The organism is Halosimplex yunnanense (assembly GCF_054504345.1).
In genome coordinates this window covers 115343-169887 of sequence record NZ_JBTJEL010000030.1, presented here as the reverse complement: position 1 = coordinate 169887, position 54545 = coordinate 115343, and the positions used below count along the sequence as shown (strand labels likewise).

Sequence of the window (54545 nt, the reverse complement as noted above, 5' to 3'; positions counted from 1 at the left end):
ACCGGGAGCCACGGGCTTCCGTCGTCGAACAGCGCCATCGCCGTCCCGCCGACGAGCGCGTAGAGCCCGAGCCCGACGTTCTTGACAGACTGGCGCACGTCGTACGTATCGGTGACGAGCTCGGTCAATCCGAAGACGGCCATCGAGAGGACCGTCGTCGCGAACTGGGCAGGGGACGGATCGAGGACGTACCAGAGGAAGGCCAACAGCCCGACCCACTGGAGGGCAGCCCGGAAACTGAGTCGCTCCCGGAGGGCTTCGGGGAGGGTTTCGGCCATCGGCGAGAGGTTCGACGGTCAAACTGATAGAAGCGTCGCCCGGCGTCGCGGCGACGGAGACCGGTTCAGCCGGCGTGGACAGGTCCGATCGCCGATCGGCTCAGTCGTCGGCGCTGGTCGGATCGCTGGTCGCCTCGCCGAGCCAGTCGGGATCGACCAGCGGCGTTCCGTCGGCCTTGGGGCCGAGTTCGGGACCGTGCGGGCCGTCGTCGGAGTCGATGCGACGGCGCTGTCGGTAGTCCGTCGATCGCTCGACGGGGACGCGGCCGATGGCGTCGATCATCTCGACGTACTCGTCGAACGAGCGGACCTCGCCGAACTCGCCGCCCGCGCGCTTGGTGATCTCCTCGCTGAGGATGGTGCCCATGAAGTCGTCGGCGCCGCAGGAGAGCATCTTCAGCCCCTGCTCGTCGCCGTATTTCACCCACGACGACTGCACGTGGTCGACGTTGTCGAGGAAGAGTCGGGAGAGAGCGATCAGCAGTTCGTCCTCGTGGGTGGTCGCACCCGCGTCGACCATCCCGTCCTCGTGCAGCGGCGTGTTCTGGTGGACGAACGAGAGCGGGACGAACTCGGTGATCGCTCCCGTCCGGGCCTGCAACTCGCGGATCCGTTCGAGGTGCATGATGCGATGCATCTCGTTGTCGACGTGGCCGTACATGATCGTCGCGGTCACGTCGAGGCCGACGTTTGCGGCGGCCTCCATCGCTTCGAGCCACTCGTCGGTCCCGATCTTGCCCGGACAGATCACGTCGCGCACTTCGTCGACGAGCGTCTCGGCGGCCGTCCCGGGCACCGAGTCGAGACCCGCCTCCTTCAGCCGCCCGTAGACCTCCTCGTAGGACCAGTCGGTGCCGCGCCGGCCGTGGTAGGCCTCCTCGGGCGTCATCGAGTGGACGTGGACGCCGTCGACGCTCATCGCCTCGATCTGCTCGCAGTAGGTGCCGGGGTCGACCTCGTACTCCTCGGGGGGTCGGTAGTTCAGGTCGCCGCGGTCGCTCGCCTCCAGGATCTCCCGGTGCTCCTCGTCCAGCGCGAACGCGGGGTGGAGTCCGGAGACGGAGGTCACCTCGTAGATGCCGCGCTCGACGGCCTTGCGGACGATCTCGCGGGACTCGTGGGGGCGCTTGGTGAACCCGCCGTGGCTCTCGTCGTTGGCCGAGCGGAACTTCTCGGAGCGGTCCTTGAAGTTGCAGAACAGACAGCCCGTGTTGCAGGCCGTCGTGACGTTGTTGTTGAGGTTGGCGACGAAGGTCACCTCGTCGCCGACCACTTCTTCCCGGCGGCGGTCGGCCGCTTCGAGGACGAGTTCCTTGCGCTCGAGGTCGATGCCCTCGCGGTCGGTCCCGGTCGTCAGCAGTTCGACGCCGTCGGCGACCGACAGCCGCTCGCCCGAGCGCGCTTTCGCGAGCGCGTTCTCGAACGACTGGTCGGTCTCGGGGACGTGGTCGAACCCGAACTGCCCCCGCGGCACGTTGGCCCGCGGGCGTGCGGCGTCTGTCATGGTGGCCCACACAGGAGCCAGCGTCATAAACGGCGTGGAAGCGGCCGAAGCGCCCGCTGTCCCGGACGGCTCCCGATCGCCGGAGAGACGGCCGCCCGGACCGACAGTGACGCTCAGCCACCGACGTCCGGGAGGATGGAGACGACCGCGGTGACCGTATCGAGGACGACCCACGCGACGAAGACCAGATACGCGGCGAGCAGCGCCGCGGATTCGGCCGTCGAGAGCGCCAGGTCGGTCCGGAGGGCGGTAAAGAGGAGGACCGTCGCGAGCGTGAGGACGGCGAACATCGGGACGGCGAGCGCGAAGTTGAAGGTCCACGAGCCGACGATGAGGACGCCGACCGGGATGGCGACGAGCAAGTCGAACGTGTTCGAGCCGAGCACGTTCGCCAGCGAGGCGACGCCCCGGTCGTCCTTGGCGGCGCGGACGCTCACCAGCGCGTCGGGCAGGCTCGTCGCCCCGGCGGCGATGGTCACGCCCATGATGAACTCGTCGACGCCGAACGCCGCACCGATGGTCCTGACCGCGCCGACGAGTTCGTGAATCGCCACGAGGATGACGACCAGCGCGACCAGTAGGTACCCCCACTGTCGGCGCGGGTCGACGCCCTCGCCCGCCTCGGGGTCGGCCACGTGGTCGGCCGTGTCCTGAGCCTGGATGAAGAGGTAGAGTCCGTACAGGGCGAGCGGGACGAGCGCCAGCGGCCGGGTCATCTCCCCGGAGATGTACTCGGCCCCGGCGACCGGTTCGTAGATGACCGCCATCGCGAAGGTGATCACCAGCGCGGAGACGGCGAGCATGTAGAACTGCGCTTCCTTGTAGACGAGCGTCCGGTTGGCCTCGATGTCTTCTTCGGTCGATATCCCGGCGATAGCGGGGATGACGAGGACGTTGAAGATCGCCGAGCCGACGATGGCACCGGTCCCGACCCCGAGTGCCCCTCCGAGCGCGGAGACGGCGACCGTCGCCAGCTCCGGGAAGCTCGACCCGACGGCGGCGACGACCGATCCCTGGACGACCTGCGGCAGCCCGTAGTACGCCGACAGCTCCTCGCTCGCGGACTCCAGCCAGGAACTACCGACCCAGACGGCGCCAGTCGTCACGACGATGATACCGACCGCCAGCCCGACGGATTCGACCATCGGGCTGACCTGCACGGGGCTGGCAAGTATGCTTTTGGGCGGGGACGCCGGCGGCGCTCACCCGCCCCGAGTGAGAAACGTCTTTGGCACGGGGGAGTGAGAGTCCGCCAATGACCTCTGTCAAGGAGTTCCGGGTGGAGCGGGCCGCCACAGCCGACGAACTCGGCCGCGGCGCGTTCGCCTTCACCGACGACTACTCGGTGTTCGACTGGGGGAAGATGCCCGACGAGATCCCCGACAAGGGCGCCTCCCTGTGCACGATGGGCGCGTTCAACTTCGAACTGCTCGAACGCGAGGGCGTTCCCACCCACTACGAGGGCGTCTCGACCCCCGACACCCACGGCCCGGTCCCCCTCGACGAGGCGCTCGATTCTGGCGCGGCGCCCCGCGAGATGATCATCGAACTCACGCAGGTCCCCGACCTGCCCTTCGAGGGCGACGACACCGACGACCCCAGCGGCTACGACTACGACGCCTACCACGAGCAGGCCGGCGAGAACTTCCTCGTCCCGCTGGAGATCGTCTTCCGCAACCGCGTCGGCGTCGGCTCCTCGCTCCGCAAGCGAACCGACCCCTCCGACCACGGTCTCGACTTCACCGACTGGCCCGACGAGGTCGTCGAACTCGACGACCCCATCGTCGAGTTCTCGACCAAGTACGAGGAGCAGGACCGCTACCTCGACCGCGCGGAGGCCGACCGCATCGCCGGCGCCGCGAGCGTCGACGACCTCGCGGCCGTCGCGACCGAGGTGAACCGGCTCGTCACCGAGCGGGCCGACGACGCCGGACTCACCCACGAGGACGGGAAGATCGAGTGTCTGTACTACGAGGGCGAGATCCGCGTCGCGGACGTCGTCGGCACGTTCGACGAGAACCGCTTCTCCTACGACGGCCAGCAGGTCTCCAAGGAGGTCATCCGCCAGTACCACAAGCGCACTCAGCCCGAGTGGGTCGAGGCCGTCTCCGCCGCCAAGGCCGAGGCCGACGAGCGCGGCGTCGCCGACTGGAAGTCGCTGTGCGAGTCCGAGCCCGAACCGCTCGACGACGACGTGATCGCCGCCGCTCGTGACCTCTACTGCGCCGGCACGAACGCCTACATCGGCCGCGAGGCCGTCGACGCCCCGTCGCTCGACGCGGCGGTCGACGCCGTCCGCGACCTCTGAGCATCCGATCCGTTCGAACCGATGACTGACCGACCGGACGCCGACCGACGGACGACCGCCACGCCAAAGACCGACGACCGGTTCTCCGTCCCGCTCCGCGGCGTCGCCGTCGACTCCGAGACGCGCTGTGGCCACTACGACGCGGCCGTCGACGTGGTCGCGCTCCGGTTCCCGTGCTGTGACTGTTACTACCCGTGCTTTCGCTGCCACGGCGCGCTCGCAGACCACGACTCCGAGTGCGTGCCACGCAATGCGTTCGACGAGCCAGCGGTACTGTGCGGTGCCTGCGGCGCGACGCTTTCCGTCCGCGCGTATCTCGACTGCGAGGACGCCTGCCCCGAGTGCAGCGCGGCGTTCAATCCGGGCTGTCGACGCCATCACGACCGGTACTTCGCCGTCGAAGAGTGACCGGCGGCTCGAACTCCCGTTTCACTGCCCGATCACTCGAAAACCCTCCGCGGCGTCCCCAATTTCAAGTACCAGTGAGCGGCCACCGCTGCGCGTGACCTGACCAGTCGCCCGGAGCGGTCCGCGGGAGCGCGACACGCCGCTCTGTGGGCAGTCCACGTCGCCTGTTCGCCAGAACGGGACTCCGTCCGAAAAGCGCCGACTTCGCGCCGATCAGTCGTCGGCTTCGGCTTCCGCCTCGGCTTCGCTCTCCTCGCCGTCGTCGTCGTCCTGCTCGGCGACGTACTCGCCGAGGCCGTCGATCGGTCGGTCGGGGTTGGCCTGGTCGAGATCCTCCGGCGCGCCCAGTTGCGCGCCCGTCTCCTCCGGGTCGCGCAGTTTCGTCCGGCCGCGGTGGACGGTCACCTCGTCGTTGAGATGCAGGTCGATGGCCTCCAGCAGCGCCTCGGCCTCCAGCGGCTGGCCGATCTCCTGGAGTTCCTCCTCGGTGGCGTCGTCGGGGACGTTGAACGCCCGCTGGGTGATGATCGGCCCCTGGTCGAGGTCGGTCGTCACGTAGTGGGCGGTGACGCCCGCGATGCGGACGCCCTCTTCGATGGCCTGCATGTACGCCGACGCGCCCGGGAACGCCGGCAGCAGCGACGGGTGGACGTTGATGATGCGGTCCTCGTACCGGAAGACCACGTCGGGGCTGAGGATGCGCATGTAGCGCGCCAGCACGACGAGGTCGGTGTCGTACTCGTCGAGGAGGTCGAGCAGTTCGTCCTCGTCGGGCGTGCCCTTCTCGTCGCCGATGTCGTGGAACGGCACGTCGTACTTCTCGGCGAGCGGTTGCAGGTCGGAGTGATTCCCGATGACGACTTCGACGTCGGCGCCGAGGTTTCCGCTCGCCCACGCCTCGAAGATCGCCTCCAGACAGTGGGACTCCTTGGTGACCAGGACGGCGATCTGCTGGGTCTCGCGGTCGTCGGGGAACCGCACCTGGACGTCGACGCCGAGTTCGTCGCCGAGTTCGTGGAGGTTCTCCCGGAGCGTCTCCTCCTTGACGATCATCTCGGAGGTGTCGACCCGCATCGTCATGCGGAAGACGCCCTCGCGGACCGCCTGGTCGAGGTCCTCGATGTTGATGTTGCGCTCGAAGAGCGTCGAGGTGATCTCCGCGATGAGTCCCGTGTCGTCGTCGCCGACGACGACGATTTCGGTCAGTTCGCGGCTCATTGCGACCACCTCGACCGGGTACGGACCGGCGGGCGCGTGCGTGAATGGACAGTCATCGGATAGCGCTGACGGGCGTCGGCATCTAAAGGTTTCGCGTCGCCCGTCGCGAGTTCACACGGTCAGTTGCCCTCCGGATATCGTGGGTGGGTCCCGACTATCACGGATGGATCACGCACGCGGAGAGTTATGGGGGTGCAGTCACTACGGACCGCAGAGACGTCTATGAGTGAACTGACTGTGTTGACCGTCGACGCCGACGAGCGCGAACGGGCGGCCACGCGGGACGCGCTCGCCGTCGACGGCGAAGTCGCCGTCGCGGAGGCGACTTCGGTCGCCGAAGCGAGCGACGCACTCGAGGCCGGCCGCGTCGACTGCGTCGTCACGGCCTACGACCTCCCCGACGGGACGGGCCTCGAGGTCGCGGCGCGGGTACGGGACGCGGCGCCGGATACGCCCATCATCCTGTTCACCGACGCGTCGCCCGACCGGATCGACACCGCCCGATACGGCGACGTCGTCGTCGAGTATCTCCCCCGGGACATGCCCGACGCCCGGGACGCACTCGCCCGCCTCGTCGGGAACGTCGTCGACGAGCGGACGCAGGTCGGCTACCCGCTGCCGACCGAAGAGGACGAACGCCTCGCGGCGCTCGAACAGTACGACCGACCGGGGATGGAGGCCACCGAGGCCTTCGACCGGTTGACTACCATCGCGCGGGAACACTTCGGCGTGAACGTGGCGTTCGTCGGCGTGATCGACGCCCACGAGGAGCGGTTCCTCGCCTGTTCCGGGGCCGCCTGGGAGACGCTCTCCCGAGAGAACTCGATGTGCACCCACACCATTCTCCAGGACGACCTGATGGTGGTGGAGGACACCCACGCCGACGACCGCTTCGCCGACAACGACCGCCTCGACGAACTGAACATCCGCGCCTACGCCGGCGTCCCGCTGGAGACGCCGCGAGGCGCGACGATTGGCGCCTTCTGTCTCACCCACGACGAGCCGCGCTCGTTCTCCGAGGACGAACTCGCGACGCTGCGGCTGTTCGCCGAGGAAGCGATGGATCAGCTCGAGCTGCGCCGCCGGTTGAACGAGGCGGACGGTGGAGACGTGACCGAAGGCGTCGCCACCAGCGCCGACGGGGGCGAAGACGAGCGCCGAGACGGCGGCGGTGAGGGCCGGTGAACGTCGAACAACCGGCATACGCGTTCGAGAACCTCCCCCTGGAGCCCGTCGAGAGCGGGACGAACATCCTGGTGACCGGCCCGGCGCTCGGCGGCATCCGTGAACTCACGCTGCGGCTGTTGCTGCGCCGCCACTCCCGCGAGGGGGCGCTGTTCATCGCCGCCGACGTCGACGGCCGAGAGACGCTGACCGACTACGAGGCGATGGGCGGCGACGTCGACTTCGCACGGGTCGGCGTGATCGACTGCACGGAGGAAGGCGTCGACAACGAGGAGTGCAACGTCCGCGCGGTCGGCGGCCCCGGGGACCTGACCGGCGCCGGCATCGAGTTCTCGGCGCTGTACGAGCGCATCCATTCCAACGGCGCCGCGCGCGTGCGGACCGGCGTCTACACGCTCTCGCCGTTCCTCGTCTGCGCGCCGGCGAAGTCGGTCTTCCGCTTCGTCCACACGCTCACCGGGCGCATCCGCACCGCCGACGGACTGGGCGTCTGCGCCATCGACCCCGGCGCCGTCGACGACCAGACGCTCACCTCGATCGCCCAGGCGTTCGACGGGCAAGTGGAACTCCGCGAGGCCGACGGCGAGCGGGTGATCCGCGCCCGCGGACTACCCGACCAGCCCGACGACTGGCAGGCGGTCGAATTCGAGACCGCCTGACCGCCACGAGTCACAAGCGTTTTTGTCGCCGGTGACCGCTCTCCACGCAATGACCGCGTACACCGCGACGGTCGAGGTCCGACTCAAACACGGCGTCCTCGACCCCGAGGCGGAGACGACCGAACGCGCGCTCGAACGGCTCGGGTTCGAACTGGAGGACCTGCGAGCGGCGGACCTGTTCGAGGTCGACCTCGACGCCGACAGCGCCGAGGACGCTCGCGAGCGCGCCGGCGACATGGCCGAGCGCCTGCTCGCGAACCCCACCATCCACGACTACGAGGTCGCCGTCGAGGAACGATGACCGTCGCTGTCATCCGATTCGGCGGCAGCAACTGCGATCGGGACACCGTGCAGGCGCTCGCTCACCTCGGCATCGACGCCGAACTCGTCTGGCACGAGGACGGCCTCCCCGCGGACGTCACCGGCATCGTCCTGCCCGGGGGCTTCTCCTACGGCGACTACCTGCGGGCCGGCGCGATGGCCGCCCGCTCGCCCATCATGGACGAGGTCCGCGAGGCCGCCGACTCCGGGACACCTGTCCTGGGAATCTGCAACGGCGCCCAGATCGGCTGCGAGTCGTCGCTGACTCCCGGTGCATTCACGACCAACGAGAGCGCCCGCTTCCAGTGCGAGCGGGTCCACCTCCGCGTCGAGAACGCCGACACCCCGTGGACCAGCCACTTCGAGGAGGGCGAAGTCGTCGAGTTCCCCATCGCTCACGGCGAGGGCCGCTACGAGGTCGACGACGAGCGCCTCGACGCACTCGAAGCCGACGACCGCGTCCTCTTCCGGTACTGCGACGCCGAGGGCAACGTCTCTCCCGAGGCAAATCCCAACGGTTCGAAACACAGCGTCGCTGGCGTCCTCGGCGATCAGGACACCGTCGCCGTCCTGATGCCCCACCCCGAGCGCGTCTCCCTGCCCGACATCGGCCACACTGACGGGCAGGGCGTCCTCCGCGCGTTCGCGGAATAGGGTACGTCTCCGTCTGTTCGGCGGTTTCTCCGTCGAGCGATGCCCACTGCCGTCTCTCGGCTGCCGCAATCACCGAAGACCGTGACTACCGATCCCGGGAGTCGCGGTCTTCTCGCAGTTCCTCGACCTGCTGTTCCAGTTCGTCGATCCGTTCGTCTTTCCGGCTGTTCCCAGCTCTGCGGACGAGGAAGACGATCCCGCCGACGATGCCGACGAAGAATCCGAAGGTCACCAGAACGACTATCAACTCGGTGACACCGGGTATCTGGAGGGGAACTGTCACAGGGGAGTGTCACTCGGTCGATTTGTAGGTCTGTCGCTCCTGCCTACCCCTGCACCGTCGATCGGTCCAAGTCGAGGGCCTTCGCGAACTCGTACACGTCCCGCGTGTGCTCGGGGTTGTACACGTCTTCGGGCAGCTCGTCCAGCCAGCGCGCTTCGGTGATCGACTCGTCGGGGTCGCCGAGGTCCCGCGTCGTGTCGACTTCCGGGTCGATCGCCCGGGCGAAGAAGTGGACGAAGCGCATCTCGATCCTTCGCTCGCCGTCCACGACGACGCCCTCGTCGACCCCGACCGGCCGCACGGGTTCGATACCGACGCCGGTCTCTTCGGCCACCTCGCGGACTACGGCGTCGGATAGCGACTCTCCTTCTTCGACCGCGCCGCCGGGAAGCGTCCACTCCGTCGGGTAGGCGTCGTTGCGGATCGCGAGCACCTGCTCCTCGTGGAGAACGACCCCGGCGACGCCCCAGCCGGACTGGAACACCTCCGCCTCGCGCAGTTCGTCGAATCGCTCGCCGTCGACCTCATGGCGCTCGGTCCGGACGACCAACTCGTCGAATTCGTCGCGGGGATCCGTCCGCTCCATGCGATGCTGCTTGCGCTCCGCGGTCGATAATCCCACCGGAAGGCGGTCGCGACGAGGCGCCCGACCGCTCGCCCGGAAAACCAGAACGATCAACGGACTGACGAATGCAGTCCGGACAACCGAGGCGACCGAAGCGCAACTCGACCCGATCGAACGCGTCCGCGCGTGCTACTTCGGTGTCTCCACAGATGTCGTCGAACAGGCCCGTAGCTACTGGATTTCGGAAGATAGGATAGGGAACGTAGGGGTCTGGAGCGTGTGACAGTCGGGGTCTCCAGGGCCCCTACGAGGGCGTTGATCCCAGATGCATAAAAACCCACGGCAACCGGAGTGAAAGTGTAATCGCGTGGCCGCAACCCCGCCGCGCTCCGGGTATCGTTGTCGGAGTCCAGCCCTGAAGACTATCCGAGGCGGAAAGATCGATCTGCAGCCCAGAAATTAGGAGGAGCGCGTTACCGGGCGAGCGGCAGGGAGTAACTGCGCTCGCGTTCGACGACGGCTTCCCATGTGCGCTCGCACTCACAGGAGACCTGCTCGAAGACGGAGGGATCCTGGCGCTGGTCGAAGTCCTTGATGGCGCGCTGGACGCGGTCGTCGCAGTCGCCGCAGTTGTGCGGACCGCGGTCGGAGCCGTGGCCGACGGGGTCCGAGACGACGATGCCGTCGACGTCGGCGGTCGACTCCAGCACCTCGGCGACCGACCAGAGCCACGGCGGGCGGTAGCCGCTCGCGTGATACAGGTCCTCGACCATCGTGTACCGCTGGACGTTACAGGGGTTCATCGAGACGGTGTGACACCCCTCGACGTCGAGACAGCGGCGGACGGACCGCTTCATGTCGGCGATAGCCTCGCCCTCCGAGAGGAACGGCGGTTTCATCAGCAGGTAGGCCTTGATCCCGCCGCCGTCGACGGCGTCGGCCTCGGCGCAGGCGTCCTCGAAGTCCGCGAAGTCGAAGTACTTGTTCACGCAGTCGTGCCGGACGCGGTCGGTCGCCGTCTCCAGTCCGATCGCGACGTCGCAATCCAGTCCCTGCTCGGTGAACTCGCGGACCTTCGCGCGGTCGACGAAATCGGGCAGAGACTCGACGACGATGCGGTTGCGGTCGCCGAAGGTATCGGCGATCGCCTGTCGCGTCTCCGCGGGCACCTCGCGCTCGTCGAGGAAGGACCCGGAGGTGTAGATCTTGATTAGGTCCGCTTGGTCCCCCCGCAGGTCGTCCGCGTGCTCCCGCTCGTGGTCCAGACAGTGGTCGATCTGGGCCATCAACTCCTCGTGGCTGACGCTGCCGCCGTCGACGGACTCGGCGACGTAGCCGCACATGGTGCAGCCGCCGGCGCGGGCCCACCGGCAGCCGCCGGTGTTGAGGATGATCGTGAGGGAATCGACGAAGCCGTCGGGCGTGTTGTCCTCGTCGAGCCAGACGCGCGTGGGTTCGCGCGGGTCGTAGCTGGCGTCGTTGCGCGAGCGCACCTCGCGCATCACCTTGTTGTGGGCGTCCATCCCCTTGCCCTGCTCGTAGACGTCGGGGCTCGGCTGGCTCATTGCACCGGAGTAACCGACACGACTGTAAAACGGCAGCGGTCGGTGTGCGGCGTCGCCGCGGGTCGGGACCGGACTCAGATCTCGTCGACGTGGCGGACCTCGGCGGCGATACCGCGCGAGGACGCGGCCATCTCCGGGCCGGTCATCTCCGCGCGGCCGACCGCGAAGGCGCTCGGCCCCTCGACGACGACCTCGTCGCCGACGCGGATCGACTCGTCGGCGTCGACGACACCCGGCGCGAGGACGCTCCCGTGAGGCACGAAGTCGTCGATCTCGACGCGCTTGGTCGGCGCGTCGCTCTCGACCCAGTGGCGGGCGCCCGCGAGCGTGAACGCGAGCGTCCCGTAGGGGCGGACGACGACGGCCAGTTGCTCGCCGTCGCTGTCGTGAGCCTGCAGTCCCGGGTGGCTCCCCCGGATGGTCAGGTCGTCGAACAGCGCGTCGCCGGCCCCGTCGCCGAACTGGTAGTCGGCGATGGCCCGGATCGTGTTGTGCTGGCGCGCTCGCTTGCCGTAGGTCGACTCGCCCGACAGCGCCGACGCGAGGTTGCCGAGCGACTCGGTCGTGGTCGGGTGGTCTTCGACGGTGTAGGTGAACTCGGTGCCGAGACTCGCCTCGACGCGCTCGCAGATGGGGCGGTAGTCCTCGGGGACGTGGGCGATGACGCGGGGGTAGTCGGTGCGTTCGAGGTACCGTTCGAGGACGTTCGCGACGAACTCGATCTCGTTGGCGCTCCACCGGCCGGTCACGACGGAGTCGTAGTGCTGGGCGGGGTAGGTGAGTTCGAGTTCCTGCGGGACGACGCCGATCGGCGAGGTCATCGAGACCTTGTGGGCGCGCCACTGGATCGCGTCGTGGTACTGCCGGTGGCTCTGGGAGTCGCTGTAGGGTTTCGCCGCCGAGCAGGGCACGAGGACGAGCGGGTTGTCGAAGCGGTTGCGGTACCGCGAGGTGACCCGATCGGCGAAGCGCTGGATCTCCACGCGGCGGATGGTGTCCTCGGTCGCCGCGGTGATCTCGGCCTGCCGGAGGACGGGCGTGCGCTCCTCCAGGTAGCCGTACTGCTGGTCCAGCCGGCGGAAGACGGCGGTGAGCCACTGCTCGTGGCGGGCCTGCCCCTCGATGTAGTCGCGCAGCCGTCCGTCGCGGATCCGCCGGCGGACGGTCTTGAGGGCGGCGGCCAGCGCGTTGACGTTGTGCCGGGCGCAGTCCGCGCGGTCGAACTCCTCGCGGGGCTGCTGGCAGGCGGGGCAGGCGCAGGGGAGTTCGTCGAGGTCTTCGAGGAAGTGGTGACCCTCGACCGTGAGGTAGCGGCCCTGCGTTCCGCGGATCACGGCCCGGTCGGCGTCGACGAGGTCGACCCCCGCGTAGACGAGCGTCGCGACGTTCGCGGGCGTGGCGACGCCCGGCAGGTACAGCGCGGCGTCCGGCGGGATCGTCTCGCGCACGCGGATCATCGCGTCGACGAACGCCTCGGCGTGGCCGACGATCCCCGGCGCGCCCGAGAGGACGTACGCGTCGGTGCCGTGGTCGGCGGCGGTCTCCGCGGAGATCACGGCGGCGCTCGGGAAGTCGACGTCGGCGACCTCCGACGCGAAGGCCTCCTGAACCTCCTCGGGCGTCCCCGCCGGGAATCCCCGTGCGGGGAGCACGGTGAGCTGCCCGTCGTCGCCCTCGGGCGCGTCGGGTTCGGTCGCCCAGCCGCTTCCGTGATCCGAGAGGACGGGATGTGCGAGCCCCGCTTCGGGCGCGGCGTCGGCGTGGTCCGCGAGCGTGCCGTCCTCGGCAGCCCCGGCGCCGTCGCTCGTGGCGGCCGCCCGGTCCGCGTCGGTGACGAGCGCGGGCGTCGTCACCGGCGAGTCGAGGCGTAACTCGGCGACGCGGGCCGCGCCGTCGCGCTCGTGGACCTCGAAGTAGTCGGTCATGTCTCCCTCGTCGGCGTGTGTCGGGATGAGGCTATCGTCTCGCCCCGACACTGAAGGGGCCAGCGGCCGCGCTGGCAGATATGGCGACGGACGGCGACGACCCCCCACAGGGAGACATCCGAGTACTGCTCGTGCTGGACCTGCTGCTGTCGCTGGCGTTCAGTCTCGGCGCCGTCTACGCGCTCGACCTCGCGGGGATCGGCGAGTTCACCTGGGAGAACGTCGCCGTCGCGACGCTGTTCCTCGCGGCGGTGACGTACGTCGCCGTCCTGCGGTAACCAGCCGTCACAGTCCGACACACCTGCGCGGTCGTCCGGTTCCGGCAAGGTCGTTGGGTGGAGGATCCCTTACCCGTCTCGCGGCCATACCACCGATGCCATGACAGCCGCACTGTTCGTCGTCAGCGAGGAAGGGTACTGGGCAGAGGAATGCGTGGAGCCGCTCACCACGCTCGAATCCGCGGGCGTGGACGTGACGGTCGCGACCCCGTCGGGCGACCCGCCGGTCGTCGACGAGCGGTCGCTCGATCCCGACGAGGTCGGCGAGGAGACCGCCGAGCACGCCCGCGAGGTCCACGAGAACCACGAGGAACTCAACGACCCCGAACCGGTCGCGCGGGTCGACGCCGCCGACTACGAGACCGTCGTCTTCCCCGGCGGCCACGGCACCGCGTGGGACGTCAATCAGGACAAGCACGCCCGGAAACTGCTCCGCGACGCCGTTGCGGGCGAGGACGGCAAGGCGCTGGTCGTCTGCCACGCCGCCGGCATCCTGGCGTTCACGCGCACCGACGAGGGCGAGTTCCTCGTCGACGGCCGCGACGTGACGGGCTTCCCCAACGAGTGGGAGGAGGGCATCGTCGACGACGACGACCGGATGCCCGACGGCCGGAAGCTCCCCTACTGGGTCGAAGAGGAAGTCGAGGCCGCCGGCGGGAACTGGGACGCCGAACTCGACGCCGACGCGAGCGTCACCGTCGACGGCGACCTGATCACCGCCCGCGGTCCCGAGTCCTCCTCGGCGGCCGCGCAGGCGCTGCTCGACGAACTCGGTATCGCCGCCGCAGCGGGCGACTGAATCCGCCGTCACTGACCGAATCCGCAGGGGCGACTGACGCCCCGAAGTCGCCCTGTAGCGCGCACACGGTGGATATTTGGCGGGCCCGCCCGGAGACGGGCGTATGACGATCGAAGACCGCGGCGACGCGAGTCTGGTCACGCACGCGCTCGCCAGAGACATGCTGACGCAGCTCCGCGACGTCGAGACCGAACAGGTCGCGTTCCGGAAGGGACTGGTCAAGCTCGGCCGCATCTGCGGCTACGAGATCATCGACGGGGCGATGGAGACCGAGTACGTCTCGGTCCAGACGCCGCTCACCGAGACGATGGGCGAGCGCGTGAAGGGACTCGACGACGTCGTCATTATCAACGTTCTCCGCGCAGCCACTCCGTTCGTCGAGGGGCTGCTCAAGGCGTTCCCGCGCGCCCGTCAGGGCGTCATCTCCGCCAGTCGCGACGAGGACGCGGGGATGGACGACGACGGCGAGTTCCCGATCAGCGTCGACTACGTGAAACTCCCCGACATCGAACCGGACGACACCGTCATCGTCGCCGACCCCATGCTCGCCACCGGGTCGACGATGTGTGCCGTGCTCGACCGCGTGCTGGAGGGCCAGCCCGACCCCGAGCACCTGTTCGTCCTCTCGGCCGTCAGCGCGCCCGAGGGCCTGCTCCGGGTCGGCGAGGAGTTCCCGCAGGCCGACCTGCTGACCGTTGCCATCGACGACGAACTCGACGACGACGGGTACATCGTCCCCGGCCTCGGCGACGCCGGCGACCGCGCCTTCCGCACGACCGAGTGACTCGGTCCCTGTCGGAGGGCGATATAACGGGCCACTACTGACGTGGCTCCCGCCGGTAGGGGCTGACGTGACGAGCCAACAGCTGGTGGGTGCCGCCTTCGCGGTCCTCGCGGCGGCGGCCTTCGCCGCCCAGAGTCTCGCCGTCCGCGTCGGCACGAGAACCCGGAGTATCGCCGCGGTGATCGCGGTCGTGTTCGGGGTCAACATGGTCGTCCTGGTGCCGGTGGCCGGTGCCACCGCGTACCCGGACTACGGGTTGACGGCGCGGGCGGTCGGCGCCTTCGCCGTCGCCGGGCTCCTCGGGTCGCTCTTGGCTCGCGTCTTCTACTTCGTCGGCATCGAACGGTTGGGAGCGAGCCGGGCCGAGCCGCTGCGGGCGCTGGTGCCGCTGTTCGCGCTCGGCATCGCCGTCGTCGCGCTCGACGAGGCCGTGACGCCCGTCCTGCTGGCCGGCATCGGCCTCCTCGTCGCCGGCGGCGCTGTCGTGACCGTCGACAGCCGGGCGGCTCCGGTGACCACCACTGGGCAGGCGCTGTGGGTCTCACTCGCGTTCCCGGTGACCGCGGCGCTGTGTCTCGGCATCGATCCCGTGTTCACGAAGGTCGGCTTCGCCGAGGGTACGCCGCCGCTGGTGGCGGTCACCGTCCGCGTCTTCGCCGCGGCGGCGGGGTTCGTCCTCTACCTGCTGTGGCGAGCGCTCCGCGAGGGACGAGTCCCTTCGATCGGGGCCGACCGGTGGCTGGTCGGCGCTGGCGTCGCCAACACGGTCTACCTGCTGGCCTACTACGAGGCGCTCGCGCGGACGCCGGTCACCGTCGTGACGCCGATCTTGAGCGCGAGCACGCTGTTCGTGATCGGGGGCGCCGCGCTCTTCCTGCCGGACGACGAACGCGTGACGCGACGGCTCGTCGCGGGCGGACTGCTCGTCGTGCTCGGCGTCGGCTTCGTGGTCAGCGGTTGATACCGGCCGGGGGCCGTGTCCCGAACGACCGAGCGACGGCCGTCGCGGGGCAGGGCTTTTTCTCGGTGTCGAACGTCGACCGTCCATGGACCTGCGAGAACTGCTGCGTCCGGACCCGGACGACCGCGCCGGGGAGATCGGCGCGCTCGGCGCGATCGCTGGCGTGGCGGCCGCCGTACTGATCGGGCCCGACGGAAACCCGCTCCTCTGGGCGTCTGCCGGAGGTATCGCTGGTCTGTTGGTCGGAATTCTCACCGCCGAGTTCAGGTCGAAGTAGAGCTCTCCGTAGCGCCGAGAGTGGACGGCGACAGCGACTGTCGATTGCGCTACGACTCTCTCACGATCGTTTCGACGGCACCGTTAGGTACGTACGGCGCGTCCGGTGTGCGCATGGGTAACTTCCCACCCGACTACTGTCCGTACTGCGGGGCGGAGTTGGACCTCGTCGAGGGACCGACGGTGTACCGCTGTGACGCCTGCGACGACTTCGTGTTCCACAACGCCGTCCTCGGTGGTGGCGCCGTCGTCGTCGACGACGACAGGCTGTTGCTCGTCGAGGACTTCCGGGAAGCGGGAACCTGGAAGATCCCGGAAGGCGTGCCGGAGATTCCCGAGTCACCGCGCGAGGGCGTCGCCAGGGAACTCGAAGAGGAGACGGGGCTGTCCGTCGACCCGGACGAACTCGTGTACCTCTACGACGTGGGGAAGGAAGTCGCCGAGGACATGTTCAGGATGCACGTCTACTACGCGGTGGACCGCAGTCAGACGACGGGCCCGCTCGAAGCGGGGTCCGACGCCACCGACGCACGGTTCTGGACGCCCAGCGAGTTCGAGGAGTCAGAGCACGTGCTCCGCGATATGCCCAATCCCGACGAGACCCGCTCGTGGAAGATGGGCCTGGACGTGTTGCGCGATCAGTCGAAGCGAGCGCTCCAGCGCGAGACGCGGTACGCCGACCTCTTCGCGCCGCACGTGAAGTGAGAGACGAGCGGACGCGTGACTCGGGAACGGGGGCGGGCGCGAGCGGCTTCCGCTTTCGCTACGGTTAACCGGGCTCCAGCCGGTTTCGGTCCATGGAGTACACGAAGCTCGGTGCGACGGGACTCGACGTCTCCCGACTCTGTTTCGGGACGTGGCGGTTCAACAAGACCGGAAGCGACGGGACCGTCGAGACCGACCGCGAGCAGGCCCACGAACTGCTCGATACGTTCGCGGAGGCCGGCGGCAACTTCGTCGACACCGCCAACAGCTACGGGAACGGGAAGTCCGAGGAGTGGATCGGCGAGTGGCTCGCCGAGCGCGACCGCGAGGACTACGTGATCGCCTCGAAGGTGTACAACGCTGGTGTCAGCCGCTTCTCGAGCAACCTCTCTCGCAAGAACATCCGCGCGGAGATCGAGGGGAGCCTCGACCGTCTGGACACCGACTACCTCGACGTCTACTACATCCACCGCTGGGACGACGACACGCCCATCGCGGAGACGCTCCGGACGCTCACCCGTCTGGTCGAGGAGGGCAAGGTCCACTACCTGGCGGCGTCGTCGATGGCGGCGTGGAAGCTCATGAAGGGACTCTCCGTGAGCGAAGTCGAGGGCCTGAAACGGTTCGAAGCTACGCAGCCGCGGTTCAACGCCGCCGACCGACCGCAGGACTACCTCGACGTCTGCGCGGACCAGGACGTCGCGGTCTGTCCGTACTCCCCGCTCGACGGCGGCTTCCTGACCGGGAAGTACGAGCAGGGCGAGGCCGGAGGCGACTCGCGCGCGGCGCTGCACGACTGGGACATGGAGTTCTCCGACCGGCAGTGGCGCGTGCTCGACGCCGTCCGCGCGGTCGCCGACGAAGTCGACGCGACGCCCGCGCAGGTCTCCCTGCGATGGCTCGTCGACCAGCGCGAGTTCACCTGCGCCCCCATCTTCGGCGCTCGCACGACCGAGCAGATGGACGAGAACCTCGGCGCGATGGACGTCTCGCTCTCGGCTGACCAGTACGACCGCATCACCGACGCGTATCACGAGTGACGACCGCAGTCGGTGGGACGACCGGCCTCTACGGGGATCGTTTTTTCGGGATACCCCGTTGACCGCGCGAATCGCGCGTTGAACGCGGTCGTCGACTCTTCGCTCGGAAAATAGACCCGCAGGACCGCTAGTCCATCGCGACGTAGGTCTGGGTGTTTTCGATGCCCTCGATGTTCTGGATGTGGGTGGCGGCGACGGCCTTCACGTCGGCCGTCTCGTCGACGTCGACGGTGGCGATGAAGTCGACGTCGCCGGCGACGATGTAGGCGCTCTCGACGCCCTCGACGCTGGTGATCTCCGATTTGAGCCGCTCGGCGTCGCCGGAGTGGGCCTTGACCATGACGTAGGCGCGGACCATCTCAGGCACCCCCCGTGGCGGCGACTGCCTCGCCGACGACGATCTGGCGCACGTCGTCGAGTCTCTCGAAGTCCGCGAGGATGGCGAGCGTATCGCCGACCTCCAGCGAGACGTCGTCGTCCGGGATCGACAGCGCGTCGCCCTTCTTCCCGAACGCCAGCAGTTCGGTGTCGGCCGGGAGTTCGAGTTCGCTCAGGGTGTACCCGCGCATCGGCGACTCGCTGGAGACGGTGAGTTCGACGAGCTGGAGGTTCTGGGCGATGTCGGCGACGGCGCGGATGTTCCCGCCGAGCAGAGCGTTCTTGGCAACGATGGCGCCCAGCCGCTCGGGGTAGATGACCTCGTCGACGTCTGAGGCGTACTTGCGGTAGATCTCCTCGCGGTACTCCTCGTCGATGCGGAGGACGGTCCGACAGCCGTGGTGTTTCGCGACCATGCACGCGACGAAGTTGGTCGAGAGGTCGCCGGTCAGCGCCCCTACCGCGTCGGCGTCGTCGAGGTCCGCCGACAGCAGCACCTGCTCGTCGCTTGCGTCCCCCTCGATGACCTGGTAGCCCTCGGCCTTCGCGCGGTCGACCTTGGTCGGGTCGCGGTCGATGAGGACCACGTCGTGGCCGCTGTCTTCGAGTGCCCGCGCCGTTCGGAGTCCGACGCGGCCGGCACCCACGATAACGAATCGCATGTGAATCGTTACGGCGAGCCACGGAATAAAGCTACCTCCGCTCGGCGCTTCGACCCGTCGAGACCCGCTTCCACCGAAGGTGTGTGTCAGAGTGGCACTCGGGCCGTTTTCTCGGGGTTTCGGCCTGTCGGGGGAAGGTTTTTGGCCTGTCCAGCAGAACTGCAACGTACGATGGTGCGGGCCTTTATCATGGTGAAGACGGCGGCCGGAAAGTCCGAGGAACTCCTCGCGTCCATCCGCGAGATCGACGGCGTCGAAGCGGCGCACATCGTCGCCGGACAGTACGACATCATCGTCGAGGCGACGGGCGAGGAGGTGTACGACCTGATGCACGGCGTCGCGACGAAGCTCCGCGACCTCGGCGGGGTCGCCGACACGAAGACGTACATCTGCCTCGACTGACCGCCGCCCCGCCGCCGTCACCGCGTTCTTTCACCGCAGTCTCCAGAGCGACCGCTCACTCCCGCCTCTGCTCACCCCCGCGGTCGACTACCTCACGCCGCTGCGCGACGACGCGGGGAGGGAGGTCCGCGTAGGCGTAGTCGAACGCTTCCCCCGGTTCGGGCTCGGGGGTCGCCTCCGCGGCCGCGACGGCCTCGTCCAGTTCCGCGTTCGCTTCCTCGCGCGCCGCGTCGACGAACCCGTCGTCGACCACGCCCTCTTCGCGGAGGTAGTCGGCGGTGCGCGCCAGCGGGTCGGCGGTGCGCCATTCGGGCAGGTCCACGTCGCCGCGGTAGCGGTCCGGGTCGTCGCTGGTCGAGTGGGCGCCCTGCCGGTAGGTGAGGCTCTCGACGAGCACCGGGTCGCCCTCCGTTGCTCCATCGCGAGCCTCGGCGACGACCTCGTAGACGGCCAGCGGGTCGTTCCCGTCGACGCGGACGCCGTCGAAGCCGTAGGCGTGGGCCTTCTGTGCGATCGTCTCGCTCGCCGTCTGGCGGTCGGTCGGCAGGCTGATCGCCCAGTGGTTGTTCTCGCAGAAGAAGACGACCGGCGCCGAGAACACGCCCGCGAAGTTCATCGCCTCGTGGAAGTCCCCCTCCGACGTGGCGCCGTCGCCGAGGTACGCGCAGACCGCGTGGTCCTCGCCGAGGTGGGTCGCGGCCATCCCCGCGCCGACGGCGTGGGGGAGCTGCGTCGCGATGGGCGTCGCCGTCGTGAACGTCCTGCCGCGGCCGTCGTGGCGTCGTTCGGAGTTGGGTTTGTCTGCGGAACCGTCGGCCCCGTCGCCCGTCGGCCCGTCCGGTTTGAACCCGGAGAGCCCGCGACGGAAGCGGAGGATGTCGGCCGGCGGACGGCCGCGGGCGAGTTGCATCGCGTTCGACCGGTAGGTCGGGAACAGCCAGTCGTCGTCGGCCAGCGCGTGCGCCGCGCCGACCTGCGACCCCTCCTGGCCCTCGAAGGGCGGATAGCCGCTCATCCACCCTCTGCGCTGGAGCGAGACCGCCCGCCGGTCGAATACCCGGGCACGCACGACGTCTCGCAGGAGCGTCCGCGCGAGTTCGGGGTCGACGCTCGTCTCCGCCAGCGGCCGCTCGCCGATGACGCGGTGCATGGTCGATACAGGGGCGGCCGAGCCAAAGCGATTGTGCCGCTACGAGGAGTGGATGATTCGAATGCTGTGTCCGCTTGCTCACTGGCGACCGCAAACAGCGTGAAAGCCCCGAGCGTCTGCACTCCCGCGGCTCGCTGTCACCGAAATCTGCGATTTTCGAGATGACGAGAGAGCAAAGCTCTCTCGAACCACGCGCTTCGGTCGCTCCGCTCCCTGCAGTGCTTTCGTCGCCGGGGTTCGTGCAGACGCTCGCCCCTTTCATTCCCACCCGCATAGACTGGTGATCAGCCGACACGGGTGGGAATGAAAGGGGCCGTGCGTTCCGGGAAGACGCGCGACGTAAGCACCGCAGGCCGTAGTCCTCGTGAGCGAAGCGAACGAAGGACGGCCGAGGAGCGCAGCGAGCGCCTCGACCGGAACGCGCGGGGGCTTTCACGCTATTTGCGGTGACGCACAAGTCGGTGTCTGTACTCGGAAGCCACTGCTAACTGCGCCGAAGCCCATCGCACACTCTCGACTCGCAGTCGACACCTCAAAGAGCGCGCCGCGCCAAGCGGGGGTATGGTCTCGGCCATCGAGGCGCTCGAACTGGTCTTCATCCTCCTGGTCCACAGCGCCGTCGCCGCCCTGATGACCCGCTTTTTCCGCGTGCGACTGAAGACGCGATGGGGCGGATTCCTCTACGCCGCCCTCATCGTCCCCGTCGCGCTCACGGTCTCGACGCTCGTGTTCAGCGGCATCCTGCCGCTCGGCCCCGATCTGGGGTCGGCCGGCGTCGTCGTCATGGTCGTCATCCTGCTGCCCGCAGTGGCCGGCATCACCTTCGACTACTTCTGGATGCCCTCGCCCGACGAAGTCGACCTCCCCGAACGCTGGGAGGACGAGCGACCGAGTCGCTACGAGAACCGCTGACCGGTCGTAATTCTATTCGTCGAGCAAGTCCACGAGCGTCGACTCCACGTCGGCCAGCACCTTCTCCTGCGAGCGGGTGGCGTCGATCCGGACGAACCGGTCTGGGTCGTCGTCGATCAGCCGCTCGTAGTTCTCGTGGACCGACTCGAGGAACTCGACCTGCTCCATCTTGTTGGTCGAGCCGGCCCGGCGGGCGCCGGTCTCGGGGTCCACGTCGAGGTAGATGGTCGCGTCCGGCGTCCGGGTGAACGGCGCGTGGATCTCGCGGACGTAGTCGAGCGGGTCGGCCACGTCGAGGTGTGGGTAGTCGGCCAGCGTCGCGCCCTGGTAGGCGAACCGCGAGTCCGAGTAGCGGTCGGAGACGACGAGGCGGCCGTCGTCGAGGGCGGGGCGGATCGTCCGCGTCAGGTGGTCGGCGTGGTCGGCGGTGTAGAGGAACAGTTCGGCGACGGAGTCGGCGTCGGCGTCGCCGATGGACCGCTCGACGGCCTCGCCGTACCACGACCCCGTCGGCTCGCGCGTGAACACCGCGTCGCCGGGGACGGCGTCGCTCTCGGCCAGGTGGTCGGCCGCCGAGGACTTGCCGCTCCCGTCCAGCCCTTCCAGCGTGACGAGCATACCCGTGTGTCTCGGTGCCCTCACCTAAACGACTCGGTGGCCGCCGGCGACCGAGACGGATCGCGGTGCCGCCGGTCGGACGGATCTCCGCGGTCATCCTCACCGGGAGGATGGTAAAAGTCAAACCACCCCACGCCGACTACCGGGTACATGGACGAGCGGTTCTCACGACGGGCGTTTCTGGGCGCTGTCGGCGCGGGCGCAGTGACCGGCGCCGCGGGCTGCGTGGCGGCCCCCGGGGGGACGCTCGATCGACCGGTCGAAACGGACGGCGAGCCGCTGGAACCGCTCGGTGAGACCCAGTTCCGGGGCGGGCTCCAGCGACGGGGGGTCTACCCCGACGCGACGATCCCGACCGACGTCGAAGTCGAGTGGACTATCCGGGAGATAAACACCGGTGACCACACCGCGGCGAAGGCCAGCCCGGTCGAGGTGCCGGGCGGCGACGTTGTCGTTCCCGGCGACAACGGGGATATCCGCCGGGTCACGCCAGCGGGCGAGGTGGTCTGGACCGCGAGCGTCGAGCAGACCTCGCGGGGGATCCACGGGACGCCCGCAGTCGTCGACGGGGCTGTCTACATCGGCGCCTACGACGGCGCGCTCTACGCGTTCGACCTCGAATCCGGCGAGCGCTACTGGCGGACGAAACTCGGCGACGCCATCGGGTCGAGTCCGGGGTACCACGAGGGGACGGTCTACATCGCCGTCGAGTACTACGAGCCCAGCGGCGCGATGTTCGGCGTCGACGCCATCACCGGCGAGGTCGAGTGGGAAGACCAGCGGCCGACGGACCACCCCCACTCGACGTGCGCAATCGACCGCAGGGCCGAACGGCTCGTCGTCGGCTCGAACGACGGCGACCTCTACGCGTGGTCGTACCCCGACCTGGAGTTCCAGTGGACCTTCTCGACCGGCAGGCCGATCAAGGGACCGGTCGCGACCCACGACGGGAGCGCCTTTTTCGGGTCGTGGGACGAGACGGTCTACCGCGTCGCGCTCGACGACGGCACCGAGGAGTGGACGTTCGAACCCGACGGAATGGTGATGTCCGGCCCCTCGGTCGACGCGGACTCGGGAACTGTCTACGTCGGGACCCACGACTCGCGGCTGTACGCCCTCAAGGTCGACACCGGCCGAGAGCGGTGGTCGTTCGACACCGGCGGCTCGCTCATCGGCTGCCCGACGGTCACGAGCGAACACGTCCTCGTCGGTTCGTACGACCGCAACTGCTACGCGGTCGAGAAGGCGACCGGTGACGAGGTCTGGTCGGTCGAGGGCGTCGGCGTCGTGTCGAGTACGCCGCTGGTCACCGACGACGCCGTCTACTTCACCGACCGCGCGTCGAAGGCGTACTTGGGCGAGGGCGGAAACGGGGGCGACACCACGGACACCGACTCGGGCGGCGACGGGCAGACCGGCGGCCTCTACAAGGTCGTCGAAAGCGGCGGAAGCTGAGGACCGGCGTCCGGTCGGTGTTCGATCCGCTTCGGTCGCTCACGGTCGCGCGCGGAAGAGCGCGAGGTGACGGAGTATCGTCCGGTCTTCGAGCCCGCCGGCGAGCGCGCCCGAGAGGACGCCGATGGTCGCGATGAACGCGCCGGTGCGGACCAGATCGACCACGGTCACGACCGGGTCCTCCAGGCTCGGCCAGTTCGTCATCAGGTTCGGCGGGAAGACGACGAACTCGATGACGAGCATGATCGCGCCGACGAGGCCGAACAGGCCGACCATGCCGGCCACGAGGATACAGAGGATCGCCACGTTGAGCAGCGCGACGTGCTCGGTGACGACCGCGCGGCGCTTGCGCGGGACGTTCAGGTTCAGCGAGAACACGAGGTAAACCGCCGCCAGCAGGATACTGACCGTCGCGAACAGGACCGTCGTCGCGTTGTCGAGGTTGAGGCCCACGTCCCACGTCTCGGCGCTGAACACGAGGATGAGCGTCGGCGCGACCGCCGCCGTCGAGAGCTTCGGCAGCGAGAGCGGCAACAGCGGCGCGCGGCTGGTCGCCAGCGCCCGGAGCAACTGCCGGCCGTTCCGCACCGCGCTCAGCAGGTGAAACCAGACCAGTCCGAGGGGGCTCCGGGACTCCACCTCCGCTTCCGGGATCGTCGTCGCGATGCGCTCCAGATACCGGCTCACGTCGGCGTCGAACGCGGGGACGCCGGAGCGGTCGGGGTCGAACTCGTAGGGGGCCATGACGCTGCTTTCCGGGTCGTGGTCGGCCCCCAGCAAGTGACCGATCTGGTGGAGCAACGCCGTCGCGCCGTTCCAGCGGACGGCGGCCGAGTCGAGCGGTCGCTGGGGTCGGTCGCGGCCGCTGACGCGGAGCCGGTGCGTCGAGACGACGGCGACGCGGCTCAGCGGCGAGGCCAGCCCGGCGACTCGTCGGTGGTTGCGCGAGAGCAGCGGGACGTCGGTCACGACGACGACGAGGTCGTAGGGGCCTTCGACCATCCGCAGCGCCGCTTCGTCGAGAAACTGCGAGGGGCGGCGCGCGTCGGCGTCAGAGAGGATCTCCGGTTCCTCGGCGTGGAACCGCCAGCCCGCCTCGGTGGCCGCTTCGAGCTCGTCGGCGGCATCGCCGGCGAGTCGCGCCGCGAACTCGCCCAGTCGGTCGGCGTCGGCACCGGGTGACGCCGCGACCAGCAGCCCCACGTCGACGACCGTCTCCCGGTCGGCGACCGCGCGTGCAACGATCGGGTTCTCCGGCGCTCGCGACGGCGACTCGTCCATACCGCACGTTCGGTCGCGCGACGGAAAAAGTCGCTCTCGCAGTCGAAGAGCGGGCAGGGGTCGCCGGAGCAGCTGGTGGGGTCGAAAGGCCGCTAGTCGCCGTCGAGACCCACGTCCGCGAGGTACCGCTCGACGTACTCGTGGAACTCGCCCTCGTCGCCGGCGACGAACCGGTAGTCGTCGTGTTGCTCGTCGAGTTCGATGGGGTCGTCGGGGTCGGTCTGGCGGACCCGGAAGACGACGTTGACGGTGTGACGTGAGTCGACGCCGTCGATCGACGAGTCGTCCCAGAAGTGCTCGTAGACGCCGACTCGGTCCGCGACGGTCACCTCGACGCCGAGTTCCTCGCGGGCGACCCGGCGAGCCGCGTCTTCCAGCCGCTCGCCCTTGTAGAGGCGGCTCCCCGGCCAGAACCACTCGCCCTTCGCCGGCGCCTTCGTCCGGTGGGCCAGCAGCACCCTCCCGTCGCGCTCCAGCACGACCTCGACGCAGGCCTGCGGGACGCGGTCGAGCACGGTCGCGAACTCCTCCTCGGGGATGAACTCGTCGTGGACCTCCATGCCGGGCCATCGACCGGCGCCCCCTTCGGCGTTTCGAGGGGGCACCTGCGACCGACGCTCCGCCGCTCGGCGCCGTCGCAGCCGACACCGCTTTGGCGGTCGCGGCGCGCGCTCTCGGTATGACCGACGAACTGGCCTGGGAGACGCTGGACAGCCGCACCTCCTACGCCTGCGAGGGGTTCGACATCGTCACCGACACGGTCCGCTTCCCGTCGGGCGAGGAGGCCGAGTTCGACTACCTCACCGAGGGCGAGAGCGTCGTCGTCCTCCCGTTCACTCCCGACGGCGAGGTGGTCGTCATCGAGGAGTGGCGCCAAGCCGTGGGACGGGTCAATCGCGCGCTCCCGGCGGGCGGCATCGAGGACGACGACGGCGCGCCGGAGGACTGTGTCGCCCGCGAACTCGAAGAGGAGACGGGGTATCGACCGGGGAGCGTCGAACACCTCACGACAGTCGAACCCGCGAACGGCTTCTCCGACGCCGTGTTCCACTACTTCGTCGCCCGCGAGTGCGAGCCGACCGGCGAGCGGGACCTCGATTACAACGAGGACATCCGCGTCGAGACGACGACGCTGGACGCGCTGGTCGAGGCCGCCCGCGAGGACGAACTGCGCGACGGCCGGTCGATGCTCGCGGTGCTGTACTTCGAGCTGTTCGGGGAGCGGTAGCGGCCGACGGCGCGGAACACAACCCTTAGGCCCGCCCGCCGGATATCGCGGGCAATGGCAGACGTCTTCGAGGTCGACCGCTACGACGCCGCCGGGCGGCTGGGCGAGCTGGAGGTGCCCCGCGCCGGCGTCACGGTCGAGACGCCCGCGCTCCTCCCGGTCATCAACCCGCATCTCCAGACCGTCACGCCCGCCCAGCTCGAATCCGAGTTCGGCGCGGAGATCCTCATCACCAACTCCTACGTCCTCTACGGCAGCGACGATCTCCGCGAACCGGTCGAACGGCAGGGCCTCCACGACCTGCTCGACTTCTCCGGTGCCATCGTCACCGACTCCGGCTCGTTCCAGCTGGCCGAGTACGGGAACATCGACGTGACGACCGAGGAGATCCTGCGGTTCCAGTACGAGATCGGCTCCGACGTCGGGACGCCGGTCGACATCCCGACCCCGCCCGACGTCTCCCGCGAGCAGGCCGCCGAGGAACTCGCGACCACGCAGGAGCGCCTCGCGACGGCGGCCGAGGTCGAGACCGGCGACATGCTCGTCAACGCGCCCGTTCAGGGGTCGACCTACCCGGACCTGCGCGAGGAGGCCGGCGCCCACGCCGCCGAGTCGGGACTGGACGTGTTCCCCGTCGGCGCGGTGGTGCCGATGATGAACGAGTACCGCTACGCCGACCTCGCGGACGTGGTCGCCGCCGCCAAGCGCGGCCTCCCCGAGAGCGCACCGGTCCACCTCTTCGGCGCCGGCCACCCCATGATGTTCGCGCTGGCCGTCGCGCTGGGCTGCGATCTCTTCGACTCGGCGGCCTACGCCATCTACGCACGCGACGACCGGTACATGACCGTCCGCACGACCGAACACCTCGAAGACCTGGAGTACTTCCCCTGTTCCTGCCCGGTCTGTACGAGTTACACGCCCGCTGAACTCAAGGCGATGGACGGCGAGGGCCGGGAGCGATTGCTCGCCGAACACAACCTCCACGTCTCCTACGGCGAACTCCGGACCATCAAGCAGGCCATCCGCCGCGGGGACCTCATGGAACTCGTCGAGGCCCGTGCCCGCAGTCACCCGGCGATGCTCGACGGCTACCGCGCCCTGCTCGACCACGCCGACCAGCTGGAACGCACCGACCCCGTCTCCAAGGACACGTTCTTCCACCTCTCCGGCGAGAGTGCACGCCGGCCCGAGGTGCTGCGCCACCACCGGCGCCTCGACCGCCTCGAACCGCGCGGCGACTCCGTCCTGCTGACCGAGGGCAACGACGCCGACCGCTTCGACGAGTGCTGGTCGGTTCGGCCCCCGTTCGGTCCGTTCCCGCGGGAACTCGCCGACGGCTACCCCCTGACCGCCGAGACGCCGGAGCGCCTCGAAACGCCCGCCTACGAGGCCGCCGCCGCCGGCGTCGCCCGCCTCGTCGAGGCCCACCCAGACACCGACTTCACGCTCGCCCATCGCGGCTGGCCGACGAGCGCGCTCGCCGACGTTCCCGAGCGCGTCGAACTGTGGAATCTCAACGACGACGACTAATCGACTGACTTCTGCTGTGGCGCGCGCTGTCGAGCGGTGCGAGGCGCGACTTGGGAGCGCCTCGATGCGAACGGCTCTGCCGTGAGCGTGCCCGCCTCGTGGCGGGCCGCTCGAAATAGTCGTGCGAGGGATGAGCGATGGAGCGTAGCGACTGAGCGAATCGGCTGGGGAGGCGCGTGGCCGTCTGCGGTGCTGTGCGGTGGCGGTCCTGGTGGACTGAAAGGGCGAGGCGGGCTCGCGTGCAGTTCAGTCGTCTGAGCGGGCCACTATCCGCGCGGGCGGTGCGGAGAGCGCGGATATCCCGCCTCAGCGACCGCGAGCGCCGAGGACTTTCATCTCCCAGCAGTACCTGCTGTCTCTGCGGATCATGCGGTTGTAGCTACTCCTAGCGAGCGTGTCGAGGGCGTTCAACTTCGAACCGGTCCTGTGGCCACAATAGCGACCGAACGCCCCGTCCCCTGGGAAAGTATATCACACAGAGAGACGACACGACCAGACGATGCCTCCGGAGGACGACCAGCCGATCTCGCGGAGTACGTACGACGAACTCGCGCCGGGGTACGAGGACATCACGGACGCGGCGATCCGCGAGTACTACGAGTGGCCGGCGGTCGAACGGCTGCTGCCACCGCTCGACGGCAAGCGCGTCCTCGACGCGGCGTGTGGCGACGGCCACTACACCGCGCGACTCGCCGAGGCGGGCGCCGAGCCGGTTGGGGTCGACGCCAGCCCGGCGATGGCCGAGCGCGCCCGCGAGCGGTTCGCCGACGACCAGTCCCTCGTCGAGATTCCCGTCCACGAGGCCGACCTGACCGACGGGCTGCCGTTCCTGGACGGCGAGGCGTTCGACCTCGTGGTCTGCCAGCTCGCGCTGGAACACGTACGGGACTGGGAGGCCGTCTTCGACGCGTTCGCTCGCGTCCTGAAACCCAGTGGCCGCGTCGTCGTCTCGACGAGCCACCCGGTCAGGGACTACGTCGACGCCGAGTTCTTCGTCCGCGACCACGTCCTCTCCGAGAGCGCCACCTACGGCGAGATCGAACGGGTCGACCGCGACTGGGGCGAGGACGGCGACCCGTTCGTCGTCCCGTTCTATCGCCGGCCGCTGCAGGCGGTCTTCGAGCCGGCGACCGATGCGGGACTGCTGGTCGAACGCGTCCGCGAACCCGAGGTGACGGACGTCTTCGCCGAAGTAGCCCCGGACCACGCCGCCCAGTTCCGCGAGGGGCCGCCGAACTTCCTCTGTCTTCGACTCCTGAAACCCCACTAGCGGACCACTTCCCGCCGCTCCGCCGGCACTTCGCCCCGGCGCGTCGCTCTGACTCGGCCGCCAGTCGAGAAGGCTTATTCCAGTCTCGCTGAACGATCGGGTGTGCGATCGACACGACGCGCGTTCGTGGTGGCACTCGCGGCAGCTGGTGGTGGGTGTCTCGGCATCGGAAACGACCCCACGCCGACAGCACGGCCCGACAGTGACGACGACGGTATCCCGGACGACGTGGACGACTATCCGACCGACGATCGTCGGGGGCTCCGGTCGAGCAGTACCGAGGCGACGGAGTCGACGATCGAGGCGGGTGAGTTCCGTGCGTACGGGCTCACGAACTCGCCGCAGGATTCGGGGGAGTACGTCGAGTACGACGTCACCGTCGAGGGGGAGGGGGCGGTCGACTGTCTCGTCTTCCGTCGGGAGGCGTACGACGCCTACGAGGAGGGTGACCGCGACGCCGCTGTCGTCGACGAACTCAGCCGCACCGGCGTCTCGGAGACGAACGTGGTCGAACAACTCCCCGAGGGCGAGTTCATCTTCGTGCTCGACTACACCGCGCAGGCGACCGACCCCGAACGGGAGCGCGTCACGGTGTCGTACTCGGTCGAGATAGCCGACCCCGTCTCGACGGCGATCACTGACTGAAGCGACCGGAAACCCGCGGTGGGCAACTCCGATACCGAGTGGCACGGTCGAGAAACGCATTTCCCGTGTCGTTCCCCAGTGGGCGCCATGCGCCGCCCCCTCCACCTCGTCGACGTGTTCGCCAGGGAGCGCTACGCCGGCAACCAGCTCGCGGTCGTCACCGACGCGGCCGACCTCTCGACCGACGAGATGCAGGCGTTCGCCGCCGAGATCGGCTTCTCGGAGACGACCTACGTCGAGTCCACCTCAGCGACGCAACCCGACGACGCCGACACCTGGTCGGTCCGCATCTTCACGCCGGAGGCCGAGATCCCCTTCGCCGGCCACCCGACGCTCGGAACGGCGCACGCGATCCGCGAACACCTCGCCGACGGTCGACCCGACGAGATCGTCCTCGACCTCGACGTCGGCGAGGTCCCCGTTACCGTTCGTGAACGGGCGGACGGTGGCGAGACGCTGTGGATGACCCAGCAGCCGCCCGCGTTCGGCGACACACTCGCCCACGACGACCTCGCAGCGGTCCTCGGACTCGAGCCCGCAGATATCGACCGGGACTACCCGGTCCAGGTCGTCTCGACCGGACTCCCGACGCTCGTCGTTCCGCTGGCCGACCGCGCCGCCCTCGAATCGATCGACGTCGACCGCGCGGCCTACGACGCCGTCACCGGCGACCGCGACGCGAAGAACGTCCTCGCCGTCTGCGCCGATCCACGCGACGACGCCAACGACTTCGCGGTCCGGGTGTTCGCGCCCTACTACGGCGTCCCCGAGGACCCCGCGACGGGGTCGTCGAACGGCTGTCTCGCGGGCTATCTGGTCCGCCACGGATACGGCGGCCGCGACTCGGTCGACGCCCGCGTCGAACAGGGCTACGAGATGGGACGGCCGTCGCTGGTCCACGTGCGGGCGCGCCAGGAGAGCGATTCCGACGACATCACCGTCGAAGTCGGCGGCACCGTCCGGGCGGTCGCCCGCGGGACGCTCCTCTAACTCAGGCGCGCTGGGGCCGCTCGTCGCCGACCACCTCGGTCTCGCCGAGTGCCAGCCACTCGGCACTCGCTCGCCAGAGGCGCCGCTGGGCCTCGCGGTCGGTCGCGCCGTCGCCGGGCACGACGGGCTCGCGGTCGTCGAAGTACTCGCCGGTGACGCCGGTCACCGACGGCGAGCGCGCCAGGTACGTCGGGGTCTCGGCGGACTCGGCCGGCGAGTCGGTCCGCCCGAGCAGGCCGCCGACGACGCCGTACAGCGACCAGACGAGGCCGAAGCCCCGGGATCCGTCGCGGGTGAGCGCCGTCGTCGGCGAGACGCCCGGGTGACAGCTGTTGGCCGTCACCGCGTCGGGCAACCGCCGCGCGAGTTCGCGCGTGAACAGCACGTTCGCGAGTTTCGAGTGCTCGTAGGCGTCCATGCCGGTCTGTCCCTCGGGACCGCGAACGTCGTCGAGGTCGAGTTCCCTGTCGCGATGGAGGTTCGAGGAGATACTGACGACGCGGGCGGGGTCGCGCTCGCCGTCCGCTTCCTCCGCTCGCCGGGCGCCCGTCTCGGCGAGGCGGTCGGCGAGCAGGTTCGTCAGCAGGAACGGCGCGAGGTGGTTGACCGCGAAGGTCAACTCGACGCCCTCGTCGCTGCCGGGCGCGTCGACGAGGTGGCGTTCGCCCTGAAACGTGCCGGCGTTGTTGACCAACACGTCCAGTCGGTCGAAATCCGCACGCACCGCGTCGGCCAGCTCGCGGATCGCGGCCGGGTTCGCGAAGTCGGCGGCGTAGAAGCGGTGGCCCTCGCCGGGGAGGTCGGCGGCGAGGCGTTCGCCCTTCTCGCGGTCGCGGCCGTGGACGAGGATCGTCGCCCCCGTCTCGGCGAGGTTACGCGCCGTCTCGGCGCCGATGCCGTCCGTCGATCCCGTGACGAGGACGACGTGACCCGCCTCGAGCGAGGACCCGTCGTCGGTGACTGTGGCTGCCATTGGTTGCCATTGCCGCCCCCGCCTCAAAACTCTCGCCGTCGCCGGGCAGACCTCCCCTCTCGGTCACCAGTGAGGGGAGACAGCTTTGTGGGTCCACGCTGACAGTCCACCCGTGAACCGAGTGGTCTCCAGCGCGGCGACAGGTGGTGTCGAACGCCCGGGCAGCGTCGCTCGGGCGCTCGCTCGCGCGCGAACTGGCGGTGTCGCACGGACGGGTCGGCGGCCGGCGGCAGTCTCGGCGACTGAGGAGGGGTCGGAGTGACGCTGGCTGCGGTCGACCGATACCGGCCGGATCGGATCCACAGCGTCGGCGACCGCGCGGTCGTCCTCGGCGGCAGCGTCGCCGGACTCTGTGCGGCGCGCGTCCTCGCCGACGGGTTCGACGAGGTGGCCGTCGTCGAGCGCGACCCGCTTCCGGACGAACCCGTCGCCCGCGACGGCGCCCCTCAGTCCAGCCATCCCCACGCGCTGCTGGAAGCCGGACAGGCGACGCTGGAGGACTTCTTCCCGGGGTTCGGCGAGGACCTCGTCGACGCCGGCGGGCTGATCATCGACGTCACGAAGCAACTGGTCGAGTACCAGCAGGGCGGGTTCGTCGCCGACGGCCCGACGCGGACGCCCTCCTACTGCGCCAGCAGGCCCCTGCTCGAGTCCGTGATCCGGGCTCGGGTCCGCGAACTCGACCCCGTCCGCCTCCGCGGCGGGTGCCGGTTCGTCGACTACCGCACCGACGACGGCGCGACGGCGATTACCGGCGTGGCGGTCCGCGACGGCGACGGGCCGACCGAGGCCATCGACGCGGATCTGGTCGTCGACGCGACCGGACGGACGAGTCGCACGCCCGAGTGGCTCGCCGACAACGGCTACCCCGCGCCGCGGGAGGACAGGGTCGAGATCGACCTGCAGTACAGCTCTTTGCGCGTCGAGCGCCCGCCCGGCGACCGGCGGATGATCAACGTCCCGCTCGACGCGCCGCGGACCCGCGGCGCCGTCGCGCTCCCCATCGAGGACGGCCAGTGGGACGTTATCCTCGCCGGGGTCCACGGCGCCGGCGCGCCGAGCGACCGCGAGGGGGTCCTCGAATTCGCCGATTCGCTGCCGATCGACCTGATCGCGGACATCCTGCGGAGTCAGCCGTGGGTGTCCGACGGCGTCGACGGCTACCCCTTCCCGGCGAGCATGCGCCGCCGCTACGAGGACCTCGATCGCTTTCCCGACGGGCTGGTCGTCACCGGCGACGCCGTGTCGAGTTTCAACCCCGTCTACGGGCAGGGCATGTCGATCGCGGCCCTCGACGCGCTGGTGCTCCACCACGCGCTGGCCGACGACGGCCTCGACCGCCTCGCGCCGCGCTTTTTCGACGCAGTCGCGCCGGTGCTGGACACACCGTGGCAGATGGCGACCGGCGGCGACTACCAGTACGACGAGACCGACGGCGACCCGTCGCTCGCCACGGAAGCGTTCAACTGGTACTTCTCCCGGCTGCTCAGGCAGGCCCACGACGACGGCGTCCTCGCCGAAGCCTACGGCGACGTCGTCGGACTGGAGCGGTCGCCCGCGGCGCTGCTCCGCCCGCGGATCTTCGCCCGCGTGCTGCTCCCCATCGGCGACGACTCGGCGAGCGACAACCCGGAGCGGCGGGAGTTCACCCCGCCGGAGCGGACGGACTCGGCGCGCGGCGACGAGTCTACCGAGCGAAAACGAACGCAAAAACCGCTTTGAGCGCGCGGAGCGCGGTCCGCAGTCACGGTCGAACCGTCTTCCCCACTCTCGACTCGAAACCGCTCGACCGCCCTACTCGTGACCGTAGATGGGGACCGGCTCGTACGGTTCCTCGAGGTAGGCCACGTCGGAACTGGACAGCGACACCTCGAGCGCCTCGACGGCATCTTCGAGGTGTTCGACGCTGGAGGTCCCGACGATGGGGGCGTCGACGTGGTCGTTCTGGAAGTGCCACGCCAGCGCGAGCTGGGCCATCGTGACGCCCTTGTCGGCGGCGAGTTCCTGCACGCGCTCGTTGATCTCCTCGCTGCCGGGCCCCTCGTGGTAGGGGACGCCGTAGTCCTGCTCGGCCTCGCCGCGGGTGGTCGCGGTGAACTCGTCGTGCGGGCGCGTCAGGTACCCGGCGGCCAGCGGCGACCACGGGAGCACGCCGATGTCCTCCTTGTCGCAGACGGGGTACATCTCCCGCTCCTCCTCGCGGTAAGTCAGGTGATAGAGGTTCTGCATCGTCTCGAAGCGGGCCAGCCCCTCCTCGTCGCTGACCTGCAGGGCTTCCTGGAACTGGTGGGCCCACATCGAGGAGGCGCCGATGTGACGGACGTTCCCCCGGCGGACGGCGTCGTCGAGCGCCCGCAGCGTCGTCTCGATGGGCGTGTCGTAGTCCCAGCGGTGGATCTGGTACAGGTCGACGGTGTCCATGCCCAGCCGGTCCAGCGAGTGTTCGAGCTCCTGCTCGATGGTCTTCCGGGAGAGGCCCTCGGCGTTGCGGTGGTCGTTCGCGCCGGAGAAGCGGACCTTCGTTGCGACGACCTGTTCGTCGCGGTCGTAATGCGAGAGCACGTCGCCGAGAATCTCCTCGCTCTCGCCCGCCGAGTAGGTGTTGGCGGTGTCGAAGAAGTTGACGCCCAGGTCGATGGCGCGCTCGATCAGTTCCTCGCTGTCGTCCTCGTCGAGCATCCAGTCGGCGCCGCTACCGAAGCTCATGCAGCCCAGACAGACCTTCGAAACCTCCATTCCGGTCGAACCGAGGGTGGTGTACTCCATAGCGAACCGACGGCGTGACCGGACGTAAAACGACCGCCCGCGGAAGCTGCCACCCCGTTTCCGGTCCTCGACGGCGCTGGGTCCCCGTGCCCGGTTCCGGTCTCCACCACATTGACAATGAGCGACTGTGAAGGGTTGGTATGGTGGTTGGTAGCACGGACGAGCTGGTGGCTGCCCTCCGGGACGTGGTCGGTGACTCCTTGCGGCTGGTCGCGACCTACGACCGGGAGGGGTACGACGTGGTCCACGCGCGCCCGGACGCCGCCGAGCGCGCGGAGGAGCACGCCGAACGGGTCCACGACGAACTGGTCCTGCAGGGGCTCGGCCGGGGCCATCTCGAAGACCTGTTCGGCGCGGGGAGTCTCGAGTGTTCGATCCACCGCTTCGAGGAGCTGACGGCGTTCCACTTCGCGGTGGGGGAGTTCTCCGGGCTGTTCGTCAGCGTCGACTCGGAGGCCGACCTGCGGCTGGCGACGTTCGCCGAGACGTGCAAGGAGTTCCTCTGAGTCACGCCGCGGTGCTGCACTCGGCCGTGTATCCGGCCGGGCCCTCGGCATAGGCGCGGGAGCCCGCGCCGGCGGTACGGTTTCGTCCTCGGCGCGAATACTGGTATACGATGGCAAAGACCAAGCATTCGAACGATCCGGCAGCGGCGGGGACCGGCGGATCCGACGTGGACGACGACGCGGGGCCGCGTCCGGATTCGCTGGCGGACATCCGTGCGACGTACGCGGACCAGGTCGACGTGATGGCCCGGGCGCGTCCGATCGACCGACTGCTCCTGGGGCGGTATCGGCGGCGTCTCTTCGGCCAGGCGACCGGCCGCGTGTTGGACGTCGCCTGCGGGACGGGGACGAACATCGAGTACGTCCCCGAGACGGCCGGGTACGTCGGCGTCGACGCCAGCCCGGAGATGCTCCGCGAGGCGGCCGCGGAGCTTCGTCGGCTGGAACGCGACGGCACGCTGGCGGAGATGGACGCGCAAGCGCTGGCGTTCCCCGACGACAGCTTCGAGACGGTGATTTCGTCGCTGTCGACGTGTACGTTCCCCGACCCCCTCGCGGCACTGAACGAGATGAATCGCGTCTGCGAACCCGGCGGGCAGGTCCTGCTCCTCGAACACGGCCGCAGCAGCGTGGAATCGCTCGGTCGGTTCCAGGACTGGCGGGCCGACGCCCACTACGAGAAACACAGTTGCCGCTGGAACCAGAATCCGCTGCGACTCGTCTCGAAGTCCGACCTCGCGCTTCGGGACTCGTCCACCAGGATGCTCGGGGTGATCACCGCAATCCGGGCCGAACCCGGGTGAGCTGTGAGCGGGCCCGTACCGGGTGACGCGGTTCGGTCCCGCGCCGGGTTTATATTTGCCTGTTGCCTACGCTCGCGTGTGAGTACGCGAACGAGTGCGCTGGACGCGGTCGTCTTCGGGGTGGACGTCCAGAGCGGCGACGTGCGCGGGGACGTTTCCTACGCGCTGGTCGCGTTCGACGGCGAGCACGTCGACCGCGACGTGGTCTCCCGGCGGAAGCTCCGCCGGCTGATCCGCGACGAGCGGCCCGCCATCGTCGCGACCGACAACATGTACGAACTCGCGGAGAACAAGGACGCGCTCGTCCACTTTCTGGGCGAACTCCCCGACGAGACGACGCTGGTGCAGGTCACCGGGGCGGAGCGGCCGGAACCGCTCTCCCGAGTCGCTAATCGCCACGACGTGCCATACGGCAAGGAGCCGATGAAAGAGGCCGAGGCCGCCGCCCGCCTCGCCGCCCGCAACGTCGGCCAGATCGTCTCGGCGTTCACCGACGAGACGGAGATCAAGGTCTCCCGCGGCCGCTCGACCGGCGGGGGCGGCGGCTGGAGCGAGGACCGCTACACCCGCCGGATCCACGGCTCCGTCAAGAAACGCACCCGCGAGGTCGAGGCGGACCTGAAGGAAGCCGGCCTCGACTTCGAGCGCGAGGAGACGGAGAAGTACGGCGGCTTCTCCAACGCCGTCTTCACCGTCGAGGGCCGCCCGCAGGACATCCCTGTCTCCAACGAGCGGGCCGGCGACGTGCGCGTCGAGGTCGAGCGCGTCCGCCGCGACGGCATCGAGTTCCGCCCGCTCGCCAAGCGCCGCGACCACGTCGTCGTCGGCGTCGACCCCGGCACTACCACGGCGGTCGCCATCGTCGGCCTCGACGGCGAGGTGCTCGACGTCCTCAGCACCCGGACCGCCGACAGCGCCGAAGTCACCGAGTGGATCATCGAGCGCGGTCGACCCGTCATCGTCGCCGCCGACGTGACGCCCATGCCCGAGACCGTCGAGAAGCTGCGCCGGTCGTTCGACGCCGCCGGCTGGACGCCCGACCGGGACCTGCCCGTCGACGTGAAACAGCACCGCACGCGCGAGGAGGGCTACGACAACGACCACGAACGCGACGCGCTGGCCGCCGCTTTCGGCGCGTTCGACGCCCACAGGGACCAGTTCGAGCGCATCGCCGCGAAGGTCCCGCCGGGCGAGGAGGTCGGCCCGGTCGTCGCTCGCGTCGTCGCCAACGAGGAGTCCGTCGAGACGGTCCTCGACGACCTGCGCGACGACGGCGGCGACGAGCCCGACGACCAGCCCCAGCAGTCCAACGAGCAGTCCCCCGAGCAGAAGCGCATCTCCCAGCTGGAGTCGCAGGTCGCCCAGCTGCAATCGCACGTCGAGAACCTCGAGGAGACCATCGAGGAGAAGGACGACGAGATCGACGACTACGAGCGCAAGCTCTCGGAGGCCCGCAGCGAGACGCGCGTCGAGGCCCGCAAGGACCGCGAGGTGACCCGGCTGGAGCGGGAGAACCGCCGACTACAGTCCGAACTCGACGAGAAGGACGAGCGCATCGAGGAACTCGAAGGCAAGCTCGAACGGCTGAAGGCCCTCTGGAAGCTCGACCACTCGAACTTCGCCGACGTCGCGGCGAAGAAACAGGGCCTGACGCCCGTCAAGGTCGTCGAGCAGTTCACCAGCGACGCCATCGACGACGCGGACGAGCGGTTCGGCCTCGCCGAGGACGACGTGATCATGTTCCGCGACGCCTCGGGCGCCGGCGCCTCGACCGCGGACAAGATCGTCGACATCGACCCGCAGATCGTCCTGCGCAACGGCGGGCTCTCGGACGTGGCCGACGAGATCCTCTTCAAGCACGACGTGCCGGTCGCGCCCGCCGAGATGGTCACCGTCCAGGAGGTCGACGAGCTGGCGGTCGCCCGCGAGCGGGAGATCGAGGCGGCCATCGAGGACTGGGAAGACCGTGCCGAGGAGCGCGAACGCGAGCGCAACGCCCAGATGGTCGACCGCCTCATCAGCGAACACCGCGCCGGCGACCGCGGCGAGAGCGACTGACTCCCGGCAGACCGACGCGACTCCGGCTTCCCATCAGTTCTGTCAACCTTTTTGTGTGCCGGGCGACCCACACGGGACATGGCAGGGAGCCAACACGGAAGGGTGCAGGTGGAATCGATCACCGTCGCGACCGGGCTGGCGGTGCTGACGCTCGTCTGCGGGGGCGTGCTGCTCGGCATCATCAACTCGCTGTTGCACGGGGACATCGCCGGCGCGTTCTCGCTCGGCCGGATCCAGGGCACGGCGATCAGTCACGTCTCGACGGCCGCCGTGATCGGGTCGGTCATGGCGGTGTTCGTTCGCGGCACCAGCCAGGAACTCCTCGTGAAGACCACCGGCGTCGTCTACAGTGCCGCGTTCCTCGAGTCGATCCTCAGTGACCTGCTCTTCTCGTCGTTCGACGTCGGGGCCGAGATGTTCGTCGATCCGCTCTATCCGGTCCTCTCGTTTCTCGGCTACGTCATCGCGTACCACATCCTGTTCGAGCGCGACGACTTAGTCTGAGTCACCGGCTGCGACCCGGTGAGACACGCACCGGGGCGGGACGGACACGGAACTTTTTGCCGTCCGGCCACGCGGTGTCGGGCATGCGGCCGCGCCGTCGGATCTGGGCGAGCAGAGCGAGCGAGGAGCGCGCTCACGTCCGCGTCCTCCTCGCGCTCGGCGTCGCCGTGTTCGTCACCCACTGGCTGTACCTCCCCCCGGGCTGGCTCTGGCCGCTCGCTCCCTACGCCGTCGCCGGCGGCCTCGGCGTCGTCGCCGCGGGCGCCGGGTATCGCGGATTCGGTCTGACGGCCGGCGCCATCGTCACGAGCGCGCCCGGGCTGGCGCTCGCGCTGCGCAGTGAGTACTGGGCGTTCCACACCGGCTGTTTCCAGCGAGCGGGCGCATCCGAGGCGTGCCTGATCGCGCCGCCGGACGAGACCGTCTTCGTCGTCCAGCAGCTCCTCACGTCGGTCGCGTTCGTCCTCGTCGTCTGCGGCGTCGGGTACGCCGTCGGTCGCGGCCTGAGAAGTGTCGGTGACCGGGACGACCGAGGTTAGACCATGCCGCCCATGCCGAACGAGGCGAGGACGTTCGTGACGAGGCCGTAGAGGACCAGTCCGAATCCGGCGACGACGAGGCCGATGCCGGCGGCGATCAGCGGCTCGACCGACGCTATCAGTCCGATACCGCCGACGATCACGAGGATACCGACGATTCCGGCGGCGCCGAGTTTCTTGAGCACGTCTCCCCCTGCTCCGGGACGGCCCTTAATCGTTTCAGTCCCGGCGGCGGCAGTAACCGAGAGAGACGACCCGGTGAGGATTCGCGGTGGTGCCCGCTGTCGAGCGTCCTCGCCGCTTGACGGGCCGTTCGAAATGGACGTCGAGGTCTTCGCGAGCGTGCGAGCGAAGTGGTTCGAGAGAGAGAGAAGCACTCTCGTCACTGAGCGAATCGGAGGTCTCCGGAGACAGCGACGGCGAGCGCGACGAAGGAGTTCAACGCCTGCCGCCGGGTACCGTGGCAGTTACTGCTATCGAGTGTCCCGAAAAGCGAAAATCTAGGAAGACTGCTCGGCCAGGTCGACGCTACCGTCGCCGGAGACGGTGACGTCGTAGCCGCAGTAGGCGAACGCCACCGACTCCTCGGGGCCGTCCGACAACCGGTCCACGAACTTATCTAGCGCGTCGGGATCGAGCGTCCGCGCCAGCGGCTCGAGTTCGAGCGGCGACGTGTTCGTGGCGTCGGCGACGGCGGTGACGACCCCCTCACTGGCAGACTGGAACTGATCGTACGCGAGGGCCGATGTCGGAGTGGGTAGTGCGTCGTTCACGATTGAATGACGTGATGAAAACATATAAATCTATCGCGAGTTATTTCGAAATATACTGTGAAATTTGCTAAGAGCATATATATCGAATAATATATCCATATATAATTCGATATCCTAATCCCGGCATCTATCGTTCAAATGCCGGCGTGTGTCCGTTCGAGAACTAATACAAATTCTTCGAGGATCGGGATTATCGAATTGTACAGCGAATCTACGTGGATAGTCGGCACATACATGGGAACACGGGGAGAAGCGACAGTGTGGCAGACTACGATCTCGACGACGTCGACAGGGAGTTACTCAACAGGCTACAGGAGAACGCGCGCTACACGGCGATCGAGCTGGCCGAATCGGTGGGCGTCTCGGACAACACGGTCCACAACCGCATGGCACGGCTGGAGGAGGCCGGCGTCATCACCGGCTACAAGACGACGGTCGACCACGACCGGACCGGGCTCGATCTGTACTTCCACTTCAGTTGTACGACGCGGATCAGCGACCGCGCCGACGTGGCCGACGAGGCGATGGAGATTCCGGGAGTCCTCGAAGTCACCGAACTGATGACCGGCCACGAGAACCTCCACATCAAGGCCGTCGGCGCCGTCGACGAGGACATTACCGAGATCGCCGAGCAACTCGACGATCTCTCCCTCGAGATCGACGACGAGAACCTCATCCGCGCCGAGCACGAGCAACCGCTGGACTATATCGCGATCGCGGGTTCGGCCGACGACGAATAACTACCGAGACGCCGCCCTGACGACCGCTCACACTCTCCGACAGCAAGACGTGAGGACCGACTGGAGCAGTCGCTCACCGCTCCGTCGGCGGTTGTTTCGTCGATAGAATCGCCAAACCGGGCTCTCGGTGTGGGCGTTCGGCGCTGCGGCCGCCAGTTAGGCGACGTTGAAGCCCTTGTCCCGGAGGAAGTCCTCGACGCGACCCGTGTGGTTGCCCTGCAGCTCGATGGAGTCGTCCTCGACCGTCCCACCGCACGCGAACTTCGATTTCAGGTCGGACGAGAGCGTGTCCATGTCCACGTCCTTCGGGTCGAACCCCTCGATTATCGTTACCTCTTTCCCGTACCGGCGCTCGTCGATGCGGACGCTGATCTCCTGGGAGTCCTTGGCGACGTCCTCACAGACGCAGAGCTCCTGTGGGAGCCCGCACGTCGAGCACACCTCAGACATCGTCACCCGAACGGCTCGATCCGATGGTCACCTGTCTGACGGCCCTGACTTGCGGCGTACTCGCCTTGGGGAGCGAGCAGACTTCCGACATTACGCATCGGCATACGAAATCGACCTATTAAACACTGTCGGGACTCCCCACGGTCGCTGGCGGCGCTGCGACCCGAGACCCAGAAACGCCCGAATGTCCACGGGAACCCACGCATCCTCCCTGGAACCGATCAGACGCCCCGCCAGCCGACGATGTCGTCCACCAGCGAGACGGCTTCGTCGGCCTCCTCGCGGGTGACTCTGCCGGCGTACATGGCGCGTTCGCGGACGGTTGCCACCTGTCTCGCCCGTTCGTCGGCGCCGATGGCCGCCAGATACTGCCGCGGCGTCTCCTCCGGTCTGCGCGGTCGATGCCGCTCGGCGAGGACGTACTCCAGCCGATCGAACGCCCGCTCGGCGTCGGTCTGTGGGTCGCTCGTCGGCTGGTAGCGCAGCCAGATCGCACGGTAGACTCGACTGGTGACGCCGCTTCGACGGAGACCGACGACCAGCCCCAGCAGGACGATGGCGCCGAGCGCCGTCTCCTCGCGAGTCGGCGGCCGGCCGCCGAACGGCCCCGTGGACTCGTCGTCGCCGCCACCGGCCGACTCGTTGGTCGGCGCGGCGGTGATCGACGGGCTCGACAGGTTCAGATTCGGCGCGGGCGTCCCGCCGGGGCGGGTGATCCGGTCGGGGATGGTTATCTCGCCCGGCGGCGCCTCACGGGCGGGTTGTTCGGCTCGGGGGGTCAGCGGCGCGGGCGTCGCGGTCGGCGTCGACGTCCACTCGCCGTCGCCGGTGTCGTCGACGTCGACGTCGGTTCGGTTGTTCTCGCGCGCCTCGGTGAGTTCCTGCTGTTCGGCGGCCTGTCGAGGGCCGGCGGGCGTCGGATCGAAGCGGACCCAGCCGATATCAGGGAAGTACGCCTCGACCCACGCGTGAGCGTTGTACCCCCGGACGACCCACTCGTCCTCGGCGACCCGCTCGCCGGGCGTGTACCCGACTGCGAGGCGCGCGGGGATGTCCTGCGTGCGCAGCATGACGACCATCGTCGACGCGAAGTAGGTGCAGTAGCCGGCGTCCATCTCGAAGAGGAACTCGTCGGCGACGTTCTGCCGCGGCCGCTGGACGTCCAGCGAGTACCCCTTGTTGTTCTGCAGCCACCGCTCGACGACGCGCGCGGTGTCGTAGCTGGTGTTCGCGCGCGCCGTGATCCGCGCCGTGCGCTCGACGACGCGATCGGAGGTGCTCGACGGCAGCCGCGTGTACCGCTCCTCGATCGACGAGGGGTAGTCCGTGCCGGCACCGCGCAGTTCCTCGCCGCTGGCGACGGGGACGCGACTGGTGACGCTGAACCGCTCGCCCTCCTCGATCGACCCGTCGAGTTCGAGGCCGTCGAGGTCGTTGACCTGCACGTCCCCGGCGACGTCGTCGCCGACGGAGACCGGCTTCCACGCGGCCGGGACGACGTCCATCTCGTCGACCGCGGTGTAGGTCTGGCTGACCGTCTCGCTTCGACCCGGCGGCTCGTCTAAGTTACCGCTGTAGGAACTGGTGCTCCCGGTGCGGACCCATCCCTCGCCCGTGTAGCGGTCGTAGGTGCCGACCTGCCAGTAGGACTCGGCGTCGCTCTCGACGCGGAAGCGGACGTCGGGCGACAGCGAGAGGTTGCCCGCGATGCCGAGCTGAGTGTCGGCCTTCAGCAGGTTCGCCTCGACGGTCCCCCCGCCGACGCCGGGGCCGCCGGTCTGGAACCGTGACCACGTGTCGGCGGTCCGCGAGGGGCCGGCGGGCACCACCGGCGCGATCGCCGAGAGGACGATGAGCACGGCGAGCAACACCGCGAGCGGTTCGGCGGCTTTCAGCGAGTCGCCCCGGCGGTCCATGTCGCCGACGGCGACGGCGACGATGGCGCCGACCACGCCCAGCAGCGTCGTCACCGTCGAGGCGTCGGTTGTCAACACGAGAAACGCGAGCGTCCCGCCGCCGGCGAGCACGCTCGCGACGTAGCGCCGACGCAACGCCAGATACCACGTCAGGAACAGCGGCCCCGGCGCGACGCCCAGCACCCACAGATCGACGTTCGTCACCTGCAGCAGCGACCGCCCGGTCATCAGCGCGATGGCGTCGGTCACGAGCGGCACGAGCGGCGGCTGGCGGGGCAGGCTGATCACGTAGATCCCCAGCCCCGCGGCGAGCAGGCCGACGGCGACGACCGCCGCCCAGCGGAGCCGGATCGAACTCGACAGCCACGTCGCCGCCGCCAGCGACAGCGTCGCGGCGAGGACGAACAGTATCGGCTGCCCGGTCACGTCGATGAAGTGGTAGAAGACCGAACTGTAGGCGGTGACGAGCAACGCGACGCCTGCGAGCGCGACCGTCCTGACGGGGTCGACCCCGCCCAGATCGAGCGATAGGTCGCCCGAGCGGGTCCGCGTGCTCACGATTCGGCCCCCCGCTGTGCGAGCGGATTCTCGCGGCTGACGGTGATGTCCTCGAACGCGCGGTCGTCGTCCCCGAAGGCGACAGTGACGCAGTCACCGTCCCCGCGGACCACCACGTCGGCGTCGTCGGTCGCGCCGTCGGGCAACGCATAGGATTTGAACGGCGACGTGAAGTCCGTGTCCGTCGTGGCCAGCGCGGCGAGCAGCCGCTGGCGGTGGTCCTCGCCGCGGCCCATCGGAACGGTCTGCTCCGGGAGGCGCAGTTCGACCGAGAGGCCGGCGTCGAGAGCCATCACGACGACGCTCGCCGCGGCGGCGGCCATCTCGTCGACCGTCCCGGCGTCGGCCGTTGCCGCGACGACGATCTGGTCGTCTTCGACCCGGCTGTCCGCGAACTCGGCGACGTAGATGTCGTCCTGGGCCTTCGCGGTCGACTTCCAGTGGACGTCGCGGAGCGGGTCGCCGGGGACGTACTCCCGCAGCGTGTCGAACTCCCGGCGGTCGACGTCCGCGCGTTCGAGGGCGTGGCGGAGGATCACGTCCCGGCCGGCGACCTGATACACCGGCGGATAGACCAGCACGCCCGTCGTCGATCCGACCTCGTAGGTCTCCTCGACCAGCCCGAGGAGGTCCCGCAGGCGCACCTCCAGCGGGCCGAGCGCGTGCCGACCACGCTCGTCGCAGGCCAGCGTGTACGTGAACGTCGTCGGCAGCGACGCCTCGACCGTCGCGTCGTCGGCCGCGAGTCCATCGGGCACCGTCTCCGCGATGCGGGCGACCCCGCTCCCGTCGACTTCGACCGTCACCTCGCGGGCGTCGCCGGGAAACGCGGCCGGGACGTAGTCGCGCTCCGCCGTCGGGACGTCCGTGCGCCGCAGCTGGACGACGGAGGCGAGGAGGGCGACGACGGCAGGCGCGGCGATAGCGTTCAGCGCCCGGGCGCCGTAGGTGAGCGCGAGCAGCTCTGCGAGCGCGACGATCCCGAGGACGGCGTAACCGCGGCGTGTCAGCTCCATCACTCCACGCGGACGGATTCGAGGGCGTTCTCGACGACGGCCCGCGGCGTCGTCTCGTCGGTGCTCGTTCGGATCCGGTGCGGGAAGACCACCTCCGCCTCGACCTGGACGTCGTCGGGGATGACGTACTCCCGACCTTCCAGCACTGCGCGACCCTGCGCCGCCCGTAAGACCGCGAGGCCGCCGCGCGGACTCACGCCGAGTTCGGCGTGGCGCCTGGTGAACTGCGACAGCCGAGTGACGTACTCGCGGACCGGGCGCTCGACGGTGACCCCAGCCGCGGCGTCGCGGGCGGCCCGCAGGTCGTCCAGCGTCGCCACCGAGTCGAGGTCGTCGATGGGGTGGCGGTCGACGATGCGGTCGAGCATCTCCGTCTCCTCGTCGGTGTCCGGGTAGCCGAGCCGGAGTTTCTTCATGAACCGGTCGAGTTCGGCCATCGGCAGCTCGTAAGTCCGGTCGCGCTCGACGGTGTTCTGCGTCGCGATGACCGTGAACGGCTGGGGCAACTCGTGCGTCTCGCCGTCGACGGTGACCTGCTCTTCCTCCATCGCTTCGAGCAGCGCGGACTGGGTTTTGGGGGGCGCCCGATTGATCTCGTCGCCGAGGACGACGTTGGCGAAGATCGGACCCGGTCGGAAGTCGAACGCCTCGGTCTTCTGGTTGAAGACGTTCACCCCGGTCACGTCCGAGGGGAGGAGATCCGGCGTGAACTGGACGCGCTTGAACGACCCCTCGAACGACCGGGCGACCGCACGCGCGAGCATCGTCTTCCCGACGCCGGGCACGTCTTCCAGCAGGACGTGTCCGCGGCCGAGCAGCGCGGTGACGATGTGTTCGATCTCGTGGTGGTGACCGACGATCACCTGTTCGACGTTCTCGACCACGCGCGCGATCACCGCCTGCGCGTCGTGGACGTCCTCGACGGTGCTCTCCTGGCGACCGGAGACGGGTGTGTCTGTGTCTGTCATTGGTGGCTACGGCTTCGACGGGACGCCTCGTGGGACCCCGCCCGCGACGACGAGCGATGGAGTGTGGCAACAGTTCGCACAGGACGTTCGTTCCACCGCTAGTGGCCGGAGAAACGTAACTTTGCTGCACCATCTTTTTCCCGCCCGGGTTTCCTCGGCGCGCGGAGCGCGCCTGCGGGGAACCCGGGCGGCAAAAACATGGGTGAAAAAGGCCGCTCGCGCGGAGCGCGAGCGGTGAACCGGCGCCGAAGGCGCCGGATGCTCACGGCGACAGCTACTGAACCAAACCACAATGGCGCGCGCTGTCGCGGCGTTCATGCCGCGACAGCATCGTGCGAGGGATGAGCGAGCGTCGCGAGTGAATCGGCTGGGGAGGCGTGTGGCTGTCTGCGGTGCTGGCAGTTGCGGTGCAGTTGTTGTTCCTGGTGGACTGAACGGGCGAGGCGGGCTCGCGTGCAGTTTAGTCGCCTGAGCGGGCCACTATCCGCGTGGGCGGTGCGGAGAGCGCGGATATTCCGGTCAGCGACTGCGAGCCCGCCGAGGGCTTTCATCTCCCAGCGGTTCCTGCAGTAGTGTCTCCAGCTAGCGAACGCGCCGAGGACTCTCACTTCCCATTGTACCCTGCGGTAACGCTGCTCCCGTTCCAGTGCTTCTCAAGTAGAACCACCCTATCAGGACCGGGGAGACGTTTTTACGGTCGCACGCAATTGTCTCTGCCATGGGATGGCATAACACGACGATCGCGGCACATCCCGATGGGGACGCATGAGCGACGAAGAGTCCGTGTCGGACGGGGACGTACCGGTCTGGGACGACGAGTACGTCGAGCGGGTGAGCGGGCGGTTGATGCACAACTTCGATCTGGAGAAAGACCGGGAAATCGGAGGCCGACACGTCACCCTCTACGGACGGATGGAGATCGAGAGCCAGAAGCACCTGTTCCACCCGTCGCTGAACTACGCGAACCACGGCGCGACGGAGCACCTCTTCGTCACGCACCGGGACCGAGTGACTCCCACCGACCTCGAAGCAGTCGTCGAATGGGCCCACGACCTCGCCGAGGAGTGGATCGACGCCGACGAGGAGCACTTCAGCACGGACTTCACGATCGCCCTGATAGCTCCGCGGGTCCGCGACGACGTCCAGAAGTTCGTCTCGGGGTTCAAGGACCGGACGCTCCTGAAGTTCGGCTACTACGGCCACTACGAGGTGAATCTCGTCGTGGCGGCACCGGAGCGCGAAGACCTCGTCACGAGTCGGGCGACCGATATTGACAGCGCGTTCGCGCTGTGGGACTCGCCCGGGGAGGAGTCGTCGGGGCTCCTCGATCGGCTCTTTTAGTCGTCGCCGGGTTCGACGCCGCCGCTACCGCCGGAGCCGACGATGGCCTCCCGGTCGAGGCCGTCGCGGGCGTCCTTGATGTTGTTGTAGCTGAGCCAGACGAGCCCGACGATGAGCCCGACGAGGACGAGCGCGATGACGCTCTGGAGACCGAGCGAGACGGCCGCGAGCAGGCCGTCGTACTCCCCGGCCAGCAGCGCCGTCGGGTTGCGGTAGACGCCGATGATGAGCAGAGCGATAACGGTCACCGCGAGCATGAACACCAGCGGTACCCCGGTGCTGACGAGCTGTTTCGTGTCGTCCCAGTTGGCCAGCCAGACGGTCGCGACCAGCAGCGCCAGCGCGGCGAGCGCCTGGTTCGCGCCGCCGAACAGCGGCCAGATGTTCGACCACGAGCCGGAGGCGACGAGGAAATAGCCCGCGAGCGCGAGGATGCCGGCGTTGGCGTAGCGGTTGGTCACCGTACGCTCGAGGTCGGTCTCGGGGACGCCGACGATCTCTTCGAGCATGTAGCGGCCGAGTCGCATCGCGGTGTCGGTGCTGGTCAGCAGGAAGCTGACGAACACGAGGCCGATGAACGTCGCCGCGGCGGTGACGCCGATGCCGAAGACGGTCAATAGCGCGCCGCCGCCGGCGGGGAAGGTCACGAGCGCCTGGTCGAGCGTCTCGGTCCCGCCGGCGATGAGCGACACCGACAGGATGGCGGTGATGGCGAGCAAGCCCTCGCCGAGCATGCCGCCGTAGCCGATGAGCCGGGCGTCGCTCTCCTTGTCGAGCTGTTTGGCCGTCGTGCCCGAGGAGACCAGCGAGTGGAAGCCGCTGATCGTCCCGCAGGCGATTGTCACGAACAGGAAGGGGAACAGCGGCCCGAGGTCGCTGTGGATGAACCCTTCCCAGCCGGGGATCTGCGTGGTCAGCGACGCGACCTCGACGCCGTCGATGCCGGCCGACGGGACGTCGACCGTGACGCCCGTGAACCCGACGACGGTGCCGACGATGGCGGCGATGATCATCCCGCCGACGCCGGTGTACAGCAGGCTCGACGTGAGGAAGTCACGCGGCTGGAGCAGGACCCACACCGGGAGCACGCTCGCGATGAACGCGTAGACGACCGTCACGAACACCCACGCCGCGAAGTTGGGGTTAGTCGCGCCCGAAAGCGGGACCCACTCGCCGCCGCTGCCCAGCAAGACGATGGTCTCAGCGGGGAGCCCGTCGCGTGCGAACATCGCGATGGGGTACTCCAGCCCGACCCACACGCCGCCGAAGACCATCGCCACGAAGGCGACGGCGCCGGGCAGGAAGGGAAGGTTGAGCTGGTAGAGGTACACCCCGAACAGCAGCGCCAGCGCGATGTAGACGAACGAGGCGGTCGCCGTCCAGGGGAACGCGTCGAACACCGCGCCGATCAGGTACGCGAACGCGGCGATGACGAGGATGATCGTCAGGTACGCGAACCACAGCAGCATGTTCTTGCCGCGCTCGCCGACGTACTGGCCGATGATGTAGCCGATCGACTTCCCCTCGTGGCGGACGCTCGAGGACAGCGACATGAAGTCGTGGACCGCGCCGAAGAGCGGGTTCCCGATTACCACCCAGATCAGCGCCGGGATCCACCCGAACGCCGCCGCGGCCGTGATCGGCCCCGCGATCGGCGCGCCCCCGGCGATGCTCGAGTAGTGGTGTCCGAGCAGCACGGGTTTTTTCGACGGGACGTACTCCTGTCCGTCGTCGTACTTGTGTGCCGGCGTCTCCCGCTCGTCGTCGAGCTCGACGAACCGAGCGAGATACCTCGAATACCCGACGTAGCCCACCGAGAACGTTACCAGCGCGACGACCGCGAGCCACATGACCTGTACCATTGGTTGCCACCTCACAGAGAATATCACGAAAGAACACTATAAAGGTTGAAGATAATGATGTTTGGAAAGTGATTGTTACCGGCAGCGCGACGGCCGATTTCCCGAATCCCGATCAGGCTTCGGGGGAAGCGGATTCGGTTTCAACGTCGAGTTCCGCGGCGACATCGGCAAGCAGGTCGCCTTTCACCTCGCTGACGCGCGATTCGATCTCGGCGACGACAGGCGCTTCGAACGACGAGCGTACCCGCTCGATGCGCTCGCGTTCGGTCGCCACGCGGTCGCGGAGGTACCGACCGCCACGGCCCCGGTCGTCGTCGTCCGGCGCCGGCGTGACCCGGTTGACGACGAACCCCTCGACGGCGAGGTCCTGTTCGGCCAGCTCGGCGACCGTACGCTCGGTCTCCCGAACGGAGAGCTCGTCAGGGTTGACGACGAGGAAGAACGCCGACGCCTCGCGGAGCGTCCGCCCGGCGAACGCGAACTTCTCCTTGCGGCCCTGTAGATGCGCGATCAGCGGGTCCTCGTCGATTTTCCGGCGGGCCTCTCGGTCGCCGATGGCGGCCTTCTCGAAGAGGTCGATCGACTGCGCGCGCTTGTCGACCAGTCGTTCGATCCACTGACCGAGGTACTCGGGGAGCGCGAGCAGTCGCAGGGTACCGCCGGTCGGCGAGGTGTCGAAGACGACGCGGTCGTATTCCTCGGCGTCGCGCATGACCTCTATGAAGCGGTCGAACAGCGCGGCCTCGTAAGCGCCGGGGGTCCGGTGGGCGAGTTCGATCTGGCGGTCAATCTCGTTGACGATGGAGGCGCTGACCTGTTCGGCCATCTGCCGCCTGACCTCGCCCATGTGGCGTTCGACCTCCTCGTCGGGGTCGATCTCCATCGCCCAGAGGCGCTCGTGGCCCTCGACCGCGGCCGCGTCGTCGCCGAAGCGCTGGTCGAAGACGTCCGACGTGCTGTGGGCCGGGTCCGTCGAGACGACGAGCGTCTCCAGCCCCGCGTTCGCGCACTTGAGCGCGTACGCACAGGAGACGGTGGTCTTGCCGACGCCGCCCTTGCCGCCGAAGAAGACGAACTGCTCCACGGTTACTCCCCCCGCATCAGTGGACGTGGTACTGCTGGCCCTTGCGTTCGAGCAGCGACTCCCGATCCCACATCCGCCGCTCCCAGGCCTCGAACTCCTCGGCGAGGTACGGCAACAACTCGACTGTGTAGTAGGAGACCGGGCTCGGGAGGCCGAAGGCGTCGGCGAAACACGCGAACAGGAACGTGTCCTCGACGTCCTCGGCCTCCTTCTCGATCTTCTCGAAGGACGGGTGTTCGATCAGTCCGTGATAGAGCCCGTGCAGCCACTCGCGAACCCACGTCCGGAAGGACTCGATCCGCCGGTGCAACGGTCGCCCTTCGTCCATCATGATTAATCCGTACATCTCCCCTCGACTTAAAGCTGTCAGCGATTCCGAGATAGACCCGTCGCTATTCGAGGTCGTCGGCCAGCTGATCGAGCGCCCGGTCGAGTTCGCCCCGGCGCTTCCAGGCAGCGACGCGGTCGGTAAGTCCCGACAGCGGGAGCCCGAGTCCGACGCCCGAGCGCGCGACGACGCGCGTCCCTTCGTTTTCGGATTTCCATGAGAGCTCGGTCCACATCTCGTCGAACGGACCGGCGTCGCCGACCTGTTCGTAGCGCAGGCCGTCTTCCCGGCGCTCGAACCGGAGCGAGACGCCGATGCCGCGGGCGCCGGCGGTCACGAACGTCGCTTCGTCGCGCTCCTCGACCTCCAGTACGTCGAAACTCCCCTCGTACTCGACGACGACGCCCGGCGCGAGCGCGCGCTTGACCTCCGCCGGCGTGGCCGGGACGAACGTCTCGACCGTGACTTCCCGCATCGACCAGTGTGTCGCCGTCGCGCAGCATAAACGCTCGGCCGGTCGTTCGTGGACGAAATCCTTAGGAACGGTCCGTCCGATGGTTCGGTGACATGTGTAGGGTGCCGGTCGGTGGACAGGTGGAGTCGGCCTGTGACAGCGGTCGATCTGGGGGTGCCGGAAGATGACTGACCGAGTCGCACGAACGGGGGACGGTGACCAGCGGTCGTCTCGGGGACCCAGTCGTCGGGCGGCCCTCGGTGGTCTGGGCGCGCTCGCCGCGCCGATGGCCGTCGGCGGCTGTCTCGGGCTGGGCAGCGGCGGGCGCGACGCTATCGTCCTCACCGGCGTGCAGATCTTCAACTGGACCGGCGAGGCAATCGACGTCGATCTCACGCTCTCGATCGACGGCTCGGACGCGTTCGAGACGACTGTGACCGTCCCCGACAGCAACACGGCCGCGGTCTCTCGCGAGTGGTCCGACGGGGCCGGCTCCTACCGCCTGCAAGCGAGCGCGAACGACGGTTCGCTCTCCGTCGATGCCGACCTCCCCGACGGGGGCTGGTCCCGTGGTCGCTGCGCGTGGGCCGACATCAACTTCGGCAGTCAGCGACGCGGCCGGGAGGTCGGCGGCGCGACCGACGAGATCGACACTGGCGTCGAACTGCGGGAGAACGACGAAGGCCCCTTCCAGGACGAGTGCCCCGCGGAGTAGTCGCTCGGCGGATCCGCTCAGTGAACGGCCCTTCAAGTGCCCGGCCAGCGTAGTCACGGTCAATGGCGCGATCGATCCCGCGTAACAAACCGATCCTCCTGTTCGACGGCGTCTGCAACCTCTGTAACGGGTCGATCAAGTTCGTCATCGACCACGACCCCGACGCCGTGTTCCGCTTCGCGCCGCTGCAGTCGGAGGCCGCCGAGCGGTTGCTGGCGGACGTAGGCTTCGACGACTACGATTTCGGCACGTTCGTCCTCGTCGACGGCGACGACTACTACACGAAATCCGAGGCCGCGCTCCGGGTGGCGAGCCGACTGGAGTTCCCGTGGTCGCTCGCCGGCGCGTTCCGAGTCGTGCCCCGGCCGTTGCGGGACGCCGTCTACGACACCGTCGCGACCCACCGCTACGCCGTCTTCGGGAAGAAAGCTCAGTGCATGATCCCCTCGCCCGAGATCCGCGAACGATTCATCGAGATGAGCGACGGGACGTGACGAAATTGAGCAGTACGTTCGAAGTTGTAGCGGGCTCTAGATGGCGGAATCCTTCGGTACGCTCGCTAGCTGGAGACACTACTGCAGGAACCGCTGGAAGATGAAAGCCCTCGGCGCGCTCGCTAGCTGGAGACACTACTGCAGGAACCGCTGGGAGATGAAAGCCCTCGGCGCGCTCGCTAGCTGGAGACACTACTGCAGGAACCGCTGGGAGATGAAAGCCCTCGGCGCGCTCGCGGTCGCTGAGCGGGATATCCGCGCTCTCCACACCGCCCGCGCGGATACTGGCCCGCTCAGACGACTAAACTGCACGCGAGCCCGCCTCGCCCGTTCAGTCCACCAGGAACAACAACTGCACCGCAGACAGCCACACGCCTCCCCAGCCGATTCACTCGCGACGCTCGCTCATCCCTCGCACGATGCTGTCGCGGCATGAACGCCGCGACAGCGCGCGCCACCGCAGTCCAGTTGCCCCCTGCGGTAAGCATCCGGCGCCCAAGGCGCCGGTTCACCGCTCGCGCTCCGCGCTCCGAGGAAACCCGGGCGGGAAAAACGTGGGCTCAGAAGCTCGTCATCTTCGCCTGTACCCAGTCGTCATCGGCATCGTCGGTTTCGACGTCGGTGGCGTAGCGGTCGAGCAAGCGGTCGAGGCTGACGTCGTTGGCCTCGCGGAGGTACGCGAGTTCGGAGAGGGTGAGCGAGCCGGTCCGGCGGAGTTTCCGAGTCAGTCGGTCGGCGTCGAGCGGTTCGCGCCTGACCTCGAACTCGACGGAGGCAGCGACCGAGCGGTCGGCTTCAGCGCGGCTGACGCCCTCTTCGAGGAGCGTCCCGAAATCGAGGCCAGCGTCCTCGGCACCGCGGTACAGGAGCGCGAGCGCGGCGATGAGTGCCCGGACGCCCTCGGGGTCGTCGCCGACGTGCTTCTCGAAGACGAGTTCGCGGTCCCGCTCGGAGAGCGCGTCGGCGAGCAGATCCGCGTCGTACAGTCCCGCGAGCACGCGCTCGCGGATCCGCGCCCGGGCGTTGCGCTCGCTCTGGGCGCTCTCGAACGTCGTCTCCCCGCGCAGATACGATCGATCCGCTGGCGAGAGGATCCCGCGCGGTCGTTCACCGGACTCCATACCCTATATCAGATTATACATGACTACTATTTAAGCGATTATACCCCGAATCGGGTTACGATCCGCTCGAGCGGCGCAACGCTTAACGGGGTTCTGCGGGAACGACGAGACACGGTCCGGGCGACGAGCCAGTCGCTCGGGAGGTATCGACGACGCGGCCGGACTCCCTGGCAGGTGTCGCCGGCCGCGCGAACTGCGGGGCAGCAAGCGCCGCCCGGTCGTCAGTTCGTCGACGCGCCGGATAACGCTTCTCCCCGGAAGGCACGCGGTCCACGACCAGAGACATGACTGCACGAAAGCGACAGGAACGCGACGATACCGACGAATCGACGAGCAGAGCGACGGACGACGAAGCGACCGCACTCGACGTTCATCTCGACGCGGACGCGCTGGCGACGGCGCTCGACGGTGCGACGGCCGTCGCGAGCGAGTGCCGGATGGCCTTCGACGACGGCCTCGTCTTCAGAGCACGCGACCCCGCGGACGTGGCGATGGCCGAACTACGACTCGACAGCCAGGCGTTCGAGACGTACGTGGCGGACGGGCAGACGTTCGGCGTCGCGCTCGACCGCCTCGGCGACGCCGTCGCGATGGCCGACGGCGAAGCGATCGAACTCGCTCTCGGCGACGGCGGCCGGTTCGACGTCCGAGCGGGAGCCCTGGAGTACACCTTCGCGCCGCTGTCGGCGGAGGCCGTCAGACAGGTGGAGTGGATCGATCCCGGATCGGTCGAGGCGAGCGCGATCATCGCAGGCTCGGACTTGCGTCGGGCGGTCCGGGCCGCGGCCCTCGTCGCGGACCACGCGGCATTCGCGGTCGATCCAGACGAGCGCCACCTCGTGGTGACGGCCAGCGGCGACACCGACGACGTGCGGCTCGAATTCGAAGAATCGGACGTCGAATCGCTCGATCCCGGGACGGACCCGGTCGAGTCGCTGTACTCCGTGGACTACCTCCGGGAGATCGTCGGCGCCATCCCAGACGGGGTGGCGGTCCACGCCGAGTTCGTCGGCGGCGAGGGAGGTTCCCCGCTCTCGCTCGAACACTCGATCGCCGACGGCAACGGGACTGGCCGGTGGCTCCTCGCGCCGAGAATTAGGCGGTAGAACGGAAGACAGCGGAGTTTCAGTCCGCCGCTGCGCCGGAGAGTACCGACCGATAGCGTTCGCCGGCGTCGTCGGTGCCCGCGATCGCGTCCTCGATCTGCGCGGAGACCCAGCGGTCGGCCTCGGCCGGCGGAGCGGCGGGTTCGACGTCGGGAGCCCGGAGGTGAGCGGGCAGGAACCGCTCGTAGACCGGCAGCCGCTCGCCGAGCGGGACGCCCGCGTAGTCGGCGATGTCCTCCAGTTCCCGGAGCGCCGGCCACTTGTAGTCGGGATTGACGTGGTCGTCGGTGACCGGCGAGACACCGCCGAGGTCGTCGACGCCGCAGTCAAGCACGTCGCGGACGGGCGCGAGATTGGGCGGCACCTGCACCGATATTTCCGGAGGCAGCGCGTCGCGGGCCATCGCCACCGTCCGGCGGAGCGCCTCGACGCCCGGCGACCCGTTTTTCCAGCGCTCGTTCTCCCGGACCGGCTGGACGATGACCTCCTGGACGTGGTCGTAGCGCTCGTGGAGTTCGCGGATGGCCAGCAGGCTCTCGGCGCGGTCCTCCCAGTCCTCGCCGATGCCAACGAGGATGCCCGTCGTGAACGGGACGCCGAGCTGTCCCGCCGTCCGGATGGTGTTGAGCCGCTGGCCCGGGTTCTTCGCCCGCGGACCGCCGTGGGCCTGGACCTCGGCCGTGGTTTCGAGCATGACGCCCATGCTCGCGTTCACGTCGGCGACCGTCTCCATCTGCTCGCGCGTCTGGTCGCCGGGGTTGGCGTGGGGAAGCAGTCCCTCCTCGAGCGTGATCTCGCAGACCTCGCGGAGGTAGGTGTGGATGGACTCGTGGCCCCACTCGTCGAGCTGGTCGTGGACAGCGCTGTAGCGGTCGTCCGGGTCGTCGCCGAAGGTGAAGAGCGCTTCCGTGCAGCCGGCGTCGGCGCCCATCTGCACGACCTCGCGGACCTCCTCGGGCGACATGAGCGTCGCCTGCCCGGGCGGATCGTAGTAGGTGCAGTAGGTGCAGGTGTACCGGCAGGCGGTCGTCAGCGGGACGAACACGTTGCGGGCGAACGTCAGCTCATCGGCCGCCTCGACGTCCTCGGGACCGACCGCGAGCAGCCGCTCGATCTCCTCCTGAGAGGGCTCGACGTCCACGTCGTACTCGTCCGCGCCGGGTATCACAGTCCCCCGTGCACGTTCGATAGACAAAGTGTTGACGCTCCCGGCGACCCGCCGATTCGGTCGCG

At 68.6% G+C, this 54545-nt stretch carries 60 protein-coding genes (1 of these 60 cut by a window edge); 32 read left to right on the top strand and 28 right to left on the bottom strand.

Going from position 1 to position 54545, the window contains the following annotated elements:
* The 3 genes from AB2U09_RS05235 to AB2U09_RS05225 form a co-directional block, all read right to left on the bottom strand.
* Positions 1 to 278: the 5' end (the start) of an MFS transporter gene (locus tag AB2U09_RS05235; protein WP_459191639.1), read on the bottom strand. Its footprint begins 499 nt before the window's first position; only the first 278 of its 777 coding nucleotides appear in the window; its start codon is at positions 276 to 278; the stop codon falls past the left edge of the window.
* A 100-nt stretch (positions 279 to 378) separates the two neighbouring features.
* Positions 379 to 1782, bottom strand: coding sequence for a 7,8-didemethyl-8-hydroxy-5-deazariboflavin synthase subunit CofH (gene cofH / locus AB2U09_RS05230; RefSeq protein ID WP_459191638.1), 1404 nt, complete (start codon positions 1780 to 1782; stop codon positions 379 to 381).
* A 113-nt stretch (positions 1783 to 1895) separates the two neighbouring features.
* Positions 1896 to 2927 carry a sodium:calcium antiporter gene (locus AB2U09_RS05225; protein ID WP_459191637.1) on the bottom strand — a complete coding sequence of 344 codons (1032 nt, stop codon included), beginning with the start codon at positions 2925 to 2927 and terminating at the stop codon, positions 1896 to 1898.
* Positions 2928 to 3037: 110 nt separating this feature from the next.
* On the opposite strand from AB2U09_RS05225, the gene AB2U09_RS05220 reads away from it, so the two are divergent.
* Positions 3038 to 4090, top strand: a complete 1053-nt coding sequence (locus AB2U09_RS05220; protein ID WP_459191636.1) for a phosphoribosylaminoimidazolesuccinocarboxamide synthase — start codon at positions 3038 to 3040, stop codon at positions 4088 to 4090.
* A gap of 21 nt (positions 4091 to 4111) precedes the next feature.
* Positions 4112 to 4498: a CHY zinc finger protein gene (locus AB2U09_RS05215; RefSeq protein ID WP_459191635.1), complete on the top strand. Its 387-nt coding sequence runs from the start codon at positions 4112 to 4114 to the stop codon at positions 4496 to 4498.
* A 213-nt stretch (positions 4499 to 4711) separates the two neighbouring features.
* Here the strand turns inward: AB2U09_RS05215 and AB2U09_RS05210 are convergent, their stop codons facing one another.
* Positions 4712 to 5716 carry a formyltetrahydrofolate deformylase gene (locus tag AB2U09_RS05210; RefSeq protein WP_459191634.1) on the bottom strand — a complete coding sequence of 335 codons (1005 nt, stop codon included), beginning with the start codon at positions 5714 to 5716 and terminating at the stop codon, positions 4712 to 4714.
* A gap of 222 nt (positions 5717 to 5938) precedes the next feature.
* Between AB2U09_RS05210 and AB2U09_RS05205 the strand changes: the two genes are divergently transcribed.
* From AB2U09_RS05205 to purQ, 4 genes are read left to right on the top strand one after another with little or no spacing between them, the layout of a single operon-like run.
* On the top strand, positions 5939 to 6901 hold the full coding sequence (locus AB2U09_RS05205) for a GAF domain-containing protein (RefSeq protein ID WP_459191633.1): 963 nt from the start codon (positions 5939 to 5941) through the stop codon (positions 6899 to 6901).
* On the top strand, positions 6898 to 7560 hold the full coding sequence (locus AB2U09_RS05200; RefSeq protein WP_459191632.1) for a DUF7504 family protein: 663 nt from the start codon (positions 6898 to 6900) through the stop codon (positions 7558 to 7560). The genes AB2U09_RS05205 and AB2U09_RS05200 overlap by 4 nt, the downstream gene beginning before the upstream one ends.
* A 49-nt stretch (positions 7561 to 7609) precedes the next feature.
* Positions 7610 to 7861 (top strand): phosphoribosylformylglycinamidine synthase subunit PurS, encoded by a 252-nt coding sequence (gene purS, locus AB2U09_RS05195; protein WP_459191631.1) that lies wholly within the window; start codon positions 7610 to 7612, stop codon positions 7859 to 7861.
* Positions 7858 to 8535, top strand: a complete 678-nt coding sequence (gene purQ, locus AB2U09_RS05190; protein ID WP_459191630.1) for a phosphoribosylformylglycinamidine synthase I — start codon at positions 7858 to 7860, stop codon at positions 8533 to 8535. Before purS ends, purQ begins: the two co-directional genes overlap by 4 nt.
* An 85-nt stretch (positions 8536 to 8620) precedes the next feature.
* Here purQ and AB2U09_RS05185 read toward each other — a convergent pair whose 3' ends face one another.
* The 4 genes from AB2U09_RS05185 to arcS form a co-directional block, all read right to left on the bottom strand.
* Positions 8621 to 8818, bottom strand: a complete 198-nt coding sequence (locus AB2U09_RS05185; RefSeq protein WP_459191629.1) for a hypothetical protein — start codon at positions 8816 to 8818, stop codon at positions 8621 to 8623.
* Between the two features lie 43 nt (positions 8819 to 8861).
* Positions 8862 to 9404, bottom strand: a complete 543-nt coding sequence (locus AB2U09_RS05180) for an NUDIX domain-containing protein (protein ID WP_459191628.1) — start codon at positions 9402 to 9404, stop codon at positions 8862 to 8864.
* A gap of 452 nt (positions 9405 to 9856) precedes the next feature.
* The gene (locus tag AB2U09_RS05175) at positions 9857 to 10948 is read right to left on the bottom strand and encodes an archaeosine biosynthesis radical SAM protein RaSEA (RefSeq protein ID WP_459191627.1); all 1092 of its coding nucleotides are present in this window, start codon (positions 10946 to 10948) and stop codon (positions 9857 to 9859) included.
* Positions 10949 to 11022: 74 nt separating this feature from the next.
* The gene (gene arcS / locus AB2U09_RS05170; protein ID WP_459191626.1) at positions 11023 to 12873 is read right to left on the bottom strand and encodes an archaeosine synthase subunit alpha; all 1851 of its coding nucleotides are present in this window, start codon (positions 12871 to 12873) and stop codon (positions 11023 to 11025) included.
* Positions 12874 to 12953: 80 nt separating this feature from the next.
* Here arcS and AB2U09_RS05165 point away from each other — a divergent pair, with 80 nt between their 5' ends.
* The 7 genes from AB2U09_RS05165 to AB2U09_RS05135 all read left to right on the top strand — a co-directional run bounded on the left by AB2U09_RS05165 (position 12954) and on the right by AB2U09_RS05135 (position 17716).
* Entirely contained in the window at positions 12954 to 13151 is a 198-nt protein-coding gene (locus tag AB2U09_RS05165) for a DUF8107 family protein (RefSeq protein WP_459191625.1), read from the top strand.
* A 100-nt stretch (positions 13152 to 13251) separates the two neighbouring features.
* Positions 13252 to 13950, top strand: coding sequence for a type 1 glutamine amidotransferase domain-containing protein (locus tag AB2U09_RS05160; RefSeq protein ID WP_459191624.1), 699 nt, complete (start codon positions 13252 to 13254; stop codon positions 13948 to 13950).
* A gap of 103 nt (positions 13951 to 14053) precedes the next feature.
* Positions 14054 to 14734, top strand: a complete 681-nt coding sequence (gene upp / locus AB2U09_RS05155; protein WP_459191623.1) for a uracil phosphoribosyltransferase — start codon at positions 14054 to 14056, stop codon at positions 14732 to 14734.
* A gap of 67 nt (positions 14735 to 14801) precedes the next feature.
* On the top strand, positions 14802 to 15695 hold the full coding sequence (locus AB2U09_RS05150) for an EamA family transporter (protein ID WP_459191622.1): 894 nt from the start codon (positions 14802 to 14804) through the stop codon (positions 15693 to 15695).
* Positions 15696 to 15780: 85 nt separating this feature from the next.
* On the top strand, positions 15781 to 15972 hold the full coding sequence (locus AB2U09_RS05145; RefSeq protein WP_459191621.1) for a hypothetical protein: 192 nt from the start codon (positions 15781 to 15783) through the stop codon (positions 15970 to 15972).
* Between the two features lie 113 nt (positions 15973 to 16085).
* Positions 16086 to 16676, top strand: coding sequence for an NUDIX domain-containing protein (locus tag AB2U09_RS05140; RefSeq protein WP_459191620.1), 591 nt, complete (start codon positions 16086 to 16088; stop codon positions 16674 to 16676).
* Between the two features lie 92 nt (positions 16677 to 16768).
* Complete coding sequence (locus AB2U09_RS05135) at positions 16769 to 17716, top strand: aldo/keto reductase (protein ID WP_459191619.1); 948 nt, start codon at positions 16769 to 16771, stop codon at positions 17714 to 17716.
* 127 nt (positions 17717 to 17843) lie between these two features.
* Here AB2U09_RS05135 and AB2U09_RS05130 read toward each other — a convergent pair whose 3' ends face one another.
* Both AB2U09_RS05130 and AB2U09_RS05125 read right to left on the bottom strand, forming a co-directional pair.
* Positions 17844 to 18074, bottom strand: a complete 231-nt coding sequence (locus AB2U09_RS05130) for an Lrp/AsnC family transcriptional regulator (RefSeq protein ID WP_459191618.1) — start codon at positions 18072 to 18074, stop codon at positions 17844 to 17846.
* 1 nt (position 18075) lies between these two features.
* Positions 18076 to 18756, bottom strand: coding sequence for a potassium channel family protein (locus AB2U09_RS05125; protein WP_459191617.1), 681 nt, complete (start codon positions 18754 to 18756; stop codon positions 18076 to 18078).
* A gap of 171 nt (positions 18757 to 18927) precedes the next feature.
* On the opposite strand from AB2U09_RS05125, the gene AB2U09_RS05120 reads away from it, so the two are divergent.
* Positions 18928 to 19158 carry an Lrp/AsnC family transcriptional regulator gene (locus tag AB2U09_RS05120; RefSeq protein ID WP_459191616.1) on the top strand — a complete coding sequence of 77 codons (231 nt, stop codon included), beginning with the start codon at positions 18928 to 18930 and terminating at the stop codon, positions 19156 to 19158.
* Positions 19159 to 19213: 55 nt separating this feature from the next.
* Here the strand turns inward: AB2U09_RS05120 and AB2U09_RS05115 are convergent, their stop codons facing one another.
* Positions 19214 to 20308, bottom strand: coding sequence for a thiamine pyrophosphate-dependent enzyme (locus AB2U09_RS05115; RefSeq protein ID WP_459191615.1), 1095 nt, complete (start codon positions 20306 to 20308; stop codon positions 19214 to 19216).
* A 561-nt stretch (positions 20309 to 20869) separates the two neighbouring features.
* Here AB2U09_RS05115 and AB2U09_RS05110 point away from each other — a divergent pair.
* On the top strand, positions 20870 to 21220 hold the full coding sequence (locus tag AB2U09_RS05110) for a DUF7991 family protein (RefSeq protein ID WP_459191614.1): 351 nt from the start codon (positions 20870 to 20872) through the stop codon (positions 21218 to 21220).
* A 12-nt stretch (positions 21221 to 21232) separates the two neighbouring features.
* Here the strand turns inward: AB2U09_RS05110 and tmk are convergent, their stop codons facing one another.
* The gene (gene tmk, locus AB2U09_RS05105; RefSeq protein ID WP_459191613.1) at positions 21233 to 21838 is read right to left on the bottom strand and encodes a dTMP kinase; all 606 of its coding nucleotides are present in this window, start codon (positions 21836 to 21838) and stop codon (positions 21233 to 21235) included.
* A gap of 150 nt (positions 21839 to 21988) precedes the next feature.
* Here tmk and AB2U09_RS05100 point away from each other — a divergent pair, with 150 nt between their 5' ends.
* Positions 21989 to 23293 carry an outer membrane protein assembly factor BamB family protein gene (locus tag AB2U09_RS05100; protein ID WP_459191612.1) on the top strand — a complete coding sequence of 435 codons (1305 nt, stop codon included), beginning with the start codon at positions 21989 to 21991 and terminating at the stop codon, positions 23291 to 23293.
* 39 nt (positions 23294 to 23332) lie between these two features.
* Here AB2U09_RS05100 and AB2U09_RS05095 read toward each other — a convergent pair whose 3' ends face one another.
* Both AB2U09_RS05095 and AB2U09_RS05090 read right to left on the bottom strand, forming a co-directional pair.
* Positions 23333 to 24574 (bottom strand): hypothetical protein, encoded by a 1242-nt coding sequence (locus tag AB2U09_RS05095; protein ID WP_459191611.1) that lies wholly within the window; start codon positions 24572 to 24574, stop codon positions 23333 to 23335.
* Between the two features lie 92 nt (positions 24575 to 24666).
* Complete coding sequence (locus AB2U09_RS05090) at positions 24667 to 25134, bottom strand: NUDIX domain-containing protein (RefSeq protein WP_459191610.1); 468 nt, start codon at positions 25132 to 25134, stop codon at positions 24667 to 24669.
* A gap of 119 nt (positions 25135 to 25253) precedes the next feature.
* Here AB2U09_RS05090 and AB2U09_RS05085 point away from each other — a divergent pair, with 119 nt between their 5' ends.
* The 5 genes from AB2U09_RS05085 to AB2U09_RS05065 all read left to right on the top strand — a co-directional run bounded on the left by AB2U09_RS05085 (position 25254) and on the right by AB2U09_RS05065 (position 30237).
* Entirely contained in the window at positions 25254 to 25802 is a 549-nt protein-coding gene (locus AB2U09_RS05085) for an NUDIX hydrolase (protein WP_459191609.1), read from the top strand.
* A 54-nt stretch (positions 25803 to 25856) separates the two neighbouring features.
* Positions 25857 to 27332 carry a tRNA guanosine(15) transglycosylase TgtA gene (gene tgtA, locus AB2U09_RS05080; protein WP_459191608.1) on the top strand — a complete coding sequence of 492 codons (1476 nt, stop codon included), beginning with the start codon at positions 25857 to 25859 and terminating at the stop codon, positions 27330 to 27332.
* Between the two features lie 499 nt (positions 27333 to 27831).
* The gene (locus tag AB2U09_RS05075; RefSeq protein ID WP_459191607.1) at positions 27832 to 28602 is read left to right on the top strand and encodes a class I SAM-dependent methyltransferase; all 771 of its coding nucleotides are present in this window, start codon (positions 27832 to 27834) and stop codon (positions 28600 to 28602) included.
* 102 nt (positions 28603 to 28704) lie between these two features.
* Positions 28705 to 29247: a twin-arginine translocation signal domain-containing protein gene (locus tag AB2U09_RS05070; protein ID WP_459191606.1), complete on the top strand. Its 543-nt coding sequence runs from the start codon at positions 28705 to 28707 to the stop codon at positions 29245 to 29247.
* Between the two features lie 87 nt (positions 29248 to 29334).
* A complete protein-coding gene (locus AB2U09_RS05065; RefSeq protein ID WP_459191605.1) occupies positions 29335 to 30237 on the top strand; it encodes a PhzF family protein in 903 nt (300 codons plus the stop codon).
* Position 30238: 1 nt separating this feature from the next.
* Here AB2U09_RS05065 and AB2U09_RS05060 read toward each other — a convergent pair whose 3' ends face one another.
* Positions 30239 to 31210: an SDR family NAD(P)-dependent oxidoreductase gene (locus tag AB2U09_RS05060; protein WP_459191604.1), complete on the bottom strand. Its 972-nt coding sequence runs from the start codon at positions 31208 to 31210 to the stop codon at positions 30239 to 30241.
* A 258-nt stretch (positions 31211 to 31468) separates the two neighbouring features.
* Between AB2U09_RS05060 and AB2U09_RS05055 the strand changes: the two genes are divergently transcribed.
* The gene (locus tag AB2U09_RS05055; RefSeq protein ID WP_459191603.1) at positions 31469 to 32932 is read left to right on the top strand and encodes an FAD-dependent oxidoreductase; all 1464 of its coding nucleotides are present in this window, start codon (positions 31469 to 31471) and stop codon (positions 32930 to 32932) included.
* A gap of 72 nt (positions 32933 to 33004) precedes the next feature.
* On the opposite strand, the gene AB2U09_RS05050 is transcribed toward AB2U09_RS05055, so the two are convergent.
* Positions 33005 to 33976, bottom strand: coding sequence for an aldo/keto reductase (locus tag AB2U09_RS05050; RefSeq protein ID WP_459191602.1), 972 nt, complete (start codon positions 33974 to 33976; stop codon positions 33005 to 33007).
* A 140-nt stretch (positions 33977 to 34116) separates the two neighbouring features.
* Between AB2U09_RS05050 and AB2U09_RS05045 the strand changes: the two genes are divergently transcribed.
* From AB2U09_RS05045 to AB2U09_RS05025, 5 genes are all read left to right on the top strand, one after another.
* Complete coding sequence (locus AB2U09_RS05045) at positions 34117 to 34482, top strand: DUF7522 family protein (protein WP_459191601.1); 366 nt, start codon at positions 34117 to 34119, stop codon at positions 34480 to 34482.
* 110 nt (positions 34483 to 34592) lie between these two features.
* The gene (locus tag AB2U09_RS05040) at positions 34593 to 35285 is read left to right on the top strand and encodes a class I SAM-dependent methyltransferase (protein ID WP_459191600.1); all 693 of its coding nucleotides are present in this window, start codon (positions 34593 to 34595) and stop codon (positions 35283 to 35285) included.
* Between the two features lie 78 nt (positions 35286 to 35363).
* Complete coding sequence (locus AB2U09_RS05035; RefSeq protein ID WP_459191599.1) at positions 35364 to 37343, top strand: DUF460 domain-containing protein; 1980 nt, start codon at positions 35364 to 35366, stop codon at positions 37341 to 37343.
* Between the two features lie 78 nt (positions 37344 to 37421).
* On the top strand, positions 37422 to 37847 hold the full coding sequence (locus AB2U09_RS05030; RefSeq protein ID WP_459191598.1) for a hypothetical protein: 426 nt from the start codon (positions 37422 to 37424) through the stop codon (positions 37845 to 37847).
* Positions 37848 to 37930: 83 nt separating this feature from the next.
* Positions 37931 to 38386 (top strand): hypothetical protein, encoded by a 456-nt coding sequence (locus tag AB2U09_RS05025; protein WP_459191597.1) that lies wholly within the window; start codon positions 37931 to 37933, stop codon positions 38384 to 38386.
* Here AB2U09_RS05025 and AB2U09_RS05020 read toward each other — a convergent pair.
* Both AB2U09_RS05020 and ddfA read right to left on the bottom strand, forming a co-directional pair.
* Complete coding sequence (locus AB2U09_RS05020; RefSeq protein WP_459191596.1) at positions 38383 to 38571, bottom strand: DUF7470 family protein; 189 nt, start codon at positions 38569 to 38571, stop codon at positions 38383 to 38385. The two genes, AB2U09_RS05025 and AB2U09_RS05020, sit on opposite strands and share 4 nt — an antisense overlap.
* Before the next feature lie 315 nt (positions 38572 to 38886).
* Entirely contained in the window at positions 38887 to 39159 is a 273-nt protein-coding gene (ddfA, locus tag AB2U09_RS05015) for a DdfA family disk-determining factor (RefSeq protein WP_459191595.1), read from the bottom strand.
* Between the two features lie 260 nt (positions 39160 to 39419).
* Here ddfA and AB2U09_RS05010 point away from each other — a divergent pair, with 260 nt between their 5' ends.
* On the top strand, positions 39420 to 39899 hold the full coding sequence (locus tag AB2U09_RS05010; RefSeq protein WP_459191594.1) for an Lrp/AsnC family transcriptional regulator: 480 nt from the start codon (positions 39420 to 39422) through the stop codon (positions 39897 to 39899).
* Between the two features lie 156 nt (positions 39900 to 40055).
* Here the strand turns inward: AB2U09_RS05010 and yciH are convergent, their stop codons facing one another.
* The 4 genes from yciH to AB2U09_RS04990 all read right to left on the bottom strand — a co-directional run bounded on the left by yciH (position 40056) and on the right by AB2U09_RS04990 (position 44807).
* Positions 40056 to 40349 carry a stress response translation initiation inhibitor YciH gene (yciH, locus tag AB2U09_RS05005; RefSeq protein ID WP_459191593.1) on the bottom strand — a complete coding sequence of 98 codons (294 nt, stop codon included), beginning with the start codon at positions 40347 to 40349 and terminating at the stop codon, positions 40056 to 40058.
* A 221-nt stretch (positions 40350 to 40570) separates the two neighbouring features.
* Positions 40571 to 42823, bottom strand: coding sequence for a transglutaminase TgpA family protein (locus tag AB2U09_RS05000; RefSeq protein WP_459191592.1), 2253 nt, complete (start codon positions 42821 to 42823; stop codon positions 40571 to 40573).
* A complete protein-coding gene (locus tag AB2U09_RS04995; RefSeq protein WP_459191591.1) occupies positions 42820 to 43839 on the bottom strand; it encodes a DUF58 domain-containing protein in 1020 nt (339 codons plus the stop codon). Before AB2U09_RS04995 ends, AB2U09_RS05000 begins: the two co-directional genes overlap by 4 nt.
* Positions 43839 to 44807: an AAA family ATPase gene (locus tag AB2U09_RS04990; RefSeq protein WP_459191590.1), complete on the bottom strand. Its 969-nt coding sequence runs from the start codon at positions 44805 to 44807 to the stop codon at positions 43839 to 43841. Before AB2U09_RS04990 ends, AB2U09_RS04995 begins: the two co-directional genes overlap by 1 nt.
* A 765-nt stretch (positions 44808 to 45572) precedes the next feature.
* On the opposite strand from AB2U09_RS04990, the gene AB2U09_RS04985 reads away from it, so the two are divergent.
* On the top strand, positions 45573 to 46148 hold the full coding sequence (locus tag AB2U09_RS04985; protein WP_459191589.1) for a DUF8052 family protein: 576 nt from the start codon (positions 45573 to 45575) through the stop codon (positions 46146 to 46148).
* On the opposite strand, the gene AB2U09_RS04980 is transcribed toward AB2U09_RS04985, so the two are convergent.
* From AB2U09_RS04980 to AB2U09_RS04965, 4 genes are all read right to left on the bottom strand, one after another.
* Positions 46145 to 48010: a carbon starvation CstA family protein gene (locus AB2U09_RS04980; RefSeq protein ID WP_459191588.1), complete on the bottom strand. Its 1866-nt coding sequence runs from the start codon at positions 48008 to 48010 to the stop codon at positions 46145 to 46147. The genes AB2U09_RS04985 and AB2U09_RS04980 overlap by 4 nt on opposite strands.
* Positions 48011 to 48122: 112 nt before the next feature.
* Positions 48123 to 49094 carry an ArsA family ATPase gene (locus AB2U09_RS04975; protein WP_459191587.1) on the bottom strand — a complete coding sequence of 324 codons (972 nt, stop codon included), beginning with the start codon at positions 49092 to 49094 and terminating at the stop codon, positions 48123 to 48125.
* Positions 49095 to 49110: 16 nt separating this feature from the next.
* On the bottom strand, positions 49111 to 49425 hold the full coding sequence (locus AB2U09_RS04970; protein ID WP_459191586.1) for a DUF7990 family protein: 315 nt from the start codon (positions 49423 to 49425) through the stop codon (positions 49111 to 49113).
* 61 nt (positions 49426 to 49486) lie between these two features.
* Positions 49487 to 49897: an SRPBCC family protein gene (locus AB2U09_RS04965; protein WP_459191585.1), complete on the bottom strand. Its 411-nt coding sequence runs from the start codon at positions 49895 to 49897 to the stop codon at positions 49487 to 49489.
* Positions 49898 to 50060: 163 nt separating this feature from the next.
* On the opposite strand from AB2U09_RS04965, the gene AB2U09_RS04960 reads away from it, so the two are divergent.
* Both AB2U09_RS04960 and AB2U09_RS04955 read left to right on the top strand, forming a co-directional pair.
* The gene (locus AB2U09_RS04960) at positions 50061 to 50591 is read left to right on the top strand and encodes a hypothetical protein (protein ID WP_459191584.1); all 531 of its coding nucleotides are present in this window, start codon (positions 50061 to 50063) and stop codon (positions 50589 to 50591) included.
* A gap of 62 nt (positions 50592 to 50653) precedes the next feature.
* Positions 50654 to 51085, top strand: coding sequence for a thiol-disulfide oxidoreductase DCC family protein (locus tag AB2U09_RS04955; RefSeq protein ID WP_459191583.1), 432 nt, complete (start codon positions 50654 to 50656; stop codon positions 51083 to 51085).
* Positions 51086 to 51645: 560 nt separating this feature from the next.
* On the opposite strand, the gene AB2U09_RS04950 is transcribed toward AB2U09_RS04955, so the two are convergent.
* Positions 51646 to 52206: a DUF8102 family protein gene (locus tag AB2U09_RS04950; protein WP_459191582.1), complete on the bottom strand. Its 561-nt coding sequence runs from the start codon at positions 52204 to 52206 to the stop codon at positions 51646 to 51648.
* 284 nt (positions 52207 to 52490) lie between these two features.
* Between AB2U09_RS04950 and AB2U09_RS04945 the strand changes: the two genes are divergently transcribed.
* A complete protein-coding gene (locus AB2U09_RS04945) occupies positions 52491 to 53312 on the top strand; it encodes a DNA polymerase sliding clamp (RefSeq protein ID WP_459191581.1) in 822 nt (273 codons plus the stop codon).
* Positions 53313 to 53331: 19 nt separating this feature from the next.
* Here the strand turns inward: AB2U09_RS04945 and cofG are convergent, their stop codons facing one another.
* Positions 53332 to 54480 (bottom strand): 7,8-didemethyl-8-hydroxy-5-deazariboflavin synthase subunit CofG, encoded by a 1149-nt coding sequence (cofG, locus tag AB2U09_RS04940; RefSeq protein ID WP_459191580.1) that lies wholly within the window; start codon positions 54478 to 54480, stop codon positions 53332 to 53334.
* Between the last annotated feature and the right edge of the window lie 65 nt (positions 54481 to 54545).

Bases quoted from the DNA above. Each gene is read 5' to 3' on its own strand.
- cofH (WP_459191638.1), bottom strand. From the start codon at position 1,782: ATGACAGACGCCGCACGCCCGCGGGCCAACGTGCCGCGGGGGCAGTTC.
- AB2U09_RS05225 (WP_459191637.1), bottom strand. From the start codon at position 2,927: ATGGTCGAATCCGTCGGGCTGGCGGTCGGTATCATCGTCGTGACGACT.
- AB2U09_RS05220 (WP_459191636.1), top strand. From the start codon at position 3,038: ATGACCTCTGTCAAGGAGTTCCGGGTGGAGCGGGCCGCCACAGCCGAC.
- AB2U09_RS05215 (WP_459191635.1), top strand. From the start codon at position 4,112: ATGACTGACCGACCGGACGCCGACCGACGGACGACCGCCACGCCAAAG.
- AB2U09_RS05210 (WP_459191634.1), bottom strand. From the start codon at position 5,716: ATGAGCCGCGAACTGACCGAAATCGTCGTCGTCGGCGACGACGACACG.
- AB2U09_RS05205 (WP_459191633.1), top strand. From the start codon at position 5,939: ATGAGTGAACTGACTGTGTTGACCGTCGACGCCGACGAGCGCGAACGG.
- purS (WP_459191631.1), top strand. From the start codon at position 7,610: ATGACCGCGTACACCGCGACGGTCGAGGTCCGACTCAAACACGGCGTC.
- purQ (WP_459191630.1), top strand. From the start codon at position 7,858: ATGACCGTCGCTGTCATCCGATTCGGCGGCAGCAACTGCGATCGGGAC.
- AB2U09_RS05180 (WP_459191628.1), bottom strand. From the start codon at position 9,404: ATGGAGCGGACGGATCCCCGCGACGAATTCGACGAGTTGGTCGTCCGG.
- AB2U09_RS05175 (WP_459191627.1), bottom strand. From the start codon at position 10,948: ATGAGCCAGCCGAGCCCCGACGTCTACGAGCAGGGCAAGGGGATGGAC.
- arcS (WP_459191626.1), bottom strand. From the start codon at position 12,873: ATGACCGACTACTTCGAGGTCCACGAGCGCGACGGCGCGGCCCGCGTC.
- AB2U09_RS05165 (WP_459191625.1), top strand. From the start codon at position 12,954: ATGGCGACGGACGGCGACGACCCCCCACAGGGAGACATCCGAGTACTG.
- AB2U09_RS05160 (WP_459191624.1), top strand. From the start codon at position 13,252: ATGACAGCCGCACTGTTCGTCGTCAGCGAGGAAGGGTACTGGGCAGAG.
- upp (WP_459191623.1), top strand. From the start codon at position 14,054: ATGACGATCGAAGACCGCGGCGACGCGAGTCTGGTCACGCACGCGCTC.
- AB2U09_RS05145 (WP_459191621.1), top strand. From the start codon at position 15,781: ATGGACCTGCGAGAACTGCTGCGTCCGGACCCGGACGACCGCGCCGGG.
- AB2U09_RS05140 (WP_459191620.1), top strand. From the start codon at position 16,086: ATGGGTAACTTCCCACCCGACTACTGTCCGTACTGCGGGGCGGAGTTG.
- AB2U09_RS05135 (WP_459191619.1), top strand. From the start codon at position 16,769: ATGGAGTACACGAAGCTCGGTGCGACGGGACTCGACGTCTCCCGACTC.
- AB2U09_RS05130 (WP_459191618.1), bottom strand. From the start codon at position 18,074: ATGGTCCGCGCCTACGTCATGGTCAAGGCCCACTCCGGCGACGCCGAG.
- AB2U09_RS05125 (WP_459191617.1), bottom strand. From the start codon at position 18,756: ATGCGATTCGTTATCGTGGGTGCCGGCCGCGTCGGACTCCGAACGGCG.
- AB2U09_RS05120 (WP_459191616.1), top strand. From the start codon at position 18,928: ATGGTGCGGGCCTTTATCATGGTGAAGACGGCGGCCGGAAAGTCCGAG.
- AB2U09_RS05115 (WP_459191615.1), bottom strand. From the start codon at position 20,308: ATGCACCGCGTCATCGGCGAGCGGCCGCTGGCGGAGACGAGCGTCGAC.
- AB2U09_RS05110 (WP_459191614.1), top strand. From the start codon at position 20,870: ATGGTCTCGGCCATCGAGGCGCTCGAACTGGTCTTCATCCTCCTGGTC.
- tmk (WP_459191613.1), bottom strand. From the start codon at position 21,838: ATGCTCGTCACGCTGGAAGGGCTGGACGGGAGCGGCAAGTCCTCGGCG.
- AB2U09_RS05100 (WP_459191612.1), top strand. From the start codon at position 21,989: ATGGACGAGCGGTTCTCACGACGGGCGTTTCTGGGCGCTGTCGGCGCG.
- AB2U09_RS05095 (WP_459191611.1), bottom strand. From the start codon at position 24,574: ATGGACGAGTCGCCGTCGCGAGCGCCGGAGAACCCGATCGTTGCACGC.
- AB2U09_RS05090 (WP_459191610.1), bottom strand. From the start codon at position 25,134: ATGGAGGTCCACGACGAGTTCATCCCCGAGGAGGAGTTCGCGACCGTG.
- AB2U09_RS05085 (WP_459191609.1), top strand. From the start codon at position 25,254: ATGACCGACGAACTGGCCTGGGAGACGCTGGACAGCCGCACCTCCTAC.
- tgtA (WP_459191608.1), top strand. From the start codon at position 25,857: ATGGCAGACGTCTTCGAGGTCGACCGCTACGACGCCGCCGGGCGGCTG.
- AB2U09_RS05075 (WP_459191607.1), top strand. From the start codon at position 27,832: ATGCCTCCGGAGGACGACCAGCCGATCTCGCGGAGTACGTACGACGAA.
- AB2U09_RS05065 (WP_459191605.1), top strand. From the start codon at position 29,335: ATGCGCCGCCCCCTCCACCTCGTCGACGTGTTCGCCAGGGAGCGCTAC.
- AB2U09_RS05060 (WP_459191604.1), bottom strand. From the start codon at position 31,210: ATGGCAGCCACAGTCACCGACGACGGGTCCTCGCTCGAGGCGGGTCAC.
- AB2U09_RS05050 (WP_459191602.1), bottom strand. From the start codon at position 33,976: ATGGAGTACACCACCCTCGGTTCGACCGGAATGGAGGTTTCGAAGGTC.
- AB2U09_RS05045 (WP_459191601.1), top strand. From the start codon at position 34,117: ATGGTGGTTGGTAGCACGGACGAGCTGGTGGCTGCCCTCCGGGACGTG.
- AB2U09_RS05040 (WP_459191600.1), top strand. From the start codon at position 34,593: ATGGCAAAGACCAAGCATTCGAACGATCCGGCAGCGGCGGGGACCGGC.
- AB2U09_RS05030 (WP_459191598.1), top strand. From the start codon at position 37,422: ATGGCAGGGAGCCAACACGGAAGGGTGCAGGTGGAATCGATCACCGTC.
- AB2U09_RS05025 (WP_459191597.1), top strand. From the start codon at position 37,931: ATGCGGCCGCGCCGTCGGATCTGGGCGAGCAGAGCGAGCGAGGAGCGC.
- yciH (WP_459191593.1), bottom strand. From the start codon at position 40,349: ATGTCTGAGGTGTGCTCGACGTGCGGGCTCCCACAGGAGCTCTGCGTC.
- AB2U09_RS04995 (WP_459191591.1), bottom strand. From the start codon at position 43,839: ATGGAGCTGACACGCCGCGGTTACGCCGTCCTCGGGATCGTCGCGCTC.
- AB2U09_RS04990 (WP_459191590.1), bottom strand. From the start codon at position 44,807: ATGACAGACACAGACACACCCGTCTCCGGTCGCCAGGAGAGCACCGTC.
- AB2U09_RS04985 (WP_459191589.1), top strand. From the start codon at position 45,573: ATGAGCGACGAAGAGTCCGTGTCGGACGGGGACGTACCGGTCTGGGAC.
- AB2U09_RS04980 (WP_459191588.1), bottom strand. From the start codon at position 48,010: ATGGTACAGGTCATGTGGCTCGCGGTCGTCGCGCTGGTAACGTTCTCG.
- AB2U09_RS04970 (WP_459191586.1), bottom strand. From the start codon at position 49,425: ATGATGGACGAAGGGCGACCGTTGCACCGGCGGATCGAGTCCTTCCGG.
- AB2U09_RS04965 (WP_459191585.1), bottom strand. From the start codon at position 49,897: ATGCGGGAAGTCACGGTCGAGACGTTCGTCCCGGCCACGCCGGCGGAG.
- AB2U09_RS04960 (WP_459191584.1), top strand. From the start codon at position 50,061: ATGACTGACCGAGTCGCACGAACGGGGGACGGTGACCAGCGGTCGTCT.
- AB2U09_RS04955 (WP_459191583.1), top strand. From the start codon at position 50,654: ATGGCGCGATCGATCCCGCGTAACAAACCGATCCTCCTGTTCGACGGC.
- AB2U09_RS04950 (WP_459191582.1), bottom strand. From the start codon at position 52,206: ATGGAGTCCGGTGAACGACCGCGCGGGATCCTCTCGCCAGCGGATCGA.
- AB2U09_RS04945 (WP_459191581.1), top strand. From the start codon at position 52,491: ATGACTGCACGAAAGCGACAGGAACGCGACGATACCGACGAATCGACG.